The organism is Vibrio penaeicida (assembly GCF_030689305.1).
Lineage (GTDB): Bacteria > Pseudomonadota > Gammaproteobacteria > Enterobacterales > Vibrionaceae > Vibrio > Vibrio penaeicida_B.
The window spans coordinates 230,687-288,357 of record NZ_JAUYVM010000007.1; the positions used below are offsets into that span (position 1 = coordinate 230,687).

Annotated in this window: 28 protein-coding genes (2 of these 28 running past the window's edge); 19 read left to right on the top strand and 9 right to left on the bottom strand. The window is 46.2% G+C overall.

Features of this window, described 5'->3' with window-relative positions:
- The 7 genes from Q8W40_RS13500 to Q8W40_RS13530 all read left to right on the top strand — a co-directional run.
- A protein-coding gene (locus tag Q8W40_RS13500) for an L-tyrosine/L-tryptophan isonitrile synthase family protein (RefSeq protein ID WP_305397759.1) crosses the window boundary here: on the top strand, positions 1–937 show its 3' portion. 911 nt of this gene lie to the left of the window's left edge; only the last 937 of its 1,848 coding nucleotides appear in the window; its start codon lies beyond the left edge, outside the window; the stop codon is at positions 935–937.
- A 469-nt stretch (positions 938–1,406) separates the two neighbouring features.
- Complete coding sequence (locus tag Q8W40_RS13505) at positions 1,407–1,745, top strand: hypothetical protein (RefSeq protein WP_126609914.1); 339 nt, start codon at positions 1,407–1,409, stop codon at positions 1,743–1,745.
- 10 nt (positions 1,746–1,755) lie between these two features.
- Positions 1,756–2,067 carry a hypothetical protein gene (locus Q8W40_RS13510; protein ID WP_305397761.1) on the top strand — a complete coding sequence of 104 codons (312 nt, stop codon included), beginning with the start codon at positions 1,756–1,758 and terminating at the stop codon, positions 2,065–2,067.
- Positions 2,068–2,075: 8 nt separating this feature from the next.
- Positions 2,076–3,647, top strand: coding sequence for a hypothetical protein (locus tag Q8W40_RS13515; protein WP_305397763.1), 1,572 nt, complete (start codon positions 2,076–2,078; stop codon positions 3,645–3,647).
- Between the two features lie 72 nt (positions 3,648–3,719).
- On the top strand, positions 3,720–4,853 hold the full coding sequence (locus Q8W40_RS13520; protein WP_305397764.1) for a hypothetical protein: 1,134 nt from the start codon (positions 3,720–3,722) through the stop codon (positions 4,851–4,853).
- Positions 4,854–4,861: 8 nt separating this feature from the next.
- Positions 4,862–7,246, top strand: coding sequence for a hypothetical protein (locus Q8W40_RS13525; RefSeq protein ID WP_305397765.1), 2,385 nt, complete (start codon positions 4,862–4,864; stop codon positions 7,244–7,246).
- Between the two features lie 21 nt (positions 7,247–7,267).
- Positions 7,268–9,064, top strand: a complete 1,797-nt coding sequence (locus tag Q8W40_RS13530) for a HEAT repeat domain-containing protein (RefSeq protein WP_305397767.1) — start codon at positions 7,268–7,270, stop codon at positions 9,062–9,064.
- A 75-nt stretch (positions 9,065–9,139) separates the two neighbouring features.
- Here Q8W40_RS13530 and Q8W40_RS13535 read toward each other — a convergent pair whose 3' ends face one another.
- The 9 genes from Q8W40_RS13535 to Q8W40_RS13575 all read right to left on the bottom strand — a co-directional run bounded on the left by Q8W40_RS13535 (position 9,140) and on the right by Q8W40_RS13575 (position 32,406).
- Positions 9,140–12,661, bottom strand: coding sequence for a non-ribosomal peptide synthetase (locus Q8W40_RS13535; RefSeq protein ID WP_305397768.1), 3,522 nt, complete (start codon positions 12,659–12,661; stop codon positions 9,140–9,142).
- 13 nt (positions 12,662–12,674) lie between these two features.
- Positions 12,675–13,004 carry an isochorismate lyase gene (locus Q8W40_RS13540; protein WP_305397769.1) on the bottom strand — a complete coding sequence of 110 codons (330 nt, stop codon included), beginning with the start codon at positions 13,002–13,004 and terminating at the stop codon, positions 12,675–12,677.
- Between the two features lie 2 nt (positions 13,005–13,006).
- Entirely contained in the window at positions 13,007–14,632 is a 1,626-nt protein-coding gene (locus Q8W40_RS13545) for a (2,3-dihydroxybenzoyl)adenylate synthase (protein WP_305397770.1), read from the bottom strand.
- A 99-nt stretch (positions 14,633–14,731) separates the two neighbouring features.
- The gene (locus Q8W40_RS13550) at positions 14,732–18,022 is read right to left on the bottom strand and encodes a non-ribosomal peptide synthetase (protein WP_305397771.1); all 3,291 of its coding nucleotides are present in this window, start codon (positions 18,020–18,022) and stop codon (positions 14,732–14,734) included.
- Positions 18,019–22,014: an amino acid adenylation domain-containing protein gene (locus Q8W40_RS13555; protein WP_305397772.1), complete on the bottom strand. Its 3,996-nt coding sequence runs from the start codon at positions 22,012–22,014 to the stop codon at positions 18,019–18,021. The genes Q8W40_RS13550 and Q8W40_RS13555 overlap by 4 nt, the downstream gene beginning before the upstream one ends.
- 15 nt (positions 22,015–22,029) lie before the next feature.
- The gene (locus Q8W40_RS13560) at positions 22,030–26,235 is read right to left on the bottom strand and encodes a type I polyketide synthase (protein ID WP_305397774.1); all 4,206 of its coding nucleotides are present in this window, start codon (positions 26,233–26,235) and stop codon (positions 22,030–22,032) included.
- Positions 26,236–26,536: 301 nt separating this feature from the next.
- Entirely contained in the window at positions 26,537–28,267 is a 1,731-nt protein-coding gene (locus Q8W40_RS13565; protein ID WP_305397775.1) for an ABC transporter ATP-binding protein, read from the bottom strand.
- A complete protein-coding gene (locus Q8W40_RS13570) occupies positions 28,267–30,045 on the bottom strand; it encodes an ABC transporter ATP-binding protein (protein WP_305397776.1) in 1,779 nt (592 codons plus the stop codon). Before Q8W40_RS13570 ends, Q8W40_RS13565 begins: the two co-directional genes overlap by 1 nt.
- Before the next feature lie 225 nt (positions 30,046–30,270).
- Positions 30,271–32,406 carry a TonB-dependent receptor gene (locus Q8W40_RS13575; RefSeq protein ID WP_305397778.1) on the bottom strand — a complete coding sequence of 712 codons (2,136 nt, stop codon included), beginning with the start codon at positions 32,404–32,406 and terminating at the stop codon, positions 30,271–30,273.
- A 1,084-nt stretch (positions 32,407–33,490) separates the two neighbouring features.
- Between Q8W40_RS13575 and Q8W40_RS13580 the strand changes: the two genes are divergently transcribed.
- The 12 genes from Q8W40_RS13580 to rpsF all read left to right on the top strand — a co-directional run.
- Positions 33,491–34,474 (top strand): helix-turn-helix domain-containing protein, encoded by a 984-nt coding sequence (locus Q8W40_RS13580; RefSeq protein ID WP_305397780.1) that lies wholly within the window; start codon positions 33,491–33,493, stop codon positions 34,472–34,474.
- 31 nt (positions 34,475–34,505) lie between these two features.
- Complete coding sequence (locus Q8W40_RS13585; protein ID WP_305397781.1) at positions 34,506–36,389, top strand: PfaD family polyunsaturated fatty acid/polyketide biosynthesis protein; 1,884 nt, start codon at positions 34,506–34,508, stop codon at positions 36,387–36,389.
- 5 nt (positions 36,390–36,394) lie between these two features.
- Positions 36,395–45,133: a non-ribosomal peptide synthetase/type I polyketide synthase gene (locus tag Q8W40_RS13590; RefSeq protein WP_305397783.1), complete on the top strand. Its 8,739-nt coding sequence runs from the start codon at positions 36,395–36,397 to the stop codon at positions 45,131–45,133.
- A complete protein-coding gene (locus tag Q8W40_RS13595; protein WP_305397784.1) occupies positions 45,133–48,519 on the top strand; it encodes a non-ribosomal peptide synthetase in 3,387 nt (1,128 codons plus the stop codon). The genes Q8W40_RS13590 and Q8W40_RS13595 overlap by 1 nt, the downstream gene beginning before the upstream one ends.
- Positions 48,516–49,286: a thioesterase II family protein gene (locus Q8W40_RS13600; protein ID WP_305397785.1), complete on the top strand. Its 771-nt coding sequence runs from the start codon at positions 48,516–48,518 to the stop codon at positions 49,284–49,286. Before Q8W40_RS13595 ends, Q8W40_RS13600 begins: the two co-directional genes overlap by 4 nt.
- Positions 49,287–49,653: 367 nt before the next feature.
- Complete coding sequence (locus tag Q8W40_RS13605; RefSeq protein ID WP_101114148.1) at positions 49,654–51,294, top strand: chitinase; 1,641 nt, start codon at positions 49,654–49,656, stop codon at positions 51,292–51,294.
- Positions 51,295–51,505: 211 nt separating this feature from the next.
- Complete coding sequence (locus tag Q8W40_RS13610) at positions 51,506–52,084, top strand: aminodeoxychorismate/anthranilate synthase component II (protein ID WP_305397786.1); 579 nt, start codon at positions 51,506–51,508, stop codon at positions 52,082–52,084.
- A gap of 349 nt (positions 52,085–52,433) precedes the next feature.
- Positions 52,434–53,645 (top strand): aspartate aminotransferase family protein, encoded by a 1,212-nt coding sequence (locus Q8W40_RS13615; RefSeq protein ID WP_305397787.1) that lies wholly within the window; start codon positions 52,434–52,436, stop codon positions 53,643–53,645.
- Between the two features lie 94 nt (positions 53,646–53,739).
- Positions 53,740–54,759 (top strand): arginine N-succinyltransferase, encoded by a 1,020-nt coding sequence (gene astA, locus Q8W40_RS13620; protein ID WP_126610177.1) that lies wholly within the window; start codon positions 53,740–53,742, stop codon positions 54,757–54,759.
- 27 nt (positions 54,760–54,786) lie between these two features.
- Positions 54,787–56,247, top strand: a complete 1,461-nt coding sequence (gene astD, locus Q8W40_RS13625; RefSeq protein ID WP_305397788.1) for a succinylglutamate-semialdehyde dehydrogenase — start codon at positions 54,787–54,789, stop codon at positions 56,245–56,247.
- Positions 56,248–56,382: 135 nt separating this feature from the next.
- Positions 56,383–57,174: a DUF1338 domain-containing protein gene (locus Q8W40_RS13630; protein ID WP_305397789.1), complete on the top strand. Its 792-nt coding sequence runs from the start codon at positions 56,383–56,385 to the stop codon at positions 57,172–57,174.
- Between the two features lie 260 nt (positions 57,175–57,434).
- Positions 57,435–57,671, top strand: partial view of a 30S ribosomal protein S6 gene (gene rpsF / locus Q8W40_RS13635; protein ID WP_126610180.1) — the 5' portion only. It continues 180 nt past the right edge of the window; 237 of the gene's 417 nt are visible here — the first part of the coding sequence; it begins with the start codon at positions 57,435–57,437; its stop codon lies off the right edge, out of view.

Genomic DNA, 57,671 nt, shown 5'->3' on the forward strand with positions numbered 1-57,671 from the left:
GGGCACTCCATGGTGCTACATTAAGCTAACGGCTCGAACAGACGTGACAGAACACGCACTGAGACAGATGAAGGCAACATTAAGCCGAGAAAAATCAGGGCTCATTTTAGAGTGCATCAATGGCAGTTGCTCAGTGTCAGATCTTTTAAATAAAGAGCTGAATAACTTGGTGAAGGAGTTTGGTACTGTCACGCTTAAAGGCTTCACACAATTTAATGAGCCGGCGGAAATGGAAAACTGGTATTGCGAACGAGGTGCCGTTATTCCATGGCAATTTGGTAACGTGCAGATTATGACGTCGCTTCAAAAAGCACAAACCACCTTGCCTTTGCACTGGAATCTAATGTGCCCCCCTGCCTACATGAAAGTGAGCCAAACCAAATACAATTATGAAGACTACACGCCAAATGAATTTGCGTTGTATTGCCATCAGAACACGGCAACTAAAGATTCAATGATTGCCGTTGATGCAGCCCTGGCGACACTTACTATGGATGGAAAGGAGCGTGAGACACTGAGAAATACTCATCTTGGGTATACACCTCAGGCTCATTATTCAAACGGTGAAAAGATGGTTCATCCAGTTGTTTTCCGGTGTCCGGCAAGCCAGCAAGATATTGTTCGTTGGGCGCAAAATGGCGAGCATACGATGTCGGAGGTGCTTGCTCCTATCAATGCAAACATTGAGTCGTCTACGTCTTATGAGTGCGTTGATGAACTCAGCGAAAGGTTGAGCCAGATCTGTTTTGATTCGCGAGTCCTTACCGAGATTGAAATGGATAAAGGCGATATCGTGTTGGTCAATAACCATTCCACGTTACTCAGTATGCCAGCGACAAGTGGGGAACGAGAACTGTGGCGAATGCAGCAGCAGCCCAGATCGGTCAACTCACCATGGCAACCACACAACATGGCAACGCTCAATCAGGCGAGTTAGTGGGTTTCGGTATAAAGTCAGCGCAATGCTGGCTTTATGCTTTATACCCAAGCATCTTGAGGTGTCTTGGGTATATAGCGCTTTTCATTCTTACTAATCTAATTATTGCAAACATAATTAAAAACAAAGAAATACGTTTCGAATCCGTTAACGCTGACGTTAAATTTGTTCTATTTCAGAGTATTTTGTTTATAGGATTTCTAGTACATATACAAAAGAGTGATATGCCTCAGAATCTTATGAATTGCCATTCTCTCCTAATACATCCGTTCAGAATTATAAGATAGCATAAGCGTATTGGTTGGTATGCATGCTGACTTATATATCAATATCACTGCCGTTCCCGTCTTTATATTTATAAACAACGTTTGAGACTCGTCTCATTAATTTTTCAGTGGATAGCTTCTGAGTGAACCGAAAGGCACTTGCCATTCATCGAAGTTTGTTAACAGCGTACATAGGTTTAGAAATGAAACATAAGTTATTACTAGCACTGACATTATCTGTATTTGGAAATGCTTCATTTGCGCAAAGTCTTCCTCCGGTACTCATTCAAAGCTTAGGATGCGACCAAGCAACAGATAGCTGTTCCCTAACGATTGCCAATGAGCAATTTGGTTCTTCAGAGTGTGCATCCAACAAAATTGGCTGGGATTCGAGCAGTGACCAAGGAAAGCTGGCATTAGCACTGCTTTCATCTGCAATGATGACAGAGCATCAGGTTGAACTGACCGTTACCGAAGGCTGCTATAACTCTTTGCCTGAACTTGCTTCGTTTAACGTGCTGTCGCGTTCAGCTAAGAAATAGGAGCCACACAATGACATTCAAAACTTTATTTGGATTGGCCTTTGTTTCACTAGGAGCAAGCGCAGGTGGCACACATGTTAGTGAAATCCACAATATTCAATGTTCGATGGACAGCGATTTTTGTCAGGTCGTCCTACCAAATACGATTAATGCCGAAAGCGACTGCACTGGGAATCAAGTCTTAGTTGCTGTATCTCAGCAGCAAACACTGTCTGTACTTACGTCGGCAATGTTTACTAAAACCAAAGTGAAATTCCATGTCTCTGAGAAGTGCGAACAAGGAAGTCCTGTCGTTCAGAGTTATCAAATGCTTAAGGGGTAAGCTAGGAAATGAAACTATCTAACATATACCTTGCCGTCGGTGCGGTACTTTCAGCAGTGTCTTTCACTAGCGCTGCCAATACCTGTTCGCTCACTTCCAATGAATATCCTGCCCATGCCCAGTGGTCTTGTAGTTTGGAGGATTGGGTGAGTGGTCATACGTTACCTACCAAGCGTAAAACATTGTCTTCGAGTCAAACTTCCGTTGTTTTATACCCAGAAGGGTTAGAGCTAGCGGGTGACCTAAGTGTTAGGCAAAACAGATCAACATTTTCTGTCAGTAAAAAGCTTCAAAACTGTTCCTCTGTTTACGACTCCTTCAATGGTCAAATTGGAAAATTTGCCAATGTGGTGACATGTGAAAGTGGACCGTATCAATTTGAAAAGAAAACGTATTATCACAGAAATTCGCATTGTAGCGTCTCTGGCAATATCGAAACCTGCGTGAGTAATAATTTAGTGGTTACTCCGTTTCAAGCAGACCTAAATTACAAAGTGCCGAAAGCGCGTTATCAAGGTGAACTGAAAGAAATTATTAAGAAAAATCGTATTTCTAAAAACCTAGGATTGGTGCCGATCCGAGTTGGCGATATCACAACGTTTATTCCTGCAGAGGTAACAAACTTGTCACCGTTCCCTCCGGTTGTGAATCACAAGTGGTCTGGGCAATTTAAATCGGATGTTAAACCGTCTACCTACTACGAAATGAGTTGTGTCGAAAACACAACAGTGCCATCGGTTAAAATTCCACTGCTATACAAAGATGCGCAATTGTCCAAAATCGGTGTTGCATCCGATTCAGGTGTCGGTGGCTTTGAGCCTAAAGTACTGGATACCTTCATGAAGCGATGTGCAGCAAGCCCAGTAAGGTTTGCTGTGGTTAATAGCCAAGATCTGAATGAACCGTATTGGAGAGTAAACCTCGATATCACAGGCGGTACTGATTACATCGGTGAACTAGAGAAACTTGCCGACGTATTGGTAGCAGAAGCTAACGGTCTCATAGTGGAAAGGCAATCTCTAAATACGTTGTTACGTAACAGTAACGATTTGAATAATCAGATAAACACTGAGCTTTCTGTCATCTGGGATATTATCGCCAATTCTGTTTATGTCTCCGACTTCTTTACCGCAGGTTATGTGCCAGCAGAGTTTGATGTGGGCGGACTGGAATACATCTTAGTCAGTGAAACCGCGCTCCATGACTCCGTTAACTCAAGACCTAATTTCAATAAACTTCGTCAATTAGCCCAAGAAACGGGTGTCGAAGGTATCGAAAACTTGTTCAATTTTGATTTCGACTATCTCTATGACGAATGGGGATACAAGAAATATGAAACGGTTCATTACGCGCATTGGAATTTCTTGGTGTCTTTGGCTCAATTCACAGGGGATATCAGCTATTCAGACAACGCAACGACAGATTTAAAACCTATCATTGTGAACATGAAAAATGCCAATGATAAAAAGGTATTAGCTCTCATTAGTGTTATCGAGCACACGCTAAACGTTGCCAGAAATGCGAGCAGTATTGAGCGCGATAAAATCAAGGCACTTCAAGCTAAGTTAACGCAACTATAAGCAACTCAGCCACCTATACGAACGTTAGGTGGCTTTTTTATTTCTTATAAATCACTTCTTACTGGGTATAACATGAAAGTTAGGCTAGTTGGAGTCGCTCTGCTATTGGCTTTATTTCAGAGTAATGTTGGCGCGTCGAATATTACCTCCGAGCAATTAGATAATCAGCAGAAGTCACTCAATCAAATTAATTACCGTATAGACGAATTATTACAATCATTAAGCCAATATAAATTGGCAAGGGACGAACATTATCTTGGGCAGCAAGGCGTAGCAGATCGCGTAGGGAAGTGGTATAGCAACCATAATACGTGGATGAATCAGATGAACGAACTGCGCCGTCAGTTAAGTGACTATCAAACGTTAGCGAAATCAGATGCTGGTGCATTTAAAAGCAAAATGTCATCACTGCTTACTGAGTTATATCGTTCGATGGATGAAGCGACCATCATTCGCCAACGTGCACTTAGAGGGATGAGCCTGCTCACGAACATCCCTGAGTATCCTAAAAACTATGTTCAAGAATTCAGCGCCGCCATTCCAGCATTGAATAGCAATGTCGTGATGACCCACGGTGCATTTGAAGATATACACCAAAATTTCACACACGAAAAAATACAAAGAATCGAGAGCGCTCTGTTACTGAGCAGTGACGTCTTGCAGTCCATTATTAATCTGTCAAAACTAGAGTTTCCTGAACTGGTTCAATCGCTCACGAGTTTAAAGCAGTTATTTGCTGTTGAAGCCCTAGTGTCAGAGCCTGTGGATAGGGCATCTAAATACGCTTCGCTGGTGTTATCTAAATCACGCAGAGATTGGTTCTTAGCAGACGCTTATTTCACTGAGTTTGAAAAAAAATATCAGTTAGACAGAAGTCGCATTTTAAGCAGTCCATTAGATGCATCGCTGAAACAACCAAGTTTGAACTTCATGGACAAAAAGTATCAGGATGCAAAGCGTGCGTTGGCAACCAGTAAGCGCCGTAATTACATCACTTTGTATGATGTCTATCGCCGCACGGCATCCACATACGCGCCTAGATGTAAGGTGTCGGATAACCACCGTAAATACAATTGTGCGTTATTAAAAACACTTATCGGTTTAGACCGCGCCGCCATTCAAAAAATGACGCTTGATCAGCAGCGTTATCTACATGCGCAGCTTTCTCGTGTTCCACAAGCACCTTTCTCGGAGGTGACGCAATGATTCCCTTAATGAAGAAATTATTCGGCGCACTGATTCTATTCTCCATGTTTAGCTCAGTGAATGTGTATGCTCAAAATGCAGGTGAGTCACCAGGGCAAGAAATCATTAAGTTGATTCTTGGTGATAGAACACCAAAAGAATTTATCCCATTTACCGAAAGCGAAATTAGGGAGTTAGCCGAAAAAGATCCGAACGATGCATTAGAGCTCGATGTTCAAAGTGGCAAAACGTATCTGCTACTGGATATCGTTTCTCAAGCTGAGCCAGAACGTATCGAAATTAACGAATACATTGGTATGGCGAATGAGCTAGAAGCGCAGATTACCCCTTATGGCTACAGCATGAGGGATGATTCTTTTGAGCAACTGCCTGTCGATATTTATGAGCTGTTTAACGATCCAGAAATGATGCAAAAAAGGCTTCTGGATGCGTTAGAAGTTTATGCCCAACGCGAGTTAATGCGTCGCCTCGATGCCATCGACCCTGGCATGTGTCCGCAAATCAATGTCGACAGAATAGTTGAAAAGGTCAATGGACACATTGCTGATAAGGTCGACGACAAAGTTAGCGAGTTCACCGATAAGCCTCTTCGCCTAAAATCCGGTGATTTGGCTAAATTTGATGAATACATTCGTGCGGCAAACAACACCAACAAGATATTGTGTGCACTAGGCTACAGCATCTATGAAGCCATGGGTTTACCAATGAAAACGGTGAACGGTGTTACCGAAGTCGACATAGACAAACTGATTGCTTCTGTTGGCGGCGGTACTGGAAATGGCACTGCTCAGGCTGTGATTTCATACATTGAAGACAGAATCAATCAAGCGTTGGTGAGCATTGGTTTTGATATGCCTGCCATTGATAGCATTTTGACTTGGTCGCCTTTAGTTAAAGCCATGGAGTGGGGCTCCGAGTTTTTAGAGCTGGATGGGTTGAACATAAAATTGACCATGCCATCGCCTGAATTTATCAAACAAACGATTGAGGATTTAGGGCTAGCCGTACCGGCGAATTGGGACATTCCGGATATTCCAACCATCAGTTTCAATGAATCCTTTAAGCCGCCGACAAGAGAAGATCTCGTACTCAAAAAGCGTAAAGATTGGGTTGGGTTCGATCTTGGAAAGCGCAGTGTGGCAGGTACGAAAGCTTCTGCCTATTACGAAATTAGGGGTTCTGAAGAAGTTCAATGGGCGATAGCGGTTGGGCGAGCCGACGTGTATATCTTCAATAAAGAAAACAACGCGATCGGAGCGTATGCTCAAGCTGAAGTAGGACCTCAAAAACTTGAAGGCAATGTGGATATCCAAGTTCTCGGTATGCAGCTGTATAAAAAACACTGGCTAAAAAATGATGGCATCATCAAAGACAGTATCGAGCTACTTGGCAATGGGGATGGTTACAGTTACTCCTACGATTACACACAACAATTTGCAATAGGGCCTATTCCTGTTTACGTCTCTGTCGGTGTGTATGCCAGTGCGAATGCGAAGTTGAATTGGGGTCTTTACCTCACGCAGGTGTATGCAGAGCTGCAACCTATCGCGAAAGCCGGTGCGTTTGGTGAAGGCGCCGTTGGCATTAAGAAAGTGTTGTCAGCCGGTGTTCGTGGAACCATTGACGTGCTTAATTTCTCCGTGCCTCTTCGAGGGAAGGCTGGTGTTTTCTTTGCGCAATCTGGCGAGCCGTACCTCAAATTGGGGCTGACATCGGATGCGATAGTCAGAGCCATGAGTGGTGGCATCAGTGCGTATGTGGAATACCCTTGGATTAAGATCTGTAAAAAGAAAATTGGTTTCATTAAAATCCCTTACCCTTGTATTCGCTCCAAGCGTAAATCGAAGAACTTATACAGTTACAGTGGCTATTCGTGGTCTAAGTCCATCATGAACTGGCAACTGGTCTACGGCTATCATGGCGTGCATATGACGGGTTCTTTGATTGACCAAACCGACAGACGTGAAGCGGCGGCTTTGAAAGGGCAAGTGAACCTTTACCAAAGGCATGTTGCTCTGAATGACTACAGTGCGAAAACACAAGTTAGGGTTCAAAATACGTTTGCCAAACTGAAAGAAGAACTGGAAAGCGCTTCCGTTGCATTGGTTCCACAAAAACGAACCGCCTTGCAACTGAACGCCAATACCGCGGATAAAAACCTGACGCAATACGAATCTTGGTTAGCGGCAACGATAGATCACAATTTGGCGCAATCGCGCAGTCAAAATGTGATGCTGAGAAACTCTGCCGATTGGCGATTGGATGCGGTGAGTTCACCAGCATACGCTTCAGGCCCGTTAGTCTCAGAGGTTGCGGCTGGAACAGATGCTGAGTACTCAGAAGAAGTAGATAACTCAAATGTGCTGCGAAGCCTACATGGATTCTTGCACTAAAAACGGCTAGGTTGGTAGAAAATGACTAAAAAGGTAACGCTGTATTTTGCCGTGTTTTCGGCATTGGTTGCTTTAATTTTACTGGGGTATGTAAAAGGTACCGAAGAGGAATATCGGGTTCGCTATGAACCAGGTGAAACCTATACCTACCAGTTAGAGTACGTCAGTGAGGCATCTGGGCACGCATCAGGTTACGCCGAAGCTGCCAACCTTATCGCCGCACAAGTGAATGTTCATTATGAATTTAAAGGCAAAATGAACATTCACGTGCTGGAGGAGACGATTTCAGGGTATAAGCTTGAATTCACGTTTGACGCTGAATCGTTCAAAGCCAGCCTGAATGAGGAAACCAATTGGGTTTGGCCAAGTGATATTGTGGTGAAAGGCCATCTAAATAGAGCGGGTCAGTTGTCTGAATTGCAGTTTCAAGAGCAATATTTTTTGGAATATGCACAAGTTCTGAAAGAGTGGATGAGCCAGTTTCAGGTGTCGCTGTCTAATCGAGGGCAAGTACGTTGGCAAACCAAAGAAGAAGACTTTACGTCACTTTACGACGTGTCTTATTCAATTGCTGCACACTCTATCCCTTCGGTTGACTTGATGTTGACGAAGCAATTCATTCCAACAAACCCTCAAGTTCGTATGGATCAAACAACAGACATTACCATCAATCGGTTGTTTGAGCGTATTGAAACAATAGAAACTCACCGAGATAGAAGTACATTCTCTGCTAATCGTTTAATGGCGAAAGAAAATATGCATCTGACTTTGCATTTTGTCTCAACGTCTAAAACAGGGCTTTCTAAGCCTGAACTTTTAGGTGCGGTGATTGAGGATACGCTGTCTGGGGAATATCAAAAGCAGGCGTTAAAACAGAAAATGTATGCAAATACGTTGGCAAACACTGACCCAGATGGCTTTAGTGATCGACTACGTTCAACCCCATCTATGGGGAACCAAGCTCTTTCGAAACTATTCTTTGAGCTTCGGGCTTGGGTGTCGCTTAACCCTAGCGAGCTAAACCAAATTGAAAGTTGGCTCCGTTTATACAATGCCAATCACCCTTCATTTCAGATGTTGAGTGCATTGTTGGTGAACATTGGCACACCGGAAGCGCAAAACATCTTACTGAGAGTGCTCGATACCTCTTCGATCTCTAAGCAGCAAGCCATCATGCTTAAACTGGCTTTCTTAGCCAATCCAACCAAAGAGAGCGTTGCTGCTGTTTCAGCAATGGCGAACTCGCTATATAAAAGGGAAGATCAAGTTCAGGCAAAATTGGTTTTAGGCAGTATGGCTAACCACCTTCTGGACTCAGACCAAGTCAGAGGGGATGAAATTTACCAAAAGCTAAGCCAAGAACTGGATGGAGCAACCGATGCAAGCCAGATTGCCGAAAGCCTAAGTGTGATAGGTAACATTGGTTCTCCAAAACAAACAGAGAAGGTTAAATCTTATCTGAATCACGAAGAAAAGTCGGTCAGGCATGCTGCCGTAAACGCGCTTCGATTCGTCAATACACCGGAGGCTCAATCGGTATTGCTGGATTCTTTAAAAGCAGAAGATGAGAGAGTAAGAGAGCTGGCATCCTCTGGTTTAGGATATACAACACCTCAGAAAGAGTTCATTAGTGTCTACAGGAAAAGGCTGTTTGAAGAAACGAACCAGCAAGTGATCAAGCAGCTTATGGACCTCCTCGGTAACATGTCCACTCAGTACCCTAGTGCGATTGCGGTACTTGAAGAATATGTGCCCACCATTGGTATCACTAGCTTAAAAAATTATGGGGAAAGCGTTTTAGAGCAAGTTAAAAGCTGACGTTAACTCTGAATTAAATACCCTTCATAAAAAAACAGAAGCGACTTAGCTTCTGTTTTTTTAACTCATCGTATATCAATTACTTTTTCTCAGACGCCTCAACTTTTGTTGTCTTTCTCGTCGACTCGATGCATTGTTTTTTTCCGAAGGAGCTGGCGTGTCAGTATCGTTTCCGAGCAATAAACGGCTTTGCTGGGATACGGTGGGGCACTCAAAAACTTTGATTGTTGAAACTGGAGTAGGGCTTACCTCTGACAACATGGTGGACAGTCGAGTTGCGAGTAAAGAATTCCCGCCCACACTGAAAAAGTTGCTTTCAGGATCATCAATGTCGTGACCAAGCAATTCGTTCCAGATAGCCATGACTTTCTGTTCCTCTTCGCCTGCCGCACGATGGTTTTGCGACCTTTTCCCCAAATCCTTTTGGACATGGATAAGCAATGATTTACGATCGATCTTGCCGTTAGGGTTTAAAGGAAATTCATCCAAAAAGAGGATCACCCCAGGTACAAACGAAGGCAGTAAATGGCTGGACAGCCAACTTTGCAGGTCGGCTTCGGTCAATGATGGTGTTTGTCGTCGGGCAAACCCCACTAATCGGTCGCCTTTGCTTCCATCGCTTACCACAAGCGCACACGCCATATCGACCTCTGGGTGACGTGTCATCAGTGTTTCAACTTCCCCCAACTCTAAGCGCAGTCCATTGAGTTTAACCTGACCATCAGAGCGTCCAAGAAATTCGATCCAGCCTTTTTCCTTATCCCATCGTCCCCAGTCTCCACTTCGATATAAGCGTTCACCAGAGATTGGATGAGTAATGAAAGTCGCATCCGTCTTTTCTTTATCATTACAATAACCACGTCCTACCCCAAGACCGCTGATATACATTTCACCCGGTACCCCATCAGGACGAGGGTTCAGAGCGTGGTCTAGGATGTGGATTTGGTGATTTGACAGAGGAACTCCGTAAGGAATCGATGTCCAAGCAGGATCAATGTCTTTGACCACGTGCTCGACACACCAAATAGAGGTTTCGGTCGGTCCACCCATAGAGACGAGATTGCATTGAGGCGCGTGTGTTTTGACACTTCGACACAATTCCAGTGGAATGCGATCCCCAGAAAGGAACACATGGTTTAAGCTGGTTAAGTTATTTAACGTATTCTTTCCTTTCAAAAAGTCGACGTAAAGCTGCAATAACGCGGGCACGGAGTTCCACACGGTCACTTCTTTTTGAACAATCAGCTCATGCCAGTGTTCTGGGTCCGTGGCGCGTTCATTGGTAGGAATCACCACGGCGCCGCCGACACCTAAAATGCCAAACACATCGTACACAGAAAGATCAAAAGATAGTGACGAAACCATCAAGCAACGATCGAGTGAGCGCAATTGATTTCGTTCACATACATCTGTAACGGTATTTAGCGCTGAACGATGCTCAATCATGACGCCTTTCGGGGTTCCCGTAGAACCGGAAGTGAACAACACATAAGCTAGATTTTCAGAGGTAGCCGAGTTGACTGGCTTGGTGCCGGGTTTTAATTCCAGCATCGATTTGGTAACGGTGATGGATTCCAGTCCGTGTGTACCAATATTTGCGTCAGCGACCAGCATTGTTTGGGCAGTGGTCTGCTTGAGAATATCTGAAACGCGCTGCGGTGGCAGTTTGGGATCCACGGGCACGTAAGTCGCGCCTGTTTTTAGTATCGCTAATACAGCGACTATCTGCTGCCAGCCTTTTGGCATATGGACAACGATGAAGTCACCCGATTTCGCTCCCATTTCCTGCAGCTGTAAACCCAATGCATCACTGGCTCGATCAAGAGCCTGATAACTGATCGACACATCTTCATTAATCACCGCAATGGCATCTGGTGTTCGAGCTGCGCTTTCAATGAATGGTCCGTGTAAATGCTGGTGCTGAACGGTGGGTTGCCAGTCGGTAGAGTTCTGTTCAGCTCGCTGCCAGTTGCTTGCGGTAGACGCAAAGAGTTCGGAAGTCTCCCAAGCATCGCTTTCCGCGAGCGCTGTTAACCAACTCAGTTGAACTTGTGTCATGCTCGCAACTTGATCCTCATAAAAAGCCTGAGAAACATAATCCCAGTTCAATACTAAGTCGCCGTTCTCTTCCAACGCTTGGTGATCGACAAGTAATTGAGGTGTTTGCACGGCAGCATCGATCACCTTGCCAAATTGACCAAAAGCATCCAAATAACTCCGTCCAGTACCGAGGGCACTAGTGAACACAAACGGCGATTCAAGTGCTCGCCCTGGGGTATTTTCTCGCGCTGCTAACTTGGCTAACACTTCCACACCGCTTAAGGCTCGATGATCTAAATCACGCCATAGTTGCGACTGCACGCCCTTGGCTAATTCACTCATGTTTGATGCCGCTGCGCAGTCGATTTCTAGAAGCATCAGGGAAGTAAAATCACCAATCACGCTTAACATGTCTTCACTTGCATGGTCGCGCGAAAACAGGGTTGTAACCAAACAAAAATGAGGCTGTGTTGCCCATACTGCCAGCAACCTACCATACACGGCCATGAGTAGTGCGGAAGCGGTCAAGCCACGTTTGTTTGCCTGTTCCTGCACCTTTAACCACGTTTCCTTTTGTAATCGAATTTGCTTGCGTTCAAATTGAGGAATACCGAATTCTGCTGGGCTTGCCAGTAACGGAAGTTCGGGACCCACTGGAAAGTTTTTTAATCGCTCTTCCCAGTACGCTTCGGCAGCCTGATATTTTGGACTTTCTCGTAATGCGACTAAGTGCTCGACATGATCGCTGAATTGGGATTGTGTGGTCGGAATGGGTGCCGCCGGATCCTTGTACGCATTCCACCATTGGTCGACCCATATTTCTAGCGACCAAAGGTCGAACACGAGAATGTCGAAACTAATGTGTATCACCCAGCGGTTTTGGGGCATACGGTTGAGCTGGATTTCAAATAGTGGCCAGCGATCAGCGGGCAGCACTTGTTGCCAAAGCTCTGCGCGAATATCTTCCCGCTTTTCATGTGCTGTCGCATCATCCAAGTGAGTATGGTCATGTAAAGGAATCTGGTAGGCGTCTACCTGTTCAAGTACTTTTTGTTCACCATCTTCAGTAATGATGGCACGAAGCATCGGGTTCGCTGTAATAACTCTATTTAGCGCATCCTGCAGTGGTTCTGGCGAAATCGACTCAGCCTCAATCTCCAGATAACCGTGGGCAGCGACTCCACCTAATTCAAAGTGAGGGTTTCTACCCAACCAGTAAGCACGCTGCACATGGGTGAGTGGGAAGGTATCGTTGGTCGTCTTTGTTGATGGAACGGCAGTGGGTACTTGTTCGGTTTCGTGGGCTTTTTCCAATGATGCTTCGATGACTTTTTGCCAACCTTCAATGGAACCGGCTTCTGCCATTGCACTAAAACTGACGTGAATACCGTCTTGCTCTAATTGGCTGCATAGGCGCATTAGGGTAAGGGAGCTCAACCCTAATTCGATAAGATTTTCTGTCGTACTGAACTCGTCGGGTTCCGCTTCCAACACTTCTGCCGCAAAGCCAATCAAGCGATTCTGGCTCCAACTGTGTAATTCCGTTTGGTTAGTCATTTTATTCCTCATACTATTTGTGCCAGAAATGGGTTTGTTGTTGGATAAACCACTGAATGATTTGTGCGTATAAGGGCACGATGAAATCTTCGGACAACTCGGCCTCTTTACTCCAGTATTGGCGAGCCTTCAACATCGCCGCTACTCGCTCTGGAGCGGGTATTGCTTCGGCTGTTTCTTTGAATTGCGCGGCACTTAAAACATAACCTTTACGCATACCAAGCAACTGGATGACTTGTTTGTCTATCGTGTCGATGGCTTGGCGAACATCGCCCAAAGACTTGCAGTCATCAGGAGTCTCTGCGTCAATTCCGATGTCACGTGATGTGAGTTTGATGGTCATGCTCATACCTCTTCGCTTAGCTTTTTACGCAGGACCACTTTGTTTACCTTGCCGACCCCTGTTTCAGGGAATCGTTCGATAAAACGAAACTCATCAGGCATTTTGAAGGCTGCGACACCTTGCTCTTTGAGGTGGCGTTTTAGCTTTAAGGTACTCAACGCCTCTACTTTTGGAATCACAAAAGCGCAAATCCGCTCACCCAGTAGTGTGTCTGGCAAGCCGACGACAACGGCATCAAGCACACCGTCATGACCGAGCAGGACATTTTCTAACTCTTCACCAGACAACTTTTCTCCACCTCGGTTAATTTGTTCTTTCTGGCGACCCACAACCGTAATCGCGCCATCCTCGCCTTGTTCAACTAAATCGCCAGAAACGTAAAAACCGTCTGCCGTGAAGGACTCGGCATTTTTGTCCGGCATGCCAAAATAACCTCGCATGGTATAAGGTCCCCGAACTTGTATGAGCCCCTTCTCACCAGGCGCAACGAGGTTCCCTTCGTTATCGACGACTCTTACTTCATCGCCCGGACTCATCGGGTAGCCTTGTGTTTTACAGATATGATCCGCGCTGCCATCCAGTTGGGTGAAGCACACCAAACCTTCTGCCATACCAAACACTTGCTGCAAGGTGCATCCAAGGGTAGGCGAAATCCGACGAGCAGCCTCTTCCGCCAATTTAGCGCCACCCACTTGCAATACCTGCAAACTTTGCAGCTTTTGTGGTTGCGCATTGGCTACCCAGACTTGAGCGAGAGGGGGAACAAGTGAGGTCACGGTGACGTTATGGCGCTGAATCAAATCAAAGCAATGTTCGGGCTCTGGGCTGTTTGTAATGATGACGTGACCACCTTCAAGCAGAGTTGCCATGATGCCCGGACAAGCAAAGGTAAAGTTGTGCGCAATAGGGAGAACGCAAAGGTATACACTGCCTGAGTGGATATTGCTCGCCTTAGCCGCACAGCGCATGTTGTGCAGATATTCTTGGTGTCGGCGAGGTATCAACTTTGGAATGCCCGTTGTGCCACCGGAAATTTGAAAGACAGCCACTTGATGGGGCGTTGGCGCTTCAGGTAAATCAGTGGGGGTAACATTGAGCTGATTGAACCCTATTTGATGGCTATCTGGAATCCCGTCAACCACGACATGTTCTAGCTCGGGAAGCTCTGCCTGCAATTCGGCGGCGAGCTTGCGAAAGTCAAATCCCCCGAATTGATCGGCAATAATGTAAGCTTTTGCACCAGTAAATCGACAGAATTGCTCAATTTCCAGCTTGCGGTATGCCGTCAGTGCAAGAACCGGTACAACGCCGATTCGAGTAAGCGCGAAAAGGCTTTCCACGAAACGAATACTATTGGGAAGTTGCACGACGACAACATCACCGGGTTGCAAACCTAGTTGGAGGTAACCGTGGGTCAAGCTCTCTACTCGATTCGACAATTCTGCGTACGATATCGTTACATCGCCTTCAGTGAGCGCTGGTCTGTCACCGTATTTTTTCGCCATCTCTTTGAGAGAAACGTCAAAAGTATCGTTTAACCAATATCCTTCAGAGCGATAATGCTCAATTAACTCAGGAGGAAAGTCTGGGCATTTTTGTTCCAGCAATTGACGCTTTTTAGAATACATGATGGTCTACGTCCTCAAATTCAGAGATCTTGTTTGGAAAGGCGAGAGTGGATTGGGCTGCCTTTAACACTCCCAGTGGCGGCAAAAACGTGTGTTTATTCATGCGGGCTGACCTAATGAGTGCTGTTCAACTAAGGTTGCGATGTGCGCGTCTAAGGCACTGACCGTCGTATGGGTGAAAAGATCCGTGACCGGTACATCGAACGGCAGCTCCGCATTTAGTTGACCATGAGCCTCGACCAAATCGACAGAAGATAAGCCAAGCTCAAAGAAATTCATTTGGGGATCGAGATTTTTAATGCCCAATTTTCTTTTAAGGATTTTTGCAACCAAGCTATCTTTTCGAGAGCGGCCTTTGGCGGATTTTATCGATTTGGCTGATAGAGCGGGGAGCGCTTTTGTATCCACTTTGCCATTTGCGGAGAGTGGCAGTTTGGTGAGCGTACCGATGCGTTTAGGCAGCATGTAGTCTGGTAACAAACGGGCACAATGTTGCTGAAGTGACGTTTCATTCACGTTGGTCACCGCATAGGCCAATAACGTGCCATCTCGAACAATTGCAATGGCTCGCGAAACGTCAGGGTGACTTTCTAGGGCGTGGATGATTTCACCCAGCTCAATTCGATGCCCTCCAATCTTCACTTGCTGATCGCGGCGTCCAAGGAATTCTAAGGTCACATCTTGCCAGAATCGTCCGTAATCCCCAGTCTTGTATAGCCGTTCTAATGGATACTCACTGGATGGATTGAGTATGAAGGAAGACGATGTCTTTTCTTCATCTTGCCAATACTCGCGAGCCAATCCTAGACCGCCGATATACAGGGCTCCCGGCACAAGGTTTGGTCTGTCTGCGCCATAGGTATCCAGTACACGATAATATTGCCCAGATAATGGTTGTCCGTAGGGCACCGTTAGCCAGTCTTCTGTTTGCTCAGCCACGTCCTGCCAGTTCGACCAGATGGCGGCTTCAGTGGCACCGCCCAATGCGATTAGCTTTGCTTCTGACAGCGCTTTCAGCTCTGCTCCCTGAGTCATTGGAACCCAGTCACCACTAACAAGCGCCAACCTGAGGCTCGGCGGCATTTTGCGGTTAGCGTTACGCGACCAAACGATCAGCATTTGCAATAGCGCGGGAACCGAATTCCAAATGCTAACGTCATATTGACTCATCATGTCTGCCCAGTGTTCCGGATTCCGCTCTTGGTCAGGAGCAGGCAGCACCAATGCAGCGCCAAAGTTTAAGGTACCGAAGATGTCGTAAACTGAAAGGTCAAAGCTAAGGTTGGATAACGCAAACACTCGATCTGAGGGCTGCAAACCAAAGCGTTGCTGCATATCATGGAGTGTATTCAATACCGCACCATGCTGCATACAAACGCCTTTGGGTGTGCCTGTCGAGCCAGATGTGAAAATGATATAGGCGGGTTGTTCTGCCTGTAATGGGCAGCGTTGCCTTACCAGATTTTCTAGCGGCTGAGAGGTGTCATCGCTAGGGGGCGACACAACAATTTCTGGGACGGTGTCGAGTTCTAAAGAGGCTCTGCAAAGCACCGCTTTCGGGGCGGATTGTTCACATATGGCGTGCATACGTGCTCGGGGTTGGTCTGGAGATACAGGCACGTAGACTCCCCCAAGGTAAAGGACGGACAACACGGCGGCGATTTGCTTTGGGCTTTTCTCCATAGCAATAAGTACACGGTCACCTTGTGACACCCCGCAAGCTTTCAATTTCTCGCTGATGGATACCGCCCAGCAAGCCAATTGTTCGTAACTCAACGTACCCTCTGGGCTAAAAATGGCAGGCTGTGCGGCTGTTTTGGGTAAATTCAACCAAAAATCATCAGTGAGTCCACCCGTGGGGAGAACGCCATTTTTAGCGTGGATACGATTTCGCGCTTTTAACTGAGATGCTGGCAGAGCTCTGGATAACGGTTGTCGCCAAGATTCTGGTTGATTGGCTAAAGCGTCAATCTGCAAACGATAGTGATTGAACGCCTCTTCTGCGGCATCTAAATCAATCGCTGATTCTGCCACGTCCCAATTCAGGTTTATCCCACCATGCTCTTCGTATATCTGGTGATCGAGTGTGACTTGTGGTGTTTGGCTGATACCATAAACCTGCTCCCAGCCTAGGGATTTTTGTGGTGCGCCATCTTCTCCGATAAGCAAGCTTGTAAAAACAACAGGCATCAGGGATTTACTGTAGTCCGCTCGTTGTCTTGCCAACTCACGAACAATCTCCACTCCAGATAAATCACTGTGTTCAAGACGTTCAAGTAGCTGGTTTTGCGTCCTGCCTACCTGCGCTTCGAAAATAAGGTTCATTTTGTCGAAGCTGAGCAATGTCGTGTTGGTAAACTCACCCAATACGCGATTAATGTCTTCGTCTCCGGGCGGGCGGTTAAACAAGGTGACATTAAGTGTTAGGTCTTCATTGGCACTCCAACAAGACAAGCTGTTCGCAAATACCGTGGCCAGTGCGCTGGTGGGTGTTAATTTGTGCTCGCGGCAGGTTGCTTGAAATGCTGCCCACTCCTTTTCAGGTAGGTGATAATGGAAGCGTTTGAACTGCCCTGTGTTGCCCCTTCCCTTAAAGGGGGCAGGTAGGTTAGGGGCATCTGGCAGGGTGGTCAGCGCGTTTTTCCAATAGTGAATTGCGTCACTTTTGTCACTTGCATATTGGCTGACCATCAGATCGCGAAAACGCAGTTGTGGTGCTGGGCTAGGCTCTTGCCCTTCAATACGTTGAAACCATTCTTGGAAGAACAGTTGGCAACTCCACGCATCCAGTACGATTAAGTCAACGCAAGAGTGCAGTCGAATGCCTTGCTCAGTGCGGCTAATATGCAGATCGAATAGAGGCCACTGCTCAGGATCTCGGACTTTCTCTGACAGAGTTTTGCGTATGCGTTGGAGCTCCGCTTCCTGCTGCTCAGGGCTGTGACCAACTAAATTGGTCACTGGAATGCCATAACTCGGTACTTCCTGGAGCACTTTTTGTTGACGTTCGGGGAGGAGTACAGTCCTTAACATGTCATGAGATGCGATGACTTGGTTTAGTGCCGCTTCCGCGAATTCAATATTTAAGTCTGTGCGTTCAAATTCAATGTAGCTGTTTGCGGCAATTCCGCCATGGCTTAACGCATCGGTCCGACCAATCATATAAGCTTGCTGAATCGGTGTTTGAGGAAACGGTTCGAATCGCTCGGCGTCACTGCCTTTGTTATTGTCGCTAAGTCGCTGCAACAATACAGGTTTCATTTCTATCAACCGAGCGCGAAGGTGCTCATTCAATGCCCCCGGGGGCGCTCGGAATTTTAGTTGTCCTTCTTCTGCCCAAATCTGTATTGCCGCAGCATCCAAATCATCGAGGAGTTGTTTCAGACTCATAGCGTTTCCTCAGTTAATTCAATGTTGAAAGAGGCATTGTTGGCATCACGTTGCGTCAGCATTTCGTCTGTTAAGGTACCGCCCACTAATCCGTGAACGTAAATTTGCTCTTTTTCCAGACCGCATAATTGATTGATTTGCGAAGGAGATAAATCGCCGATATGACAAGTTCCAATCCCTGCGTTTACCGCATAGTTGTCGACCAACTGCGCCATTGACCCGGCTTCAATGAGCCCAAACGGTAGGCTTGAACCTTCATAAAGCGGTACGATATCTGGCAGATTGAGGGCAAAAGCCAAAACAAAATGCGCATCTCCAATCCATTCCTTATTGCCAGCGCTGAGGTTTTCTATCTGAGGCAAGGGTGTATTTCCCCGAGGCAGCAATTTATGTGAATGGGGATCGTATAAATACGTGCCTTTTTCTAGCCCCTCGACTTGGTAAGCAAGAAGGTATGTTTGAATTGGATACATTCCTCCTGCAGAAGCATAAGGGCGGTATTGGTTGTTGTTACACCAGTAAACTCGAAGCGCATCGAGCATTTGGGAAAGTGCGAGTTGAGTGACAGGCGTCGAACTAAATGCACGTGCACTGCGTCTTGTAGCGTCGGGTACGTTGCCAGTATCGGGTAGATTGATGGCATGTTTGTCATCGAGAGCGCGATGACGGGTTTTGAACAAGCGACGCTCAAGAGCATCCAAAATGACTGGGGTTTCCTCCAAGTAATCTTGAACCTGCTCTTCACCCGGCCAAATTGATTTCCCTTTTGTATTACCACTGGAAGAAGGCAGCAGCTCAGCAACCAGTTCAATTAGATCCGGTATGGCAACAGTACGAGCTAGTGTGGTTAATTGTGGGCGCGTGCCTGAAAATTTTTGTATTCGGCTGGCCAATGCAATCAGCTCTAGTGATGTCACACCAAGGGCGACAAGATTGTCGTTTGGCAGAACCTGCTCGCGCTTGAGAACTTCCGCCACCATATTGCAGACCTGTTCACTCAGGTCATTGTCTGGTTTGAATGAGCGGTGCGTAGGAGCTTTTTCCGTGAGTGCCAGTAGCGCTTTGTTGTCAATTTTCCCGTTGGAGGTGAGTGGGAAACTTTCGACCTGATGCCATATACTCGGCACCATGTAATGGGGCAGGTGCTGCGCTAACGTTTCCTTTAATGACTCTAAACAAAGCGTCTCACTTTCTGCTTTCACAAATGCCGCTAAGCTCTTTCGAGTCCCTTCCCCTTTGGGTAACACGCGGCAATCTTGAATGCCATCTAATCCGTTGATCGCCTGGCTTACTTCACCTATTTCCAGACGGAACCCGTTGATTTTCAACTGTCCATCGGCTCGACCATGAAACTGAATCACGCCATCTTTATCATAGGTACCAAGATCACCAGTACAGTAAAGAGGAAGCCCACTGCGAGGGTGGTTGAAAAAGGCGGCGGCGGTTTTTTCTGAGTCTTTGAAATACCCATTCGCTAGCCCTTTTCCTGCAATGTATATCCCGCCTATACATCCTGGCTGCGCGATTTCAAGATCTTGTGTCAGTACGAAAACTTGCTGACCACCCAGCCCATTTCCGTATGGGATACTTTGCCATTCACTATCGACTTCATTAACTTCAAAATAGATAGACCAAATGGACGCTTCGGTGGCACCACCAAGTGAGTAAAAGCGGGCTTTAGGCCAGAAGCTTTTAGCGCGTTGCGGTGATGTAAGACCTATCCAATCACCACTGAGCATAATGTTATTCAACTCATGTTGCGGCGGCACTTGGTTGGTTTCCAAGTAATCGAGATAAATCTCAAATAAACCGGGTACGGTATTCCAGATTGTGACTTGATGGCGGTGGCATAATTGCGCCCAATGTGACGGGTCGTGCTTACCTGATATTTCCGGTAATACTATCGCGCCACCACACCCTAACGTACCGAAAATGTCTTGAATAGAGAGATCAAAATGAAGCTCTGACAGGGCAAGGACTCGATCAGTCGATGTGATGTTAAAGCGTTGATTGATATCGAGTACGGTGTTCAGTGCTGCATCGTGCTGAATCATGACCCCTTTTGGCATACCTGTGGAGCCAGACGTATAGAGTATGTAGGCAAGAGAATCAGGCTTCGCCCCAGAACAGTGATGAAGAATATCGCTACTGGCGATTTCATGTTGACTGATATCCCAAGATGGATGTTCTGAAAGTACGGCTGGATCGACGCCGCTATGCAAGATCAGAGTCGGCTCCAAATCCTGCAAAATTTGTATCTGACGAGAATTGGGCTGATTACCGTCGATTGGTATAAACGTTACCCCAAACGTGCTGCATGCTAAGGTCGCTGCAATTTGATTGATTGATTTATTAAAAATCAGAGCGACCTTACTGCCTTCATCGACATCGCGGGCCTTCAACCCTTCGATTAATCCAGCTACTTTCTCCGCAAGATCGTGATGGGTAATGCTCTCATTGCCTTGAATAACGGCGGGTTTGGATGTCGCGGAACTTAGGTTCTCCAGCCATAAGTCACTCAAACGTTGCGCTTGGCTTGCCTCTGGCAAGTCGGGCACCAGATGTGCATTACTTGGATCATTAAATGAAAATGGTTTTTTGAGAACTTCCGGATCATCGATGATGGCATCAATCTGAGTGCAGTAATCTTGCATCAGTGCATTGGCTACTGACAGAGACATCACATTGACGGAAATATCCCAGTGAATTGCCAATTGCCCGTTTTCTTCAATAAGAAGGTTATCCAATATCACCTGAGGTGTTTGAGCCGTACTTAAAACGGGTCTGCCGGGAAGGTCATCCATTACCGTCATTAGAGAACTGGCGTCTTGTGACAGCGTAGACGTTACTACGACTGGCATCAGCGGAATATCAAGGTGCCCTTGTGCTTGCGCCATCATTGACATGACTTCAACGCCACTCACGGCGTTAAACTCTAGATCACGCCATAATGACTTCTGGATGTCGGTTATTCGGCTCTCTCGAGTTTGGTTATCTGCTGTCATATCCATATCAAACAGCATTGTAGTGGTGAAATCGCCCACCACTCGAGGTACGTCATTGTGTATCGCTTCACGATTGAAAAGCGTCATATTTAGCGTGAAATGAGAAGATTCACTCCAACGTGCCAAAGATTGACCAAAGCACTCTAGCAATAGGCAGGATATGGTGATCCCACTCTCTTGCGCGATGTTTTTCAGAATGGACCAGCGTTCGGTTGGTATGTATTCAGAGATACGCTCGTATTGCGGTACTCCCGCTTCCTCTACACTGTTAATCAGAGGTAATACAGGGGCCGGCGGTAGGTCCTTGGCGCGTGAACGCCAGTGATTTTTCGACGCTTCAAGTTTTTCTGAAGAAGGTGCCGACATCGCCAAGTATTGAGGAAAAGTAAGCTCAGGAGCAGCAATATATGCATCCGGATCTTCATAGAGCGCTGCGATGTCTTTAAGTACTAAAAGTATGCTTTGTTGGTCAGTATTGATGAGATCAAAACGAAAATGAATGTGGGTTTCCCCAGACGGCATGTGTGTAAACTCTAAGTCGAATAGCGGCCATTTATCCAGTTCTGGCAGATCTCGAGACAGCCTCTGGCGCGTATCTGAAAGGTGTTCCTGCGCAACCTCTTCAGAGGCACTTTTCAGATCGTGCTCGGATGCGGACAATGCTTCCGTCAGCGGCCGAATCACTTGGCTCTCACTAGAGAGTATTTCAACCCGCATCATGGGATGACGATGAGTGGTGTCTTGCACGGCTTTTACAAATCGCGGTACATCCAATTCGTCGCAAACTCGCTCATAGTAGAACTGGCAAGCCGCACCACCGAGAGTGAGTTGTGAGCTGCGACCCATGAAGTAAGCGCGTTGAATATCGGTCAACGGAAAGCTTGTTCCTTCAGGTATGTCTGGAAGCTCAACAAGTTCGTTATCTTCATCCAAAGCCATTAATTCGGCCATTAGATCTGTATCAAAATCATCGTCTAGTGTGTTCATTCGTTTTACTCAGGGTTACAGGCGTTTTTGCAAAGCGTTTCGCTTTTCGGATGACATCGTTTGCACTTTTATATAGGTCCGAGCAATGCGTTCCATGTTTGGATAGCTCGTCAGTAAATCTGCGAGTTCTTTTGGCGTTCTTGCGCTCATGAAGTCGGCCTGACCAATATCCGCCTTGGTGATCTTTCTCAGGCGAGACAGCAAGCGCACTGCGGTAATGGAATCTCCGCCAAGCAAGATGAAATCATCGGCGGGGTCGACCTCGGTTTGGCCAAGGATCTCGGTAAACAACAGTTGAGAAAACTGCACCAGCACAGGTTGGTCGCTGGCTATTTTGATGCCTTCTTTTGAAGTGTTGGGTTCGGCATCCGTATTGGTTAAACGCTCAGTTGAACTATCAGATGCTTCTTGCAGCAGCAAATCTAAAGAGTTTGGGGTCACAATGGCGTGTGAGATCCCTGAAGAAAGGACATCCCATAAGCTGGACAAGCCTTTTTGAACGGAAATGGCTTTCTTGCGATTTGATGTGAAAAGATCGTCGTTGTCATTCAATCCTCCCACTTGATCCCAGAAGTCCCATGCAATGACGTGCATCGGTATCTGAGAACGTTGCTGTGCCAACATTTCGCAGTACAAATTGGAGGCGATGTAGTCTGAACCACCGTATCCCGAAATTTCGGTGATGATAGAGCCAAAAATCGCCAAGAATTCTGGTTGATGTTTTTCAAATGCAGAGGCGAGTGCATCAGTACCTTGAACTTTCGCGTGGTGGTTCGGACCCAAGTCGGTATCTGTTGTATCCGCAACCGTCTGCGACACATACCGACCCGCTAAGTTAAAGATACCGCCTACTTTATTACCTTCCTGATCGAGCTGGTTGGCGAGCGCTGTCATGGCATTGACGTCATCGACATTGGCGGCGTGCAAACGTATCGTTGATCCTGCAGCGATAATGCCTGCGAGATCGGCGTCTTGCTCAGGTGAATCGACCAGTTCTACTGAAATGTTTCTGCTGACTAAAACAAGGTGGACACCAAGCGGAGCGATGGTACGTGCAAGGCTACGCCCCAGAGCACCAAGCCCGCCAACGATGATGTAAGTTTTGCCCGCTGTGATTACGTCACCCGCGTCAGCGTTGGGTAGCGATAATGATGTGACTTGTCTGCGCCATAAAACCCCATCACGTAAGCCGAGTGAATCGGCTTGCAGTCTCTCGTGGCGAGTACTGGCAGAGATCGCTCTTATTAGATCTTGTTCATTTGGCGCATCATTACAATCCAACCAAATGGCTTTAACCTTCGCGATTTCGAACGGCAAGCTACGAAGTATGCCGAGCGCTATTGATTGCTCCGCACATTGGGTTTCTTCTGAATGGATACTCGCCAGATTACGAGTAACCAAGGTGATGCTTTGGATGTCTTCGTTTGGCAGTAATTCTTGTGCAAGCTGACGCAATGTATTTTCAGTGTTCGGGTTCCAAGACAGCACCAAATGGCTCTTGCCAAGTATGTTTAATTGACCCGATAGGTTTTTGATATCAAGTGGTTTCTCGTCATCATCTATCCAAATAAGTGAGGTATCCTTCGCTTCATCACATTTGAATTCGTGAACTCGATGCCACTGGGGAACGTGCGTCCAACAGCTTGATTCGGTGCTTGCTGGTCCTTTGGAAACCGGTAAACAGTGCTCGACTTTAGAGAATGGGTAGCCGGGAAGGGGCACTTTGTTCCATACCTCAGAGCCAGTATTAAAGAGCGTTTCTATTGGAGCGCCGTTTACCCAAAGTTGAGTAATCGCAGTGAGGCAATCATTGGTTTGTGATTGCGCTGTGAGCATTAATGGCAGAGCGCCCGGAATATTACCGGGTCCAACCGCAAGGCGCTGCGCGTTTGGATAATCACGTTCGATAGCCTCAAGGTTATCCGCAAAAAGCACGGTGTGGCGAAGATGTTCTCGCCAGTATTGAGGCGTTGAAATCTTGGCTGGGTCGGCAAGATCGCCAGTCAAATTGCTGTATACAGGAATCGTCGGCTCATTCAGTGAGATGTGATTGAACAAGGATTCAAAGTCGCCAAGAATGGGCTCAAGAAGATGTGAATGAAAACCATGAGACACCGACAAGCGGCGGAAGCGCCATCCTTGCTGATGCGCTGTTTCCTCAAAATGTTCAAGAGCGGTTTCTGTTCCTGAGACAACCACCTGATTGGCTCCGTTGACGACGGCTAAGGAGAGATCGGGTGTGAGCTGTGCTTTGACATCTTCCGTTGAGGCATTGATTGCCAGCATGCCTGCATTCGGCAGTGATGCGACCAATCTGCCGCGAGCGGCAACCAAAGTCAGTGCATCTTTCAATGAGAAAATGCCAGCGACGGTAGCCGCGACGTACTCTCCAATACTGTGTCCAAGCAATGCAACTGGATTTAGTCCACCCTCAATCAGCCATTGTGCGCTGGCATATTCGACAGCAAACAGAGCGACTTGTGTATTTTCGGTTGAGGAAAGCGTATTCAGGTTAGAATCAAAAATGAGGGGGCGAATGTCTTCATGTCCTTGGGAAATCAATAGTTCAGCCGCTTCATCCAGAATGGCTTTGAAGGTAGGGGCGTTTTGATACAGGTTTAACCCCATCCCAACAAATTGCGTTCCCTGACCAGGAAAGACAAATACGGCTTCGTTGCTTTTTCCGGTTTTATTTACTGTGATTTGGTTCTTTAGTTTGTTTGCTGCTTCTTCTGAATCCGATGCGATGATTGCGCAGCGTTCTGAGAAAGCGGTCCGCCCCCACAATAAGCTCTTCGAAACATCCGATAAATTGTATTCTGTCGATGCCAGCTTTTCTGCCAACTCGTTTCTCATCGTGTCTAATGCGACGTCTGTTTTGGCCGAAAGAGGGATGATTGTGGCGTCTTGGTTTTGCTGGTTTTGCTGGTTTTCGGCTTTTTGAGCAGGGCTTCGTGCCAAAATTTGATGCACATTGGTGCCTCCAAAACCGAAAGAGCTCAGTGCCGCGAAATGGTGGGTTTCTCCTGATACCACAGCAGGTGTGAGCGACAAATGTGTACCACTCATGCCTAATTCTGGGTTCTCCCCATATTCTTTCAGTCGGAGTGTTGGCGGGATAACCTGACGTTCTAATACGCCAATCACTTTGGTTAAGCCAGCAAGTCCGGCGGCGGCATTTAAATGCCCTACGTTCCCTTTAACAGATCCAACATGACAGTGAGTATTACGGTTACCGTAGACGCGTCGTATTGATTCGGTCTCAATGGGGTCACCAAGTGGTGTGCCTGTGCCATGAGCTTCAATATAGGTTACGTCGTCAGAACTTACGCCACTTAAATCTAACGCTTCCTGAAGAACATCGGATTGTCCCGACACACTTGGCGCTGTAAAAGCGGCGCGGGCTGCACCGTCGTTATTGGCGGCGCTGCCAGCAATAGTGGCGTAGATATAGTCATGATCAGCCAGTGCGTCTTCCAAGCGTTTGAGTACGAATACGGCTGCGCCATTGCCGCCGACAATTCCATTAGCGGATTGGCTGAAGGGCGACATGGTTGCATTAGGCGACATCACGCCGCCGGAGTCTGGGAAATAGCCGTCTTCTAAGCTCACGGATATCGACGCTGCACCAGCCAAGGCCATATTAACTTCGCCTTGCAAGAGAGCTTGAGTGGCCTGATGCACGCAAAGCAACCCGCTGGAACAGGCGCTTTGAGTCACAATGGCTGGACCGGTCAAGTTAAGCAAGTGGGCGACTCGAGTGGCGAGGTAATCTTTGTCGTTGCCAATCATCATGGCGAACATCTCGGCGGCGCTGTCGCTGAAGTCTCGCATGCCGACGTGTCTTAATACGTAATCGTTAAAACCACACGCAGCGTATACCCCTGTGCGATCATCGGAAGAGCGATCACCATACCCTGCGTTTTCTAGAGCATGCCATGCGCATTCTAGAAAAACCCTATGCTGAGGATCCATCAACGCCGCTTCGTTAGGAGAAAATCCAAAGAAATCAGCATCGAAAGCAAAACGTTCAGGCATAGAAAAACACGCTTTTATTACGTCATTCTCAGAGGTTTTTCTGACCAAGCCGTCGTTAGCCGATTCCAACATATTCCAGAAGACATCAACGTCTTTCGCTCCGGGGAAACGGGCGGATAACCCAATAATCGCTATTTGATCTAGGTTATCGGACAGGTTGTCGTTGGGGACGTTGTTTGTCATATCGATTCTGCTCCGAGTAAGAGGAAGGATTTCTGTTAAGTAACGTTCGATTCTAATTCAGCTGTTTTATGTGGTGCTGCTCGTGAAGGGAGACTCTACTGCCTAAGCCGGAGAAATGAGTAAAGTTGGGAAGAGAAAAGGAAAATCAGAAATAGGCAGGAAATAACCGGGTCAATGCAATGCGTGTATCGGTATGCTAGTGAAGCAGTGAAGCAGTGAAGCAGTGTAGAAAAGTTTTCGCCTGATTCTGAAAACAGAATCAGGCGAAATATTTACCCTTAAGCTGAATACTCAAGCGCTTTTAGCTGATTAACCACGTGGCGTTTTCTTGCTGTAAGGTCCACATTTGAGCGTAAATACCTTGATTTTGCATTAACTCTGAATGGGTCCCTTGCTCGTGGATGCCCGATTTGTCCAAGACAATAATATTGTCGACGGACTGAATCGTTTTTAGCTTATGTGCCACAACAATAACCGTTTTGTTTTGGCTGAGAGTATGTATGGCTTGCTGAATAGACAACTCGTTTTCAGGATCTAAGGACGCTGTTGCTTCGTCTAGCAACAAGATAGGTGCATTTTTAAGCAACGCGCGAGCAATGGCGATACGTTGTTTTTCACCACCGCTGAGCCTTGCTCCCCCTTCACCTACTCGACTAAAAATACCATTGCTAAGACGGTCTATAAATTCCATACACTGTGCCTGTTCACACGCCTTAATCACCTCTGCATCTGTGGCGTCAGGCTTTCCAATTCGAACATTGTTGGCAATGGTGTCGTCGTACAAATAGACATCCTGAAATACCTCACTCATACACGTATAAAGCGTGTGTAGGTTGAGTTCTCTGATGTCAGTACCACCGATGGTGACTTTGCCTTGTTTCACATCGTAAAAGCGGGCAATCAGGCTTAGTATTGTCGACTTGCCTGTTCCACTGTAACCCACCAGAGCAGTAATCGAATTTTGTGGGAAATTCAGATGGATGTTATTCAGTACATTGTCGTTTTGATAGCCAAACGTCACATTGTCAAACCTAACGTCGAAGGTGCTAGGCGGCGTTGATATGGTGCCTGTGTCGATGGATTCAATGCTCAGTACTTGCTGAATACGCTTCAAAGATTCATTGAGGTAACGTAGGTGTAGAATATCAATCAGTAACGCCTTGAGCGGGCTAAATGCTAAATAGCCAATAACGAGGAAGACAAGAACCGTCAGTGAAGATAACCCCGATTCCGCAAAACGCTCCAATGAGACCCATACCATAGCGAGATAAGCGAGATCGCAGAAAACAAAAGATATCAGCACTATAGGGGCACTTAGCATTTCTGTTCGGTAACACGCTTTGCGATATTCATTCAAGCTATTCTCCAGACTTTTGAAACGCAATCCGGTTAGGTTGAATGCTTTCAGGTGCTTCATTCCCATGTAAAATTCTAGGAATTTGCTCGCCATCTCACCGCGAAGCTTTATCTGCTTATGACCCAGCCATCCCACTAGGCGATCCGAAGCGAAGACAAAAGGAAACAGTAGGAAGATACCCAACAGCAGTATGGACGCTAAGTAGAGATCAAGCCAAAACAGAAAGCCCATCAGTATGATGGCTGAGAATACGCTGGTTACGACATTGGTGATTGCCTGAGAAAACAAAGACTCAACGACTCGAACATCCTGAGATATTACGGAAGAAAGAGTGTTGGGCTCATGCTTTACAAACACCCCCAAACTGATTCGGTATAAATGGGTGCCAATATCCATTCGTAACTTTTCTGACAACTTAAAGCTGAGACGATGGTTACTTAAATTGGCGTACCACGACACAAACAGTTGAACCACGAAAGATGTCGCCATGGCTGCAACCAATAGCCAGACGGTGGAAGCGTCGGTGGAGGGGGCGAGTAACTCTCGAAGAATAGCGACCAGCAATACCACCGGAATAGACAGCAGTAATGCGTGGCAAAAGTGAAGGATGAGCGAAGAAGCAAAGTGCTTTTCGTGACCTTTAATTGCAAAAGTAATATTTTTTAGCAATTTCATTAGTTTTGTCCTCCACCGAGGCTGAACTCTCGAGCGCTTTGATGCGCTTCCCACATTGAAGCATACAGATTTGACGACTCTAACAATGAGGTGTGAGTACCTGCAGCGACAGTTTTTCCCTGATCAAACACGACGATTTGAGCAGCGTTAACAATGGTTGAAAGACGATGCGCGATGACGATAACGGTCTTACCCGGAATGATCTGACTTAGCGCTTTTTGGATGGCGGATTCATTGAGTGCATCGGCAAACGCAGTGGCTTCATCTAGGATAAAAATTGGGGCGTCTTTTAAAATGATCCGAGCCAGTTGGATGCGCTGAGCCTGACCGCCACTTAGTCGCAATCCATCTTGACCGTACTGAGTATCATAGCCAGATGGAAGGCTTTGAATGAACTCGTGCGCTTGAGCTAACTTTGCCGCGCGCTCTATCTCTTCTCGTGAATGCCCTGCGCCCATATCAATGTTCGCCGCGATGGTATCAGCAAACAAGAAGTTGTCTTGAAATACAAACGATACGATATTCATAAGATCGTCGTATTGGATGTTCTGTATGTTGACGCCACCGATTTCAATCGCCCCTTGGGTAGCATCATGAAAGCGGGCCAATAATTCTGCGCATGTACTTTTACCAGCACCACTTGGCCCCACTAGAGCCGTTACTTTTCCTGCAGGAATGGATAGGTTTATTCCGTTCAATGCGGAGTTCACTTCTTCATCCGAATCGCCTTTGTAGTCAAAATGCACATCTTTGTATGTGATGCTGTAGTTTTGAGGTAGTTGGCGAGGCGCAAGAGCGTGGTGCATGTCCTGCTGATCGATAAGATTGCTAATCCGCTTAGTGCATTCAAGTGTGTCTGAAAGTGAAGAGGCGAAACCCGAAAGACCCAAGACGGGCTTCAAGTAAGCCATCCCGACGATGAAGAATAGTAATAGGACTGGCAGCTCAACGGAGTTTTCGAAGTGCAACAACAAGCCAACCGTGACAATTGGCAATAAACTGTTTGAAATGAAAGAAGTTAAAGCCGAGTACATTGGAGCGACGCGTCGGTAACTCACTGATGAAAAGAGAGTAAGGTCTTCAACGGTATCTCGATAATTCGCAAATGACTTTGCCTCTTGCCCAAAGAGCTTCATGACGTTCAGTGCTCTTACGTATTCAACAATGACACTGTCCATCTTTTCGACTTTTTGGTGAAACTCGCGCGTCATTTCAGCCGTGCCTTTTGTCATTACGGCTAACATCATCCACAACAAAAACAGAATAAATGGTGCAAGACTTGCCAATGCTAGTCGGTAATCCACCGTAAACATAAAGACCAAAACGACGATAGGCAAAACGATGGCTTTGACGAGGTCGGGGATATTATGAGCGATAAATACTTCAAGCTTTTCAACATCATCCACAAGAAGTTTTTTCAATGCACCCGACGTACGTTTTTGTAGGTTTCCAAGTGACATAGAACTCATTTTGTTGGCGATTAAAACGCGAAAGCGAAACAAAATTTCGTAAGCCGCCATATGAGCGGTGACTGCCGATAAGTAAAAAGAGAAATAGGCAATGACCATGACCCACGCGGTAGAAGCGACCTGATTTCGCAGTTCATCCATAACTGGGCGTGTACTGCCAGTCATGGGTTTGATGATTTCCAGCATTAGTAAATAAGGCGCAATACTGAGAATGCCGTAGATTGCGGCTAATACTGCGGCAGCAATCAGTAAAAATCGTTTTTGTAAGACGACTTGCTTAAAATGATTCATACCTGTTTCACGTTCCATTTCTTTCCTACAAATATGTCGTGGCATTGATATGGGTTGGGGTTCCATACACTTTCAAAATGCGGTTACAAAGACACCAACCCACACGAGTAATCGATTCATTTGGGTGTCAAAATCGCTTATCTCTCAGTAAAAATGTTGCGATTAGAGCAACTCAATTTTTAACGTCGAGCTAAGCGATTTTTGCCCATACAAATGTGGAACAATTACTGATTCGGATTGGTATCAGAAGCGGTATCTTGCGCCTATGCCTACTTCACGTGGTTTGCCGAATGTGATGATAGGACCGCCGTGAGGATAAACGGTGCCCGATGTTTTATAGCTGGTGTCAGCTAAGTTATTCACGTAGGCATACACTTCGCCAGCATAGATTTCATAACCGACTTTCAGGTTTACAACGCTATAGCCATCTTCTTTTAGCTTATTGACCGAATCGAAGTACATATCACCGTAATTAACTAAGTCAGCACGTCCATAAACGCCGGACGAATGGTTATATTGACCGCCGATATTGAGTGAATAAGAAGGCGTTCTCTCAATGCGATTGCCGACTTCAATCGTCTGACCAAACATATTGGTGAATTCACTGCCGTATTCGGCTCTCGTTACACCTAGTGCAGCATTGAGCTGCCAACTTTCATTGATAATAAAATCGGCTTCCGCTTCCAGACCGTAAGATTGGGCTTTTTCTACATTGAAGGTTCTAAAGCTGTTGTCTGCCACTGAGTATGAGAATGCGTGAATGTCTTTGATATCCATATAGAACACGGCTGCAGACATCAGTAAACGCTCATCCAGTAAAAGACCTTTTGTACCTATTTCATAGCTCAATGATTGTTGTGGCTCGAACTTGTTTTTTTCTTCGTCGGTATTACTTGCCATCATGTTAAAGCCACCTGGCATGTAGCCAGCGCTGATACTGGTATAGGCAGACCAGTCTCTGTTGAAGCGGTAATTAAGAGCGGCTTTAGGGAGAAACGCTGCCCAAGTTTCTTCTGAATTCAACTCTGAGTAAGGCGTCCCATAAGTTACGTTGCCATTAACAACGGGTGTGAAATAGTAATCGAGGTCGGTACTTTTCTTGATTTGTTGATAGCGGCTCCCTAGAAGTAGTTCGAGGCTGTCTGTTAATGGAAAGGTCACCTGACCGAAAATAGCTCGGGTTTGGCTACTGTTGTTTGATAGGTAGCTATGATCAAAACCTACGTACTGAGAGCCAATTGCGTCGTAATTAGTTTTCTCTTTTTCAAAGTAAAGCCCTGTCACCCAACGTAAGCCGGATTCAAGCTGGTTTGACCAACGTAATTCTTGGGAGGTGGATTCAAGAGTTAAGTTTTCAAAAGAAAAACCACCGTCTAGGCTAGCTGGAGTCCCGCCAAACATCGTTGTATTGCCTATGCCATAATCAATATCCGTGCGGTATGCAATCTTCGTTTTACGGTGGGTGGTAATAGATTCAAATTCGCCATAATCATTCTGATATTTTAAGTTGATCCCCTGCGAATTGGTGTCGGTTCTAAAATATGAATCTTGATCGTAATTCGTATTTTCAAAATCTGAACGCTTGGCATTGTTAAAGCCATCGACCGTACCAGCGGTGCCGCCATCCAAGATGCCTTCGCGGTCTTTTTCATTCACCAGTAAAAGTCTGGCGCTGAAGTTTTCTGTTGGGGTTAGCAGTAGGTTCGCACCAAGTCGGTGGTTCTTTTTATGGTTGGCTTTATCATCCAAATTGGCATTGGTGTTCTTCATCCAGCCATCGTTATTCGTTAGCTCACCCCATAAACCCACAGAAAATAAGTCGGGGCTAACAGCACCCGCCGTACTGAATGCCAGTCGATGTGAATTGTAGCTTCCAATCTCAGCTTCGGCCTGGCTCTCCCAATCTTGCCCTGGTTGCTTGGTTACGACATTGATGACGCCACCAATGCTGTCTTTTCCATACAAAGTACCTTGAGGACCGCGCAACACTTCAATGCGTTCAATATTGACGAATGGGAAGTTGTACGCATAGCGGCTGCTGGTCGGAATGCCGTCTACGTATATCACCACTGGGTTGTTGCGTGTAAACATGGAAGCGTTAATACCTCTAACATTCACTTCTGCACCAGTGATCCCCTGCACGCTATGCATATTTGGAATTTGTCGAATGAGCTCGCTGACATCTGTAATGCCTCGCTCTTCAAGCATCACTTCGTCAATCACGGTAATGCTCTGCGCAACGTCATTAATATCTTCGTTAAACTTATTGGCGGTAACAATTATCTTTTCTTGCGTTGGTGCTTCTTGAGCTTGGAGCTGCAAAGGTAGGACGCAAGCCGCAGTAAGTAACGGGACTCTATATATAGAATGAATCTGCATTTTTTATTTCCTTTAAAGATTAGCGACTAGCAGAGTAATTTAGATGAAAAGCTCTAATTCGAACGATGTGTTAAATCTGGCTTATAAGCTGCTTAATAATGTCTTGAATCTGTCTTTCATTTTTCAAAGTTAATTCGAAGTCAGGCTCTAGCTTCCAATTGACTTTATTGTTCTTTTTCATTTAGCGCATGGTGTGCCAATAAAGTCATCGTAAATAATACAATCATCCTGTAGCAGACCACTTTATGAGGTGAGCCTGTCTTATAAGGATACTTTGATTTAATTGGTTTTCTTATTTCTTGGGACGTAATCTGATATATCAAAAATTAAAATATATCGATGTTTTGCAGTGTATTTATTGTTACACAAATGTATGTTTCTTTAATTCCTCATTAACATATTTTTAGTGCTGGTGAAATTTCATATTCAGCTTAGGTTTTATATTAAACATATATTGCGTGTCATTGATCGCAATACATCATGTGAAATCGGGAAACATAGTAATGGGAATGAGAATGACTATCAACTAAATTATAACCAATTATTATTAGTCATGATTCTTGTATTGACATCAACTTAGGCTCCGTTTATAAATCTAAATGATTATCATTACAATTTTTATCAGTTAAGTTAGAGAAATAGGCTATCGTCGTAGCTTACGGAGTGGCGATACGTTTGTCTCTAGCGGCTATCACTATAGAGTTGAAGCAGGGGATATATTCTAGCTAAAGGTATGCCTCTGAGTTAAATAATATTTAAGACTCAAAGTTTAAGTATATTCGCCAAAAGAAAGGTGGAGTTTAGTGTGATATCGATCCGACTTTTTGAGTATTCGAATTTGCATATATTATTATTTAGTTAATGCACATATAAGAAAAATTATCTTGTTTTAGACTTGGTGGTGTACATGGTTTTCAAATGATGCGCTTAAATGACGTCAATATTATTTATTCGATTGAATTCATTATTATTAAGGTGAGTTAAGAGGTCTCTAAAGACCAGTATATATCTTCGTCAGAGAGTGTCGGATACTGCTATGACCATTTTCTTGTGATCAGGTGGGTGCCAACCTAAGGGTAAATAAATGTTATTTAATACGTATTTTTGTGATTGGCGCAAAGGTGACGTCATGCCTGTTGATATTGAAGAAAATAAGTCGACGAAAAGGCAGAAAACAAGTTGCCTAAGAATAGATCAACACATACTCATGATAAAAACGGAGGGTGCGCCCAGTTATTTGGACTTTTTAGATATAGAACAAGGCGATAGAGTTATTCTTGTTTATGTTGCCTCTGAAAGAAGTGAATCAAATAATTATATCTCTAAGCATCCGCTGAAAGTTTTTATTGATAGAAGTGAAAGTAAAGAGATTGAGCGACAACTGTCCTACATTGAAGATGATGATATTGTCATAAGCCTTATCGTTGCCAGAGAGTATATCGAGCAATTAGTTTGTGTAAATTGCCTCAAAACTTTTTTTGGTGAGTTTGCCAGTTCAACTGAAAGTATCGCGTCATCGAGTTTTAACTTCCTTTCTCATGGTCATGTTTCGGCAATACTTCACCAACTCGTAGAGACAAATTCCTATAATGAATTGCAGACCTTATTTGCACAAGCAAAAGTGTATGAGCTGCTTAGCCTAACGCTCGACAATATTGGTGCAGAACTGAATACGTGCAGTTTGTCTAAGAGCGATATTGCTCGCTTACATCAGGCACGTGATTTACTGGAACAAAACCTAATCTCGCCTCCTTCTCTGATTGATTTGGCTCATGAAGTTGGAATCAATGATTTTAAGCTCAAAAAGGGGTTTCGGGAGCTGTTCCAAATTACCCCTTACGCTTACCTACGCCATTACCGAATGACCGTCGCACAGAATATGCTCGCGCGTCATGACATGTCCGTTTCTGCCGTTGCCAATGCCGTTGGCTATAACAACCTAGGGCATTTTGCCAAAGCATTTCGCAAACAGTTTGGTCTGAAGCCAAAAGATTTTAAGCAACAACAACGCATGTTGAAGTCGCCTAGTCGAGAGATGATTCAGATGAATTCTGCCTGTGAGAATTAAACATAATATGCAATTTTAAAGGATCTAATTAATGAAAATTACTGCCGAAACACTTGGTAATCCGGCGTTCCAAGAATATTTTTCTACACAATATGCATATTATTGTGGCTCCATGTACAAAGGTATTGCCAGTAAAGAGATGGTCGTAGCACTGGCCAATTCTGGTTTTCTAGGTTTTCTGGGTACTGGGGGGATGCGCTTAGAGGAAATCGAGAGTTCTTTAGACTATATATCCAATTCTCTTTCTATGTTTGAACCTTACGGTGCAAATATCTTACCTTCATATAACAACCCTGAGCTTGAAAATAAAACGATTGATTTATTGCTTAAGTACGATGTTCGTGTTGTTGAAGCGTCTTCCTACGTAGAGCTTTCTCCTGCACTCGTTCGATACGCGTTCAATGGGCTAAGACGCGGTACTGATGGTCGAGTAATACGTAAAAATAGGGTCATCGCTAAATTATCAAGATCCGAAGTGGCTCGAAGCTTTATTGAGCCTGTTCCTGAATCGGTACTTTCAAACCTAGTCGAAACTAAGCTAATCAGCCGTGAAGAAGCGGAGTTAGCCGCAACGCTTCCTCTTGTCAGTGCAATATGCGTTGAATCTGATTCTGCTGGCCACACAGACAGCGGCATATCCTTCGCGCAATTCCCTGCGATTAAATCTTTGGCAACATCACTCACAAAAAGGAATGCCTCAGAAAAAATATTGGTTGGTTCCGCTGGAGGCCTTGGTTCTCCAGATGCAATCGCGGGTGCCTTTGCTATGGGAGCGGACTTTGTTGTAACGGGCTCGATTAACCAATGCTCTGCTGAAGCCAATATCAGCTACGAAGTGAAAGACATCTTACAAGCGCTCAGTGTTCAAGACACAACTTATGCCCCTTCGGGTGACCTTTTTGAAATGGGCGCTAAGGTACAAGTGGTCAAGAAAGGCAGCATGTTTGCACTACGAGCGAATAGGCTTTATGAGCTTTATACCCAATACGACAGTCTTGATGCCTTAACTCCTAGTATTATCGATGAGCTTGAAACGCAATATTTCGGCAAGTCGATCTCGGACATTTGGGAAGAGACGAGTAACCACTACCAAAAAGCAAATCCCGAGGTTCTAAAATCGGCTGCAAACAATCCAAAAACCAAAATGGCATTGGTATTTAAGTGGTACTTCGTGCACACAACGCGAGTTGCACTTGAGGGCAAAAAGAATGGTCGAGGGGATTACCAGATCCACTGTGGGCCTGCGATGGGTGCATTCAATGAGATCGTCAAAGGCAGTTCTTTAGAAAGTTGGCAAAAGCGCGGTGTCGCTGAGATTGGGAAGTTTTTGATGGAAGGCGCTGCATCCGTCCTTAGCGATCTCTATGCAGAGCAATCAAATAAAGCGTTCGAGCAGACAAGAAAAAGTGCCACTCCAAAAAGCACAGCCAAAGTCGCTAAGACCGATGTTGAGGCGGCTATCAGCGAGCTTGAAGAAATCGTGGACGTTCAGCTGGATGCCTCTGACTGGGTGACGGTGACGCAGGAAATGATCAATCAATTTGCCGAAACCACATTGGATGAATATTGGCTTCATGTCGATCAAGAGCGTGCAAAGCAAGAGTCCCAATTCGGCGACACCATTGCTCATGGCTTGTTGGCACTTAGCCTCGTTAGCCATTTCCGCGAGCAGTGTTTTCCTGAATTCCCTAGTAACGCCACTGGCATGGTTTATGGCTTCGATAATGTCAGATTCATCAACCCAGTGCCGGTCAATAGTCGCGTTAGAGGGGTATTTACTCTGAAGGAAATCGTAAAGAACCCAGATAACTCACTGACCACAAAAGCCAAATTTTCTATCGAAATACATGGGAATCCAGTACCAGCATTAATCGGTGACCTACTTGGCTACATCACATTTTCTTCCGGAGAGTAATTAAAATGAAGCCCGATATGCCCATTGCTGTGATTGGAATGACTTGTCGTTTCCCTGATGCCCCCAGCGTTAAAGCATTCAGAGAAAACCTTCTTTTTGGTCACGATTCTATTCATCCGTTAACACCTGAAGAAATAGAGCGTGAAGGGATAGATCCTTCACTGCTCGAAGATGATGATTTTATTAATGCCGGCACGCTCATTGAGAATGTCGCGAACTTTGATTACAGCTTCTTTTCTCTTTCGCCTAAAGAAGCTTCATTGATGGATCCTCAGCACCGGTTATTTTTGGCGGAATGCCGCAAGTTGTTAGACGTATCTAACCTGACGCGAGATGAAGATAACATTGGTATTTTTGCGGGGTGTCGTCAGAGTACGTACCAAGCCTTTCTTTCACCAATACGTCCTGAACAAATAACCGAGTCTGAATCCTTCCAACAATTGATGGGTAACGACAAAGATTACCTTGCCACAAGAGCGTCGTATTTTCTTAACTTAAACGGTCCAGCGCTGACAGTGCAATCGGCTTGCTCGACTTCACTGGTCGCGGTGCATCAAGCCTGTCAGTCTTTGCGCAGTGGAGAATGTGACAGTGCCTTTGCTGGTGGGGTAGCCATTTCGTTCCCGCAAGGAGTCGGGTACCGAGCATCGGAAGGCATGATATTTTCGAATGATGGGAAATGCCGTCCTTTCAGCGAAGAGGGCACAGGCATCGTCGCTGGTAATGGCTTAGGTATTGTCGCGCTCAAACGTTTGGATGATGCAATCAAAGACGGCGATAAAATTCACGCGGTGCTAAAGGGCTCTGCGATTTCTAATGATGGAAAAGCCAAGCTGGGGTATACCGCACCCGGTAAGACTGGACAGAAAAAAGCCATAGAAATGGCTTTGAAAAAAAGTGGTGTCGATCCAAAAGAAATCGGTCTACTGGAGGCGCACGGTACAGGGACTCCCCTTGGTGATCCGATTGAAGTCCAAGCCATTTCAGAAGTTTACAGCACGTTCGATGTGCCCAACCAAAACTGCGCCATTGGCTCAGTAAAAGGTAACGTAGGTCATCTCGATACCGCTGCTGGGGTCGCCAGTCTGATCAAATCGATTTTGTCAGTAAGAGACGGTTTGATATTGCCAAGCCTACATTGCAGACCGGAAAATCCACGTATTCAGTTTGATACAACCCCATTCTATTTAGCGCATGACTGCAGTGTTTGGCCTAACCGTTTTCAGTCTCGAATTGCAGCGGTAAGTTCTTTTGGTATTGGTGGTACCAATTGCCATATGATCGTAGAACAGCCACCAAAGCAAGAACCTGTGGTGAGTGACACGAGCTCGGATGAATTTGAAATACTGGCGGTCAGTAACCATAAAGAAAGCAATGTGCTTGAACAGGCAAACCAATTTGTTTCTAGCCTTGAAAACGATCAACTTGCATCTCAATGTAAGACTGCTGCATTAAAGCGAACCCATTACCCCTCTAGAGTTGCACTTTACGGAAAAAGCAAAAAAGATTTTCGTAAAGCTCTGAAGAATGCCACCGTCCAAACGGTTAAAACGAACCCTACAGTCGCATGGGTTTTCTCGGGGCAGGGCAGCCAAAAACCGGGAATGGGAAAGGCATTTTATGAAAAGTATGCCGTATTCAGAGACGCGATTGATGATTGCGACCGCTTGTTTAGCGACGCAGGTATTGCCAACCTAAAAGAGGTCATGTTCGATGACCACCTCGCTGAAAAGCTCAATCAAACACTGTATACACAACCCGCTTTATTCGCTTGGCAGTATGCGATGGGGCTACTGCTGATTGATTGGGAGGTAGAGCCGGACTTTGTTGCAGGGCATTCTATTGGTGAGTTTGCGGCTTGTGTCATGGCTGAACACTTTTCTGTCGAGTCTGTTGTTCGATTGGTGGCGCACCGAGCGCGATTGATGCAAGAGCAAACCGATGAAGGTCGAATGTTAGCGATAAAGTTGCCTGAAGCGCAGTTGCAAGAAGTGTTAAGTGCACATGAAGCCATTTCTATTGCCTCTATCAACAGCGCTGACCGTTTCACTCTCAGCGGCCGTGATAGCGATGTTTCACGTCTGATTGAAAGTTTGGATGCATCGCAGATTGCTTACAAAGAACTGGACGTGCATCGAGCATTCCATTCTTCCACCATGGAAGCGATTCGTGACGACTTTCTCCAGTTTACGTTACAGCAAGAAGCAACTGCAGAAGAAGAGAGTGACGTCTGCATGTACTCCACACTGACTGGAGAAGAAGTCCAGTTCGGCGACCTTACGCTCGATTATTGGTTTCAGCAATTGCGCAGCCCAGTACTCTTTCATCCAGCATTAGAATCCATTGCCAAGGAAGAGCCTGATCTTGTGGTTGAGATAAGCCCAGATGGCAGCTTCTTATCGCTACTCAAACACTCTGACGTTTTTGACAGTGAGTGTGTCGTTGGCAAAGTGGGTTATGAGCATAGCCACGAATTGGTCGCGCAGTTGTTCAGTTTGGGTTACGAGCAACCTTTAGAAGCATACTACGAAAATGCAGCTGTCCCATTCTCTGAAATGCCGCCGTTGGTCTTTTCGGACACGCATTGTTGGGCATCCACTCCGATCCATTATCCTGCGGCAAGGCAGCACAGTGGCTATGGGATACAAGAAAAAGAGCCAGCCCAAAGCATGGAGTTCTGGGGATGGCAATGGCAGCCCATTACTAACGATGTCGCACCAAAATCTGAATTTGATGATGAGCTTAAACTTCGTTGGGCGATCATCGGAAACAACAAATGGGCTGACAGCTTAAACGTTGAGATAAGTGCTTTAGGCCATCAATGTGACATTTACGACACCGTTCAGAGTGTGCAAGAGTGTGATCGGATAGTGGATACCCGATCTTTGACTTTGGACTGGGCGTTAGAGGCATCAGCACAAACGCTGACGGCTGCAAGAGAACAACTCGTTCAGCTAGGGCAATACGGTGAACAGCACCCTAAGTGCCGCATCATCACCTTGCTATCAAGTTCAGCTCAAAAAGTAAGGGCTGGGAATAGCCCACATAGTGATAACTTGCTTTGGCCTTTCCAAAACTTAAATCGCAGTTTAGCTAACGAAAAGCCACAGCTCGCTCTTCATTGTTTGGATATTCATGATTGCACAGTGGATAGCGCATTGGTGTCCATACTGTCGAACCTTGATGAGCCTAGCCCTATCTTGAGCTTGAAAAATAATCAGCTCTACACTTTAGACGTTGTTAGCAAAGAGGTGGGAACACCTCAACAAGCTATTGAGTGGCGCAGTGAACACTTTACGGTGATAGCCGGTTTGGGCGCTGTGGGGCTTGGGCTTGCGGAATGGTTGGTTGAGAAAGGCTGCGATAAGCTTGTTATTATTGTGCGACAGGCTTTAAACGAGCAACAGGAAGCCTTAGTTCAATCCCTGAAAAGCCAAGAAGTGACGGTGCATGTACTGCAAGCCAGTCTTGTGGAAGAGCACGCCTTGAGCGCCGCGTTCGACACATTGGACGTGACTGTAAGTCGGGTGTTCCATACCGCGCATGCGGGGACGCATAAATTGCATCCTCTGGACGACAGCAGTGCGTTCGAGGGCTCTTTGCCTGTCAAACTTATCGGCAGTATGAACCTACACCGCGTGTTTGAGAATCAACCTCTTGAACTGTTTTGTATGTTTACGTCATTAAGTAGCATGATGGCTATTTCGGGTACCAGCGGTTACGCGACGGCAAATGCTTGGCAGGATTCATACGCAGCGTATTTACGCCAACAGGGTGTGCCCGCTCTCACAGTCTCATGGAGTCAGTTACAGCTATCAAGAGACGCCCAATACGTCGCCAGTGTTAATGACACGGGCATGGTAGCACTCTCAAAAGAACAGACGTTTTCCGTGATGGAGCAACTGATTCAGCACAATGAGTCGGGGCTTACTCCTATTCTTTATGATGCCAACGTATTAGGGCAAGTCGTCAGTAAACTTCCGGCGACATCTGTATATCTCAAAGATATCTTTACCATTGAATCAACCGATGCAGCTGCACCCGCGGCAACGGATGGGAATAACCTGATCAGCCTAGACAATCTCAGTACTGAAGAAGCCAAAAAAACGGTTGCTGAATTTTTGCATCAATTGATTTGTCAGCGGCTTCAATACAGTTCCGATCAACTGGATCCCGATGGCTCGCTGACTGGCCAAGGTGTGGACTCACTGATCTTTTTAGATATTGTTCAGGTGATCAACAAAACCTTCAGTATGGATCTGCCACCGACTGCTGGCTACGAGCACGGTACGATAACGGCACTAAGCCAATACATCGCGTCACAACTTAAAAAAGACGATATTGAATTCTCTCAAAGCACCACCAGCGGGGCCGAGAGTACCATTGTTGCGGATCCTGCCGCAGCATACGAACCCTTCCCTTTAACCGATTTGCAGCAAGCTTTTTGGTTGGGGCGTCGTAATGATCTGAACTTAGGCAGCGTGTCTTGTCATGAATATCTGGAACTTCAGTTCGATGAGTTGGATATAGACAAATTAGAGACCGCTTGGAATCGACTGATCGCTCGACATGACATGATGCGTTGTGTGATCACTGGAGACGGTCTTCAACGAATATTGCCGCACAGCGACCAAACGCACTACCAAGTTGGAGTTACAGACTTGAGTAACGCTTCCGTTGAGGAGCGAGAAAGCCACTTGGCAAATACGCGCCAACGCATGAGTTATCAGGTTTTTAATCCACAAACATGGCCTCTGTTTGAGCTAAGTGTTTCAAAATGGGATGGAGGTATCCGTGTTCATTTGGATATGGACCTATTGGTGTTCGATATCCAAAGCTTACGTGTGATTTTTGGTGAATTGGATACGCTCTTGTTGAATCCAGATATTGAGTTCCAACCGCTAACCTTGAGTTTCCGCGATTACATCATGGTAGAGAAGGCGCGCGAAGTTGAACCTCGCTGGTTAAGCGCCAAAGAGTATTGGCAAAATAAACTGAACGACATTCCACCTGCGCCAGAATTGCCAATGATTCGTGAGGAATCCACTTCCGAGCAGATGTCGTTTAGGACACTGGATCACGTACTTGAACGTGATACTTGGGAGGTCTTCAAGCAAAGAGCGCGTGATTTCGGGATAACACCAAGCGGAGCGATGCTGGCTGCGTATACGTATGCCATCGCGTCTTACGCCAAAAGCTCTGAATTCACACTCAATATTACGTACTTCAACCGAAAGAATGTGCATCCTCAAGTTATGGATATATGTGGTGATTTCACTTCGTTGATGTTGCTCCCCGTTTCTGTCGATGCCACCGAAACGTTTATTGACGCCGCCAAACGCACGCAAGAATCGTTATGGAAAGCGCTTGAGCATCGCGACTACAACGGTATCCGCGTGATGCGAGATTTGGGACGTCATATGGGTGAAGGTGCCGATGCGATTCAAATGCCCGTTGTATTTACGTCAATGATTGGCATGGACTTTAATGACCCATCTCAACCTGGGTGGGAATTACAGCGCCATCAAATCTTCGAGGTTAACCAGACGCCTCAAGTGTGGTTAGACTATCAGGCGAGGGAATCCAATGGGGCATTGTTCACACAGTGGTTCATTGCCGATGAGTTCTTTGAAAAGTCAATGATTGAAGGTCTCTTCGAAACGTACACTTCAATATTGGACAAGCTAGCAAAAGAGGAAGAGTTCTGGACAGCACAAGTCCCTGATTTGCGTAGTGATCAGGCGAAAGCCATCTCTAGCTCGCTGAATCGAGTGGTCGACACTCAATTACCAACACTCATGCCTGAACCGTTCCATAAAAGTGCGGGGCAGGTGGCTCAAAGAGCGGCATTACTCACCCATGATTCATCGCTCAGTTACCAAGAAGTGCAAGCCAGAGTCAATCAACTTGCCAACCACCTTATCCATATAGGTCTATCGGCGTCGGAACCTGTCGCGGTCGTCATGCCAAAAAGTGTTGAAGCCGTGATTACCGCACTGGCGATTCAAACGGCTGGTGGTTGCTATACGCCTATCAACGCCGATTTTGATAATCAGCGTCTAGAGCAGATCCTGCTTGATCTCGAACCGTTTGCGATTCTTACTGTGGCTGATATTGAGTTGTCGGTGCCTTGTCCTGTGATCAACCTACAGCGATTGAATCTGACAGATGAATCAACCGAGAAACCGATAGCACGCCAAACAAGTGATCAGCTGTCGTACATTATCTACACATCGGGCAGTACAGGGGTTCCCAAAGGGGTCATGCTGGACCATGAAGCTCCTTTAAATACGTTGCAGCAACTGGCGAATATTCTGGACCTTGGTCCTGATGACCGTACCTTATCGATGTGTGCTTTCCACCACGATATGTCGGTGTTTGACTTGTTTGCGATGTTTGGGAGTGGTGGTGCCGTTGTTCTACCAGAAAGGGACAGAGCCTACGATGCCATGCATTGGCTATCGCTCATGCATGAACACAAGCCAAGCATTTTAAATGCTGTGCCAGCGTTCATCACTATGCTGCTTGACGCCATTGAACAACAAGATGCGGTCCCACCTTCACCTCGTCATATCATGATGGGAGGAGATTGGATTCCCGTAGAGTTAGTTCGTCGAATCCAAAAAGTTTGGCCGGAGGTCGACATTCACTCTATCGGAGGACCAACAGAAACGGCTATCGTGTCCACTCATTACCGAATTCAAAATATCGAAGAGGATTCGTCGCGTATTCCATATGGACGCCCTCTACCAAATCAGACGTGTGTGTTGCTCAACTCGGCTGGAATTGAGTGTCCATCAAATGTTGTGGGCGAAATTTGTATGGGAGGGATGGCTCGCTCATTGGGTTATCTCAAAGATGCAGAACGCACTGCAGAAAAGTATCGACCACATCCTCTAACGGGTGAACCTCTGTTCTACACCGGTGATATGGGCGTGTTAAGACCGGATGGTCAACTGGATATCCTTGGTCGTATAGACAACCAAATAAAAATTAATGGCTTACGAGTCGAGCCGGGAGAAATTGAAGCCGCGATTGAACAACATCCACAGGTTAGTGAAGCGGTTGTTGTTTACGCGGGTGAGCCGACACGTCAGCTACACGGTTTTGTCAAATCAATCGAAGTCGCAAGTTCAGTCGCTGACGAAGATTGGTGTCAAGCCTCCGATGATGGACACAATGCGATTGAACACCTTCCAGAGAATTTTGATTTGGCCGACTACGCTGAACATTATTCCGACATGGAACAGTTGGCTACATGGGTAATGCTACGTACGATCCAAGCTGTAGGCTTCTTCAAAACGGAGGGGGATACAGCCTCGTTTGTAACACTTGTGGATGCACTAAAGGTTTCCCCTCATTACCAAAAGCTTTTCGAAAGCTGGGTTCGCGTACTGACAGAGGATGGTTATCTTGTCCTTGAAAAGGATGAGTACAAGGCGACGTACCGCATTAAGGACGCGGAAGAGTATGATCGCCAATTTGCTAAGATTGTTGCTCACACAGAGACGGGACCTGAGCATACTCAACGTATTTGGTCGCTAATATCGCGCTGTATTGAACGAAGTGGCGCCCTGCTCGATGGAAGTTTCAACCCGCTGGAATTAATGTTTGAGGACGGTAAAACCGATTTTGCTGAAAGTTGGTACCGAGAAAACCCCGTTTCCACGCATTTCAACCGTGTTGCAGGCAAAGTCGCAGGAGGCTTTTTAAGCAATCGCTCAGGACCGTTGCGTATTCTAGAGTTTGGCGCAGGTATCGGAAGCGTGACCCACGAAATATTGGCCAACATGCCTAGCTCCGATTTCAGCTATGACTTTACCGATTTATCCACTTACTTTTTGGATAACGCCGCGGATGTCTTTAAGGCATACCCTCAGCTCAATTATGGCTTGTATAACATCAATGAAGAGCCAAGTTTGCAGGGGTATCAGTATGGTGAATATGACCTCGTCATCGGTGCCAACGTATTGCACGATGCCGAAGATCTGAATGCCGCGAGCCGACGTCTACGTGCCTTGCTCAAGCCCGATGGTGCACTCTTACTTGTCGAAGGAACAAATAACCCTCGTTTCCAGCTGGTAAGCCTAGGGTTTGTTGAAGGTTTGACGCATTACGCTGATGAAAGGCTGGAAACTTGCTTACCTATGATTTCGGCACCGAGTTGGCAACAAGTCATGAATCGCGCTGGCTTTGCGAAAGCCACGTGCTTCCCTAAAGCGGGGCATGACACCGAAGCGATGAACTATCACGTGTTGCTTGGGCAAAACAGCGGCAGTGACTGTTCGTTGGATATTCAATCAATCCAAAGCTTGTTAAAGAACCAGTTGCCTGCACATATGCAGCCTGCACATTGGCATCATTTGTTGGAACTGCCACTTACGCTTAACGGTAAGGTTGATCGCCAAAAACTCGCAACGGAAATCCAATCATCAAGTCACCATGAATCACTTGAATCAGGTGGTTTGGCACTGACGACAGAGCAGGAGCATTTGTTGGCAAGTGCTTGGTCTGACACTCTTAACATCCCTGTAGAAACGGCGGACGCCAACTTCTTCATGTTAGGGGGAGATAGCTTATTGTTGACTCGTCTTAGCGGTTTATTGCAAGACAAACACGGCATTTATCTGGACTTGGCGACGCTCGTCAAAACGCCCCGATTATGCGATCAGGCAGTGTTGATGGGGGATTTACCTGTAGAGCTCGATATTGAAGAAGAAGCATTCGAAGAAGGGGTGATTTGATGGATACACTCAAAACACTATCCAACCAAGAACAGTCTCTACAAGCTCTGTCTACCCAAGAACAGCCTCCCCAAGCGCAGTCTCTTCAAGAGCTGCGCGAAGAGGCTCAAAAGCGTCAAATCCGACTTTGGGTAGAGAAAGGTCAATTACGCTTTAAAGCCCCGAAAGGGGCTATGGACTCCAATTTACTTGAAGCGATGAAAGCGCATAAAAGTGCCTTAATATCAGCGCTGAGTTCTGGAAGACAAGCACCGCAAATAGCCTCAAATCCTCAGGAACGCTATGAACCATTTCCATTAACGGATTTGCAACAAGCTTATTGGGTCGGAGAGCATGGCGGGTATGTCCAGTCGGCAATTGCGTGCTACGTCCACCATGTAGAGTTTAAAGATCTGTCGGAGAAGCGTGTTCAGTCTACGCTGCATCAGTTGCAAAGTGCGCACGAAGTTCTCCGTACACGTTTTAAAGAAGACGGTACTCAGCAGATCATGCCAGTCGGTGAGCTGCCAATCCATCTTCAATGTCATTCACTTAGGTCGATGAGTCAGGAAGATGCCGAGGCTAAGTGTGTTGAGCTTGCAGACAATTTTCCCGAGCAAGTGTTGCCATCATTGCAAGATGGTCCACCCATGGCAGCCGCACTCTTACATTTGCCAGAAGGTGATAGATTAATATTTGCCGTGCGATTGATCGTTATGGACGGTCCTTCGCTTGCGCGGCTCTTTCACGACTTATTGTCTGCGTTGTCTGGTCAACCCTTACTCACGAAACCTCAGCTTAGCTACCGCGACTATGTGCTGGCGTTACGCGCGCTAGACACAACGGAGGCAGAGTCATATTGGTCTAAGGCGTTGGAATCCTTGCCCGAAGCACCACAGTTGCCAATGAGAGGAGAAATGCCTAAACAATCGAAATTTGTTCGGTTGGGCGGCAGTTTGGGGCTTGAGAATTGGACTCAAATCAAGAAAAAGGCACAAGCGCACGGTACGACCCCGAACGCTGTCATGTTCGCGCTCTATGCTTCTGTGCTCCGATTGTGGTCCCAAGACGAGCGTTTCGTTATCAACATGCTGACTAACTTTCGTCCCTTTGATCATGCAGAAATGGGCTTGGTCGTCGGAAACCACAGTAATACGATTTTGATGACCAGTGACGGTCAGGGGCATTTCATCGAACAGGCGAAAGCCGTTCAAGCCATGTTTGCTGAGCGGTTGCCGCACGCGTCATTGTCTGGAGTTTCTCTATTAAGGCGATTACAACAAACCCGCGACCCAAACCAGCCTGCGGTGCCTTTTGTCTTTACGAGTGGGATATCGCAACAAGCCGCTGAAGGCATGCCGAACAAATTGAAGGAGATGTTCCGTCCAATATCCAGTGAACTTCGCACACCACAAGTTTGGCTGGACCATCAAGTTGTCGAAGATCAGGATGGTCTTTTGTACTACTGGGATTACGTAGACGGCGTATTTGAAAAAGGGTTACCAGAGGCGCTATTCGAACGTTTTGAATGGGCGCTGTCGGAATTGCTCAATAACGAACAAGCTTGGCTAAGTGTCAATCCAGCCGCTCTTAAGGAGATCGACCTAAAACCTTTAGTTGAGCTGCCAGAGGTTTCTGCAGAAAGTAACTTGGGGCAGGCGTTTTTGAATCAGGTTCAGCGATCGAGTAACGCTGTCGCGCTGATTGATTCGCAAGGGCGTGAAATGACCTATCGAGAGCTGGCGGAAAAAGCTCTATCGGTTGCTCAAGGCTTGGTTTTATCGGGGGTAAAGCAAGGTGACCTAGTGGGGGTTTCCTTGCCCAAAAGTTCTCAACAAATCATCAGTGTCATTGGTATTGTACTCGCTGGAGGAGCATGGTTGCCGATGGACATTCGCTTACCAGATGCCCGTCGGAAGGCGATCATTGAGCAGAGTGGTCTTCAATTCATTATAGGAGAACAAACCAGTGATTTGAGTGTTGATGACTTGCTCGATCATCCTGAACTTGAGAAGCCGAATATAAGCTCTAAAGAAGCGTTGGCTTATGTCATTTACACATCCGGTTCTACTGGTCAGCCGAAGGGAGTTGCCACTTCTCATGGCGCGGTTTTAAACACCCTCTATGAGATTAACCGCCGCTTTTCCATCCATTCGGAAGATAAGGTATTGGCACTGTCTGCGCTGAACTTTGACCTCAGTGTGTACGATATTTGGGGTACGCTCATTACAGGAGCATCTATCGTCATTCCTCCCGATGCGGAAGTTCCAGATCCGATGCTCATACTTGAGCAGTGTAAGCGAAACGGAGTTACCGTTTGGAACTCCGTCCCCGCGTTACTCGAAATGGCGTTCTTACAAGGAACAGAGTTCAGTCAGGAAGCGTTAACCAGCCTTAAAGTTATCATGCTGAGTGGTGACTGGATCCCAATGCCTCTTGCGAAGCAAATATTGAATTATCTGCCGAAAACGCACTTTTACTCTCTCGGTGGCGCGACTGAAGCATCCATATGGTCAAACTATTTTTCTGTTACAGAAATCAGGGATGATTGGCGCTCTATTCCCTATGGTTATGGTCTTGCGGGTCAACAGTTACATGTGCTCGATAAGGATGGTACTCCTTGCTTACCTTGGGTTGTGGGGCAAATCTATATTGAAGGGCTGGGGCTCGCTGATGGTTATTACTATGATGCCCAGCGCACTGAATCCAGCTTTATTACGCATAAAAGTGGCCGACGACTCTATTCAACTGGCGATCTTGGAAGATTGCGCGATGATGGCTCGATAGAGTTTCTTGGGCGATTGGATTTTCAACTTAAGCTCCGCGGGCATCGAATAGAAGCTGGCGATGTGGAATCTCACCTGCTTGCCAAAGCTCCAATCAAGAGTGCTGTAGTGATGGTGGTTCAAAGTAATAATGACCAACCTGTGCTGGTGGCACAGTGCACGGGAGATGGTTTTGATGCTGAGGAAATACGCCATACCTTACGTGGTGAGTTACCAGCTTATATGGTGCCGAGCCACGTGTTCCGAATCGATGCGATGCCATTGAATGTGAATGGAAAACGCGACCAAGCCGCATTACGAAAATTGGCAGAGCAAGCACTGACATCGACGACAAACTGCAGTGAAACGTGCACCGAGAGTGCGACTCTAGATGATGAAGACTTTGCTCCGCTCGCAGCCCTCTGGGCAGAAATTTTAGGTTCTAAGCCCTGTAACACTGAGGCGAACTTCTTCCTAGAAGGCGGAACATCCATGCTGGGGGTTCAATTGATCAGAGAGATCAAACTCAAGTTCGACATAAGCTTACCCTTGGCAACTCTATTTGAAAATCCAACATTGAGCGCCGTTTGGCGTGCTATTGAAATTGCTCGTAGTGAGCACAGTACAAAGGTGAATCCATGACCTGTTTACCCTTTCCGGACGTCAAAACCAATCCGGAAATTGATTTGTTTTGCTTACCCTATGCCGGCGGCAGCTCCGCTGTATTCAGTAAGTGGGACGCTATGTTTCCCGACTGGATCTCAGTCAGACCTGTTGAATTGCCAGGACGTGGTTCGCGCCTGAACTCTTCATTGATGACATGCCCAACTGAACTCAGCATACAATTAGCCGATGAATTGGCTGAACGCATTGAACGACCGTGGGCTATTTTTGGGCATAGCCTTGGGGCAGCTTTGGGCTATCGCATTGCTCACATCATAGAAAGCGAACACCCGTTACTTGGATTTTTCCCATCAGGAAGACATGCTCCAACTTGTGCAGACCCAGCTCCGTTGAGGGCACATCTCAGTGATGAAGCGTTAATTGAAGAGGTGCGTTCGCTTAATGGCGCGCCACCAGAATTGTTGGAAAACAGGGAATTTATGAACATGGTCCTACCGATTATTCGTGCGGACTTTGAACTTAGCGAGCGAGGTTCGTTACTCCCTCCACTTGGTTCTATGAAGTGTGGAATGCAGGTGTTCGGTTCAACAGATGATCCGGAAGTACCCATTGAATCGCTCAAAAATTGGAAGGATGTTGCTGGCGCTGATTTTAGCCAGAAAATCTTGCCTGGCGATCATTTCTTCCTACATCATGAATCTCAGTGTCTTTCGATGCGCGATTCTATCTGCGACTTACTGTCCAAAGCTTTAGCTGAATCAAAGAGCACGGTTTCGGCGATATAGAAGCAGATTATCTGTCTGCACTTGACCAACAGAATCACATGAAAGACGTTGAGTTAGGTGCAGATAGATCATTGGTTGTGTTCTCCGCTTCGACCTCTATCCTTACTCTCATTTCACACGTAAAAAATAAGGTCTTTTGCATGCAGCTCAAACTGTGATCTTGCCATATAAATTTAGTTGTTTACCAAACCTGTGATTTTCTTGATTAGTTGCTCAATTCCAATGTAGCAAGTTGGTGTGCGGTTTTCATATGGTAGAAGTGACTCGGAATAATCAATTGTACTTATACATTTCACTGCGATTAACTAAATAGGTGACTTATCATTCTGTCGATTCCCTACATTTTTATGGAGCGAGAGGAATAAGAATGAAAACCAAACGTTACCTTTCAGTATTAATTGGCGGTTTATTGTCGGCAAATGCATTCGCGGCAATGAACATCCAACCGGACCCTACAAATCCTACTGGCTACATCATTTCACGTGCAGATATTCAAGCGGTTGAAAACTCAATCACTGTCGATCCAATGTATGACATCTGGTCTAAAGCATTGGAGACGCGTCCAAATACGGTAGTTGAAGCTATCCTACCGGGACTAGCAAGCAACCCAGAAAACGTTAAGCGTGTAGAGCGCGTATTCCCTCAAGCTGAGTGGGATTTCCTAACGGGTATGGCTGCTCCAGAATACACTTACACGCGTTTCTTGCGTGCGATTGGTAAATTCCCTGCGTTCTGTGGTGAGTACACAGATGGTCGTGATTCTGATGCGATTTGTAAGAAATCCATCGTAACGGCATTTGCTCATTTTGCTCAAGAAACCGGTGGTCACATTGCAATCGACAATGTTTCTGACAACCCTCTGGCGCTAGAAGAGTGGCAGCAGGCTTTGGTTCACGTACGTGAAATGGGCTGGGCTGAAGGTCAAGAAGGCTACACTACAGGTTGTGGTCAAAACGATTGGCAAAACGCGCGTTGGCCGTGTGAAGCGGGTCAGGGATACTTTGGTCGTGGTGCTAAACAGCTTTCTTACCACTTTAACTACGGCGCATTCTCTGAAGTAATGTTTGACGGTGATGCGACAGTATTATTGAAAAACCCAGCTCTAGTTGCCGATTCATGGTTGAACCTAGCTTCTGCAATCTGGTTCTTCCTGACTCCTCAAGCACCGAAACCAGCCATGTTGCATGTCATTGACCGCACTTGGGCTCCGTCTCAGCGTGAAGCAGCAGCAGGTATCGGCTATGGCTTTGGTACAACCATCAACGTTATCAATGGCGGCATTGAGTGTGGTGAGCAGAACAAGACAAAAGGTCAGCCTGTAAACCGTATTCGTTACTGGGAAGGTCTTGCTGCGCATTACCAAATTCCAGTCGAAGCTGATGAGAAAAACACGTGTTATCAGCAGACTCCGTACGGAAGCCTGAACCTAAATGGTGCTACTGATGTGCTTTACACAAACTGGGATGGTAACTGGAAATACCATGCAGATCGCCCTGGCGGTTTCTCATTTGAGTGTGAGCTAGTTGGTTTCCAAACGGCGTACTCAGCACTTGTACCGGGTGACTATGAGAAGTGTGTAACGAACTTCTACGGCTCACATGCGACGTGGCCTCAAGTACGTGTAACAGATAAGCCAATTCCGGTTGAACCAGGAACGGGCGTAGAGCCACCAGTTAATGGTGTTGCGGGTTGGGAAGCCACTAAGGTTTACAACCGAAATGATAAAGCAGCTCGCAAAGGTGTGGTTTACCAAGCGAAGAACTGGTCACAAGGGGATGATCCTGCACTAGGTGGTCCTTGGGTAGTCGCTGACGGAACAACAACGCCGCCAACGACTCCTCCTACAAACCCAGGTGGTTTCATTCAGTGGGAAGCAGGTGTAAGTCAGGTTGCTGATGGCGACAAGGTGACTCACGCTGGTAAATGCTTTATTGCCAAAAATGGCCCAGGTGTGTGGGAAACGCCACTGACCTCTAACCATTTCTGGGATGAGATCGCGTGTAAGTAATCTTACCTGAATCTTTTAAAGCCTCAGCGTTTGCTGAGGCTTTTTTTATTCTTAGAAAGTAAGGGGTAATCGCGACCTGTTAATGTCGCTTTACAGCTTGAATATTGACAATTTCATCTTATGAACAATTTTCACTTGCCTTTCATCGCCTCTGCTGCACAATACCGCCCTTAAGTTACATAGCCAATCATCCATGTAAACGACGTTCCCTATGCTGTTAATCATCGATAATTACGACTCTTTTACCTACAACCTATACCAGTACTTCTGTGAGCTGGGTGCGGATGTAAAAGTTGTGCGTAATGATGAAATCACTTTAGACGAAATCGAGTTACTGGCGCCGTCGCATTTGGTTATCTCCCCTGGCCCTTGTACCCCGAACGAAGCAGGAATTTCCTTGAGTGCAATAGAGCACTTTGCAGGAAAGTTACCTATTTTAGGTGTATGTCTTGGTCATCAAGCTATTGCTCAAGTTTTTGGTGGTAATGTTGTTCGAGCCAAAAAAGTCATGCATGGGAAAACGTCCCCAATTCAACATATCGATATTGGCTTGTTCGAGCAGTTGAATCTGCCGTTAACAGTGACACGTTATCACTCTCTTGTGGTTGAAACCGAAAGCCTGCCCGATTGCTTTGAAGTGACAGCATGGACACAGTCATCGGATGGGAAGTTTGATGAAATTATGGGCTTTCAACATAAGACGTTACCGATTGAAGGCGTTCAATTTCACCCAGAATCCATCAAAACGGAACAAGGTCACGAGTTACTGGCGAACTTTTTGCGACGGTAAACCCTGCTTAGGGTCACTTTTCCTAACATTTTTCTGAATTATTTTTCTATCCGCAGTCTATGCAAAACTATTCGCAATACGATTCTCTTGTTTGCGTAACCCTACTATCTATATATGGTTAACCTCAGCTTATTTTACCCATAAGTATAAATTGCTTCATAAAAGCGGTTTGCTCGTGCATAAATAATCATGCGAGAGCTGGGGTGGCGTGTTGTTTGCTCAGTAAAAAGAACAAATCACTATTGAAATAGTTAAATTAATGTAAATACAATGTTTGAGCAGTAGAAAATGCCATTGGGTATTTGAACTTACTAATGCTGATTACATTGGGATCGAAATGGAGTATGTGATGACAATGGAAAATAAAGTAGAACGCAGCTGGTTTAACGACGTAATGGTACCTTGTTATAACCCGATGGAAATCATTCCGGTTCGAGGAGAGGGTGCCAGAGTTTGGGACCAAGCCGACAAAGAATATATCGACTTTGCTGGTGGTATTGCTGTGAGCTGCTTAGGGCATTGTCATCCAGCGATGGTTTCTGCACTAACAGAACAAGCGAATAAAATTTGGCATCTCAGTAATGTGATGACTAACGAACCCGCGCTTCGCTTAGCGAAAAAACTGACCGAAGTCAGCTTTGCTGAGAAAGTGTTTTTTGCCAATTCAGGTGCAGAAGCAAACGAAGCAGCGCTGAAATTAGCGCGCCGTTGGGCAGTGGATACGCATGGTGAAGAAAAGTCTGAAATCATCGCATTCAAACAAGGTTTCCATGGTCGTACCTTCTTCACTGTAACAGTGGGTGGTCAAGCGGCGTATTCTGACGGATTCGGTCCTAAACCAGGTGATGTCACTCACTTGCCTTACAACGATGTAGAAGCGTTGGAAGCACATATTTCAGAACGTACTTGTGCCATCATGATGGAGCCATTGCAGGGTGAAGGTGGAATTATCTCGCCAACCCCTGAATTTGTGCAAGCGGTGCGCACCTTGTGTGACAAGCACAACGTATTGCTTATTCTCGATGAAGTGCAGACGGGCAACGGTCGTACGGGTGACTTTTACGCTTACCAAGGTCTTGGTATCACGCCAGATATTCTTAGCACGGCAAAATCACTAGGTGGTGGTTTCCCTGTCGGTGCGATGCTTACAACAACAGAATTGTCTAAGCACATGAAAATCGGCACCCACGGTTCAACCTATGGCGGTAACCCGTTGGCTTGTGCAGTAGCGGAAGCAGTGGTTGACGTTGTAAGCCAACCAGACGTTTTAGCAGGCGTAAAAGAGCGCGAAGCGCTATTCCGTGAAGGTTTGACTAGAATTAACAATAAGTACCCGATTTTCTCTGAAGTTCGTGGTAAAGGTTTGCTGCTTGGTGCAGCGCTGAACGAAGAGTGGCAAGGTCGCGCTCGTGATGTGCTTGTCGCAGCAGGGAATGAAGGGCTGATGGTTCTGGTTGCTGGTGCCAACGTCGTTCGATTTACACCATCTTTAGTGATTTCAAAAGAAGAAATCGAAGAAGGATTAGCGAGACTAGAAAAAGCCATCGCAAGCTTAGTTTAGGTTAAGTCGCTCGGTTCGAGTCAAGGTCGGGTGTTTATCACCCGACCTTTTCACTTCGAATGGGTTCTTACCATAGCATCTGGAGGGAGTTGTGATGCTTGTAGTTCGTCCGATAACAAAACAAGATTATGAGGCACTGCATACGTGTGCCGTCGAATCAGGACATGGATTTACTTCTCTTCCTGTCAACGAAGAATTACTCACCAATCGAATAGACCACTCTGTTTACAGCTTTGATAAGCCTGAAGTTAAAGAGCCCGGAGATGAAGGGTATTTAATGGTTGGTTTTGACAGTGAAACTGGGGAAGTAGCTGGGACAACCGGTATCGAGGCTTCGATTGGCTGGGATGTACCGTTTTATACCTATCACATCAGTAAAGTGGTGCATTCTTCACCCAAGCTTGGCGTCAATAATGTGGTGAAACTGCTGACATTTGGTAATAACTACACGGGTTGCAGTGAGATTTGTACCTTGTTTTTACGCCCTCAGTTTCGCAAAGGACTCAATGGGCGACTCATGTCCAAGTGTCGTTTCTTAATGATGGCGGAACACCCGCATCGATTCTCCGAAACTGTCTTTGCAGAAATGCGCGGCGTTTCCGATGACGAAGGTAATTCGCCATTTTGGCAATGGCTGCAAGAGCACTTCTTCTCTATTGAATTTACCATGGCGGACTATCTCACTGGGATAGGAAAGAAAGGCTTCATCGCCGATCTTATGCCTAAGTTACCAATTTACATCAATTTACTGTCGCCAGAAGCGCAAGCCGTGATTGGTAAAGTACATGACAACACACGCCCAGCGCTTCGTTTACTGGAGCAAGAAGGGTTCTCATGTCGTGGTTATGTCGACATCTTTGATGCAGGTCCATCGGTCGAGTGTGACTTGCGAAATATTGATTCGGTACGTCGCTCTTTTAGAGCCAAAGTGAGTGTTCAAGAACATTCCAGCGCCCAACAATATTTGATGTGTAATTCGTCATTTGAAGATTTTAGAGCCGTTGCAGGCGCAGCGGCATACGACAAAGCGTCGGACACCGTTTTACTGACACAAGACATTGCCAATGCATTGGAAGTCAAAGACGGCGAATACGTGCGTTTGCTCGCACAGTAACGTGAACATGAAAAAAGGAAAAGCAGTATGAGCACGCACTGGATAAATGGGTCTTGGGTTGATGGTTCAGGTGAAGAGCTGGCGTCAACTAGTCCCTACAATGGGGAAACGATTTGGCAAGGTAAAGGCGCAACAGAAGAGCAGGTTGAATCCGCAGTAAGCGCTGCCCGTGCTGCTTTCTTGCAGTGGAAGAAATTGCCTTTTGTCGAACGCGAAACCGTCGTACAGAAATTTGCTGAGTTAGTTAAAGAAAACAGCGAAGAAATCGCAACCATCATCGCGAAAGAAACCGGAAAGCCAATTTGGGAAACCCGAACAGAAGCGGGTGCTATGGCAGGGAAAATTGCCATTTCTATTCGTGCTTATCACGATCGTACTGGTGAAGCGCAAAGAGAAGCAGCGGGCAACCAAATTGTACTTCGACATCGCCCGTTGGGTGTGATGGCGGTTTTTGGCCCTTATAACTTCCCTGGTCACTTGCCTAATGGACATATCGTGCCTGCACTACTGTCTGGTAATACCGTAGTGTTCAAACCATCGGAGCAAACACCTTGGACGGGCGAGTTTGCGATGAAGCTTTGGCAGCAAGCAGGGCTACCTGATGGCGTGATAAATCTAGTGCAAGGTGCGAAAGAAACGGGCATTGCATTAGCAAATTCCAAGCAAATCGACGGTGTGTTGTTTACTGGCAGCGCGAATACTGGTCATGTACTGCATCGCCAATTTGCAGGTCAGCCAGATAAAATGCTGGCACTGGAAATGGGCGGCAACAACCCAATGGTCATAGCCGACCATTTTGGTGATGTTGACGCCACGGTATACACCATCATTCAATCCGCATTCATTAGTGCTGGTCAACGTTGTACTTGTGCGCGTCGTTTGTACGTACCTGTTGGGGAAAGCGGCGATGAATTGGTTGATAAGCTGGTGTCAGCAACGGCAAAAATCCGTGTCGACGAACCTTTCGCGGAACCTGCACCTTTTATGGGACCACAAATCTCCATTCAAGCGGCTGAAGGGATTTTAAGTGCGCAATCTCATCTACAAGGTCTAGGTGGTATCAGCCTGATAGAAGCGGAGTCAAAAGGTGAAGCGTTTGTTACGCCGGGCATCATTGACGTGACCCAAATTGCCGACCTGCCAGATGAAGAGTACTTCGGGCCGTTATTACAGGTAATTCGCTACGAAGGTTTAGAGTCTGCGGTCGAGATGGCAAACGACACTCGTTTTGGCTTATCTGCTGGATTGGTTTCCACGATGGACAGTGATTGGGATTACTTCGTTGAACACATCCGTGCCGGCATTGTAAACCGCAACCGTCAACTGACGGGAGCAAGCGGAGATGCACCATTTGGTGGACCAGGTGCGTCTGGTAATCTTAGACCAAGCGCTTACTATGCCGCGGATTACTGTGCTTATCCAATGGCTTCAATGGAAGGGCAAGAAACTTTGTTACCAGCCACCCTAAGCCCGGGTGTCGAGCTGTAATATTAGATAAACAAGGGGTTATGTTTCTATAGCCCCTTACCGTTCAAGTTAAAACAATAACAGGCAGTTAGCTAAAACTCCGTCACAGGCTCCAGTCACCTCTACCTGTCTTGGTAGTCCTAAAAAGGAGGCGTTATGTCGCCGGATACTTTGTTTGCTTCACTTTGGAATGATTACATTACCCGCCTTTGTCCTTCTGCTCAAAAGGTTCATGATTTACTGCAGGAAGATGAAGCTCTCATCAATGATCACATTGCTCTAAGAACTTTTGGTGTAGCACCATTGGGAATAGAAACGTTGGCCAAACCCTTTCTGGAACTCGGGTACACAGCGGCTGGCGACTATGTCTTTGAATCCAAAAAGTTGGTAGCAAAACACTTTGAACATCCAGATCCTAAGCAACCCAAAGTGTTTATCAGTGAATTGGAAGTAGAAAAATGCTCTCCTGAACTGCAAGACATTGTCGCGAGATTGCTTGATCAAGTGGATGCTACTCAGCTAGCAAGCAGTGAATTCCTACACAATGGGAAAATGTGGGATATCAATCATACCGACTATCGAGCGCTGGCAGCGGAAAGTGAATATGCGGCTTGGTTAGCGGCTCATGGATATGGTGCAAACCATTTTACCGTTAGTGTGAATCAGTTAAATCAATTTGAAGACGTCATTGATGTGAATAGCCATCTCAAAGAATCCGGCTTTACCATCAATGAGTTTGGCGGTGAAGTGAAAGGCTCTCCAGACGTGTTGTTAGAGCAATCTTCCACAATGGCGGATAAAGTCCCTGTCGCTTTTGTAGAAAGTTCGGAGGTTGTACCGGGAGGCTTTTATGAATTTGCCAAGCGTTATCCAATGGAAAATGGGGAGCTCTACTCGGGTTTCGTTGCCGCTTCTGCCGATAAAATCTTCGAAAGTACCGACAGCTAGTAACCACGCGTAATACTCTGAACTATCAAGGCATCGGCAACGTTTTCCGGTGCCTTTGGGGTGCGATTTTAGCGCCTGCTGGATATAAAAGTTTGAGTCTTACAAATATCTCTTCTAACGCTCTAAATTCCCCTTGCTCTTAGCGGTGTTTTTCTATACTATTTGCCGTCCTTAAAACTCGGTCATTTTTCTTTAGTTCCTTGCTTCCTCTGGACGACCGAGCCACTCGTGGAAGCTAATAATCCGTAAGGAGCAACCTAATGCGTCATTACGAAATCGTATTCATGGTTCACCCTGATCAAAGCGAGCAAGTTGCTGGCATGATCGAGCGTTACACTGGTTCTATCACTGAAGCTGGCGGTACTATCCACCGTCTAGAAGACTGGGGTCGTCGTCAAATGGCTTACCCAATCAACAAGCTTCACAAAGCTCACTACGTTCTTATGAACGTTGAAGCTGGTCAAGAAGTGATTGACGAGCTAGAAACTGCTTTCCGT

Bases quoted from the DNA above. Each gene is read 5' to 3' on its own strand.
- Q8W40_RS13505 (WP_126609914.1), top strand. From the start codon at position 1,407: ATGAAACATAAGTTATTACTAGCACTGACATTATCTGTATTTGGAAAT.
- Q8W40_RS13510 (WP_305397761.1), top strand. From the start codon at position 1,756: ATGACATTCAAAACTTTATTTGGATTGGCCTTTGTTTCACTAGGAGCA.
- Q8W40_RS13515 (WP_305397763.1), top strand. From the start codon at position 2,076: ATGAAACTATCTAACATATACCTTGCCGTCGGTGCGGTACTTTCAGCA.
- Q8W40_RS13520 (WP_305397764.1), top strand. From the start codon at position 3,720: ATGAAAGTTAGGCTAGTTGGAGTCGCTCTGCTATTGGCTTTATTTCAG.
- Q8W40_RS13525 (WP_305397765.1), top strand. From the start codon at position 4,862: ATGAAGAAATTATTCGGCGCACTGATTCTATTCTCCATGTTTAGCTCA.
- Q8W40_RS13530 (WP_305397767.1), top strand. From the start codon at position 7,268: ATGACTAAAAAGGTAACGCTGTATTTTGCCGTGTTTTCGGCATTGGTT.
- Q8W40_RS13535 (WP_305397768.1), bottom strand. From the start codon at position 12,661: ATGACTAACCAAACGGAATTACACAGTTGGAGCCAGAATCGCTTGATT.
- Q8W40_RS13540 (WP_305397769.1), bottom strand. From the start codon at position 13,004: ATGACCATCAAACTCACATCACGTGACATCGGAATTGACGCAGAGACT.
- Q8W40_RS13545 (WP_305397770.1), bottom strand. From the start codon at position 14,632: ATGTATTCTAAAAAGCGTCAATTGCTGGAACAAAAATGCCCAGACTTT.
- Q8W40_RS13550 (WP_305397771.1), bottom strand. From the start codon at position 18,022: ATGAGTCTGAAACAACTCCTCGATGATTTGGATGCTGCGGCAATACAG.
- Q8W40_RS13555 (WP_305397772.1), bottom strand. From the start codon at position 22,014: ATGAACACACTAGACGATGATTTTGATACAGATCTAATGGCCGAATTA.
- Q8W40_RS13560 (WP_305397774.1), bottom strand. From the start codon at position 26,235: ATGACAAACAACGTCCCCAACGACAACCTGTCCGATAACCTAGATCAA.
- Q8W40_RS13565 (WP_305397775.1), bottom strand. From the start codon at position 28,267: ATGAAATTGCTAAAAAATATTACTTTTGCAATTAAAGGTCACGAAAAG.
- Q8W40_RS13570 (WP_305397776.1), bottom strand. From the start codon at position 30,045: ATGGAACGTGAAACAGGTATGAATCATTTTAAGCAAGTCGTCTTACAA.
- Q8W40_RS13575 (WP_305397778.1), bottom strand. From the start codon at position 32,406: ATGCAGATTCATTCTATATATAGAGTCCCGTTACTTACTGCGGCTTGC.
- Q8W40_RS13580 (WP_305397780.1), top strand. From the start codon at position 33,491: ATGTTATTTAATACGTATTTTTGTGATTGGCGCAAAGGTGACGTCATG.
- Q8W40_RS13585 (WP_305397781.1), top strand. From the start codon at position 34,506: ATGAAAATTACTGCCGAAACACTTGGTAATCCGGCGTTCCAAGAATAT.
- Q8W40_RS13590 (WP_305397783.1), top strand. From the start codon at position 36,395: ATGAAGCCCGATATGCCCATTGCTGTGATTGGAATGACTTGTCGTTTC.
- Q8W40_RS13595 (WP_305397784.1), top strand. From the start codon at position 45,133: ATGGATACACTCAAAACACTATCCAACCAAGAACAGTCTCTACAAGCT.
- Q8W40_RS13600 (WP_305397785.1), top strand. From the start codon at position 48,516: ATGACCTGTTTACCCTTTCCGGACGTCAAAACCAATCCGGAAATTGAT.
- Q8W40_RS13605 (WP_101114148.1), top strand. From the start codon at position 49,654: ATGAAAACCAAACGTTACCTTTCAGTATTAATTGGCGGTTTATTGTCG.
- Q8W40_RS13610 (WP_305397786.1), top strand. From the start codon at position 51,506: ATGCTGTTAATCATCGATAATTACGACTCTTTTACCTACAACCTATAC.
- Q8W40_RS13615 (WP_305397787.1), top strand. From the start codon at position 52,434: ATGACAATGGAAAATAAAGTAGAACGCAGCTGGTTTAACGACGTAATG.
- astA (WP_126610177.1), top strand. From the start codon at position 53,740: ATGCTTGTAGTTCGTCCGATAACAAAACAAGATTATGAGGCACTGCAT.
- astD (WP_305397788.1), top strand. From the start codon at position 54,787: ATGAGCACGCACTGGATAAATGGGTCTTGGGTTGATGGTTCAGGTGAA.
- Q8W40_RS13630 (WP_305397789.1), top strand. From the start codon at position 56,383: ATGTCGCCGGATACTTTGTTTGCTTCACTTTGGAATGATTACATTACC.